The organism is Rhodococcus sp. T9N, from assembly GCF_024436645.1.
In the GTDB taxonomy this organism is placed as follows: domain Bacteria; phylum Actinomycetota; class Actinomycetes; order Mycobacteriales; family Mycobacteriaceae; genus Rhodococcus_F; species Rhodococcus_F qingshengii.
On sequence record NZ_JAMSKS010000008.1, the window covers coordinates 115344 to 173014 of the forward strand.

The window sequence follows — 57671 nt, forward strand, 5'->3', positions numbered from 1 at the left end:
GGGCACTCGGAAACGCATTGGGTGTGCCGTTCTCACAACTCGTCGACTCTCAGGCACAGACCGTTCAGTTGATTCGAGCCGGAGAAGGTCCCGCGATTGCGTCGGCAAACGCGTCGTACATCGCGACGCTCTTGGCGCCGAGCCCAGCGAACGCACGACGCGATCTGTATCGGATAGTCGCCGAACCGGGCGAGCCGCGTATTTCCACTCCGCATGCACGCGGCACCACCGAACACGTCGTGATCGGCACCGGACGGGCGGAGGTCGGGCCCACTGCAAATCCGATCGAACTCGGACCGGGCGATTATCTTGCTTATCCCGGCGACGAGGAGCACATCTTTCGGGCGCTCGAACCAGGGACGACAGCGATCTTGGTGTCGGAACACACCTGAGCCGCGATGAGTTTCGCCGCTGCGGGAAGTCTGTATCTGGGAGGTGACGTGGCCAGAGCCTCGATTGCCGACGACAGTAACGACCGACAGCAGGAGGACCCATGTCCGGATCCAGCATCAGCAGCATTTTGCTCTCGAGCACCGACCCCGAACGCTTGCGCGACTGGTACGCCGAGGCGTTCGCCCCGAAGGTCGACCGGACTCCCGGCGAACCCGGCTACGACGTGCTCGACTTCAACGGTTTCTACGTGATGCTCGACAGACGCGACGACGTCGGCGAGACCAACCCCCAGCCGGGTCGCATGTTCCTCAACGTCGAAACCGACGACGCCCGGTCGATCGCACAGCGCATCGATACGCTCGGCGGAAACTGGCACGCTCCACTCGAAGAACGCGGGGGCAGTTTGTTCGCCACTGCGATCGACCCCGACGGAAACTACGTTCAGATCATCCAGTTCAGCGAGGAAGCCAGGGCCGAGATGGAATCCGGAATGACGGATTCCCAAACCACCTAGTCCGGCAACCGCTGGGAACGGAGATAGTCATGCTTACAGACACGAAAGCATTCAGCGGATTTTCGGTGACAGACATCGACTCTGCAAAGAAGTTCTACGGCGAAACACTCGGGTTGAAGGTAACCGACGGAGACATGGGACTGATTCGCCTACATCTTGCCGGCGGAACCGAGATCCTCGTTTATCCGAAGCCGAATCACGAAGCGGCGACCTACACGATTCTCAACTTCGTCGTCGACGACATCGACACAACCGTCGACCAACTGACCGCACGTGGCGTGGAGTTTCTCAAATACGACGGATTCCCCCAGGATGCGCGAGGCATCATGCGTGGCAACGGCCCCGACATCGCGTGGTTCACCGATCCCGCCGGCAATGTTCTGTCGGTGATCAAGGAGTCCTGACGCGCTTAACCGCTGAACAGCCGCGACTGCCGCTGTTCAGCGGTGTCGGTGTTGGAGCGTTCTGCTGCCGCAGTTTCACGCTCGGCAGCCAGTTGCTCGGCGCTTTTTGCGTCGACAACGGGCTCCGACGCGCTGAGGTCGGAAAACAAGCCACTGCTCGATTCGTTCACATGCCACCCTTTTGCCTGGTCATCGTTGCCGCGCGCAGATAAACCTGCGTTAGAGATCGGTCGATGGCTACTCAATTACTGCCGCCCGTACGGCGCCGACAAGACGCCGATGACTCAGCAGTTCTTCACCCAGTGTTGCACGCCTGTGTTTTCCACGAGAAATTCGGTCCAGACGGGTTGTCATCGCCCGCACGGCGGAGCAATGTGAAAGATGAGCGCGGAGCAGGTCGGCAGCACTTTCGTCGGACACCTGGCCCCTCAATTCACCGCACAATTTTTGGAGGAATCATGTTGGGAATTGCTTTGGGCCTCGGCAGCGCCGCTGTCGGAATCGGCCTCGGACTGCTCGGCGCAGGAGCGGGAATTCTGCTGAGCGACAAGACCGTCAAAACCGCACGACGTGAACTCACCGCCTGACGAGGGCGAGCCCACTGAATTTTTGGGCACTCGGGTCGGTATTCGGGTGAACGCCGCGATGCGACACCCCGCGCAGTGGGTGTTCGCACGGGCCGCGCATCGACGTGGCGTGCATACCGGCGTAGATGTTCCGACGAGCGCGCAGGACGTGCTCGACCGGTTGACGGCACTCCGAATAAGTACGTGGAGTTACGGATTCGACCACAAGTCGGTCCGTCACCTGGGTCCGATGGCGCAAGACTTTGCGGCGATTTTCGGCTTGGGATCCAACGCCCGCCGGATCTCCGCCGTCGACGCGAACGGCGTCTGCATGGCGAGCATCCAAGCGTTGAACCGCAAAATCAGTGCCCTCGAGACAGAAGTCAGCGCGCTCGAGAAGGACGTGAACAGACTGAGACGGGAAACGGGAGACACGAGCACGACTCGGAATGCATTGGAAACAAACAACAATCACATATCCACACCGCTCGACGAATTCGGTGGATCCACCGGTCTGTAGTTTGTTCGGTGTGACCGCCCCTGATTCAGACTCCGACTCAGCGCCCAACGTGATTGCCGCGCTGTTCGACGTGACGTCCGATTCAGTCGGCGACGAACATGTCGAACAGGTACTTGCCGAATTCGGCTTTGGCGCAACGGAGGTCGCGGAGACCGCGGCCCTCATCCGGGCCAGTCGGTCGGAATTTCGGCGACTTCGCCGTCGCGAGAACGAATTGGCGGTTCTCTATTCGAGTGCACGTGAGCTCGCGCAGGTTCGCGACGTGGACACACTGCTGCAGAGGCTGGTCAACCGCGCACACGACATCATGGGCACCGACGTCACGTACCTGTCCGAGTTCGACGTGATCACTCGTGACCTGAATGTTCGAAAGACGGCCGGCGCGGTCTCGCCGGAACTCCAGCATCTGCAAGTTCCTGCCGGCGCGGGACTGGTCAGCGCGATTGCCGAATCTCGAGCAGCCCAATGGGTTCAGAACTACAGCGACTACACGCAGTCGCGCCATGACGAAGTGGTCGATGCCGCGATCGTCGCCGAGGGTCTGGTGGCGATTCTCGGCGTGCCGATGCTCTCCGACGGCCAGATCCTCGGAGTCCTGTTTGCCGCCGACCGCCGGGAACGACGATTTACCGCAGATCAGATCGCCCTGCTCTCGGCGCTGGCTGATCACGCCTCGGTAGTCCTGCAAACCGCACGGGCGCTGGACCGCGCCGAGGAATCCGCCGCCGAGACCGGGCGAGCACTCGACGAGCTGCGCGAGCACGTGTCCGCGCGGGACAAATCGAACATCGTCCACCAGGATCTGATCCACGCCGTTCTCCGCGGCGGCGGATACGCCCAGGTTGCACGAACCCTCAGCAGCTCGCTCGAGCGCAGCACCGTCGTCGTCGACAGTGAGCTACGCCCTCTCGTGAAATCCTCTGGCGAGCAGATCACGACGGTGCCGTTGTCTCTTCCTCCCGCCGTGTCCGAGGCCATCGACCAGAGTCGCCGAAGCGGCCGATGCACGTTTGTCGCCGATGACAGTGAGACCGTGATCCAACTCGTCAGCGCCGTCACCGCCGGAGAATCGTTCCTCGGGGCCATCTTGCTGAATCGTTCGGACGCGCCGATCGGCCCCGTCGAACTCCGGACCGTGGAACGGGCAGCTCAGGTCACTGCCATCCTCGTGTTGCAACACTCGGCGGCAGCAGCAGCGGACCGGCGTGCACGTGACGAACTGGTCGCCGACTTGCTGAGCACTGCGCCCGAGCGCAGGCGCGATCTCGAACGTAGGACCCGCAACCTCGGCATCTCCCTCGGCGAACTGGACACCGTCCTCGTGGTGTCGGTCGCTCCGGAACTCCGCACCGCCGCGCTCCGCGCAATCGGGCAGTCTCTGCCGGTAGCGGGGTTGGCGGCGCAGCATGCCGGATTGATCGCGGTGGTCTCGCGCTCGGGAAACCCGGCAGCCGCGGCGACGGTCATTCACCGTCAGATCACCGGTTCGGTAGGACCGCACGCAGTAGTCATTGCGCCGACGACGGCGGAACGCCCCGAAGAGCTCCCGGCGCGCTTCACCTCGGCGCTGCGCACGGCCCGCCTACTCACGGCATTGGGCAAGACCGACGGCGCGGTCACGACGGCGTCATATCTGCCGTACACCGTTCTGTTCGGCGAGAATCCGGAATCACTTCATCAGTTCATCGACGAAGTAATCGGCCCGGTACGCGCGTACGACCGCGACAAGGACACCGATCTCACCGCGACCCTTCGTGCCCTGGTACGCAACGAAGGGAGCCCGACCAAGGCTGCCCGCGCACTCAACTATCACCCCAACACCGTCGTTCAGCGTCTCGACCGCATCCGTACGCTCCTCGGTCAATCGTGGCGCGAAGACGAGAACTTTTTCCGGGTGTCCATGGCGACGAGGCTCGACGAACTTCGGGACGTGGGAACCGAAGAGGCCGGAAGCGGCATCACCGACAGCACCGATGGTGCATGACACTACAATTTCGACCGATCGATGTGTCGTGAGCACGTGGCCTGGCAGGCATCAACCTCCCTACTGTGAAGCGGAGCACAGAACCACTTCAGGAGGACGACCCCACGTGTCTATGAACAACCGGTCCATCAACAGCCGCATCGCCGATTTCCGGTCCTACGACGTCGCCGCACGACGCGCCGAGATCGTCCGCCAGACCGACCTGACCGAAGCAGACATCGCGGTCTACGACGCCGCCGACGGCCTCACCATCGACCAGGCCGATCGCATGGTCGAGAACGTCCTCGGCGTCATCGGCATCCCGGTCGGCGTGGCCACCAACTTCACGGTCAACGGCACGGACTACCTGATCCCGCTCGCCACCGAGGAGCCGTCGGTAGTCGCAGCCGCAAGCAACGCTGCTCGCATCGCACGCGGACTCGGCGGCTTTCACGTCTCGAGTACCCCGCCGATCATGCAGGCCCAGATACAACTCGTCGACGTCGTGGATCCGGCAGCCGCCCGTATCCGACTCCTCGAGGCACGTGAAGAAATCATTGCACTCGCCAACGAACAGGACCCGAAGCTGGTCAGTGTCGGCGGTGGCGTGAAGGACATTTCGGTACGCATCGTTTCTTCGGACAAGGCCACCTACGTCGTCCTTCACCTTCACGTCGACGTACGAGATGCCATGGGCGCCAACGCCGTCAACACGATGGCCGAGGCAATCGCGGATCGAGTCGCCGAGATCGGCGGCGGACACGTCGTCCTGCGCATCCTCACCAACAAGGCCGATCTGCGGCTGACACGCGTTCGCGCCGTGTTCGACGCCGAATTGATCGGCGGCGCAGAGGTTGTGGACAACCTGATCCATGCCGCACGCTTGGCGGAGCTGGATCCCTACCGCGCCGCGACGCACAACAAGGGCATCATGAACGGCATCAGCGCCGTGGTGCTGGCGACCGGAAATGACACGCGCGCAGTCGAAGCCGGGTGCCACTCCCATGCAGTCAACGCCGACGGGATCTACTCGTCGCTCTCGCATTTCGAGAAGAATGCCGACGGAAACATCGTCGGCACCCTCGAGCTACCCATGCCGGTCGGCCTCGTCGGCGGGGCCACCAAAGTGCACCCCGTAGCGCAGGCCGCAATCAAGATGCTCGGCGTCGAGAGCGCCGAGGAACTCGCCGGCATCATCCTGGCAGTCGGCCTGGCGCAGAACCTGGCTGCTGTCCGCGTTCTGGCCAGTGAGGGTGTCCAGCGCGGACACATGGGGCTGCACGCCCGCAACATCGCTGCCACCGCCGGAGCGCAGAAGAGCGAGATCGACGCCGTGGTGGCACGCCTGATCGCGGACAAGAGCATTCGCGTCGAGCATGCCGAGAAGGTTCTCGCCGAGATCCGCGGCGGAAACTGACGACAATGACCGAAACAGTTGCAGGATCACCGGTGTGGAAGCCGGCGCCTCATCGAGTGCCGGCGCCGGGGCTGCCGACCTCGGTCCGGATCTACGAAGTCGGGCCACGCGACGGACTTCAAGCGGAAACAGCGGTGATCCCGACCGAGACGAAAGCCCAGTTCATCGAACGCCTGGTCGCGGCCGGCTCCCGCACTGTCGAATTGACGAGTTTCGTCTCACCTCGATGGATCCCGCAACTTGCGGACGCGGAAGAATTGATGGGTCGGCTGCACCTGCCGGACTCGGTACGTACGGTCGTTCTTGTCCCGAACCGCAAGGGTCTCGAGCGGGCCGTCGCCGCCGGAGCAAGCGAGGTTGCAGTATTCGTCAGCGCCACAAAGGAATTCGCGAAACGCAACCTCAATTCCACGGTGGACGGCGCGATCGCCGCGGCTGCCGAGGTCACTACGGCCGCCCGAGCCCTGGGACTTCCCGTCCGCGGCTACATCTCCATGTGCTTCGGCGACCCCTGGGAAGGCTCCGTGCCCGTCGAGCGTGTCGCCGACATCGCAAAGACCCTGATCGACAGCGGTGTCACGTCACTCTCACTCGGCGACACCATCGGCGTCGGCACACCTGGCCATGTACTCGCTTTGCTCGGCGCCCTCCGAGAACGTGGCATCCCCACATCGCAGATCGCCATGCACTTTCACGACACCTACGGCCAGGCGCTGTCGAACGTCTATGCGTCGTTGACCGCTGGGGTATCCGAATTCGACAGTTCCGCAGGTGGTCTCGGACGGTGCCCATATGCCAAGGGCGCGACCGGAAATCTCGCCACCGAGGATCTGGTGTGGATGCTCCACGGCCTCGGGATCGACACCGGCATCGACCTGGATTCGCTCACCGACACAAGCAGCTGGATGGCCGAACAGGTCGGCCACTCGAGCCCGTCCCGAGTTGTCACCGCCCTCCGCGCAGCACGCACCTGACACCCGCAACGCAAGCCCCTCATCTCGCAAGCCCCTCCCTGTACGACCCCGCCATGCATGACACTGGAGAAGACTGATGTCACCACCGCAGCCGGCAACGACGCCGACCACCACGACCGAGCCGACCGAGCAGCAGACATACCTCGAAGTCTGGGGTGACACCGTCAACGGTCGACACCTCGCGATCTCCGTTGCAGTCGGCAGTGTCGTCGGCGCCTCGGCCCTTCTCGCGGCCCAGGCACTGTTCGAACGGGTCGTCAGCGAACCGTCGTTGGCCCAGGCGTACAGCCTTCTGGTCGGCATCGCGGCCTGCCTGCTCGCCGGCGTGGTCTGCGGAATCTTCATCAAGCCGAAGCGGATAGTCGCCTTGGCCGCCGCCGACGCGGAGTCGATCGACGGTGTCATCACGACGATGAGTGAACAGCGCCAGGGTCTGGGCACTCTCGCCGACATTCCGGAGCAGAGCCGACAGGAACTTCGCGAGCTGGGTCTGTACGACCACTTCGCCGCTGCCGAGGCCGAGCACGCACGGGTCTCGAACACACCGAAGGACGGTGGGCGCGCATGAGTTCGGTTCTGACCAACGAAATTCTGATTGCCGTTCTCTTCGGCATCATCGGTGCGGTCGCGTTCACGTTCATCGGATTGATCTCCGGCACGGACGAGACCGCCACGATCGCACCGCTGACTCTGCTCGTGATTCTGCTCGGCGCTCCCCCGGCGGCGGTCTTCACGTTCTTCCTCTCCGGTGCGATCGCCAAACACATGACTCACGCGGTGCCGACGATGCTGCTGGGCATTCCCGGCGACACGATGGCGATTCCACTCTTGCCGGAAGCGCAGATGATGCGCTCACTCGGCATCCCGCACATCGCACTCCGCAAGGCGATCTCGGGAGCAGTGATCTCGGCGTTCGTCGCTGTGCCGGTTGCCGTTTTGTTCGCGACCATCCTCGCGCCGTTCGCGGACACCGTTCAGTCGATAGCACCGTGGCTGTTCCTGGTCGCCGCCATCGGCATCGCCTACGCCTCACCAGGCCGCTGGGCCGGGGTTGTCGCCCTCGTTCCCTTCGTCATCTTGATCCTCGGCGCCCGCGCGTTGACGTCGAATTACGATGTGTCGCTGAACATCAGCTACTTCCTTGCGATCGCAGTCGGGCCGCTGATCGCGGACCTCGCATTGACCTTGGGCCCGTCGAGCCGTAAGGACATGGAACGCAGTGAACCCAAAACCGTTGCATTGGCCCCGGACATCAAAGGATGGAAGGGATACTTCCCCAATCCTCTGAAGGTCCTCGATCGCAAGCAGATCGGTTACACCGCCGCCGCTTCCACGGTGTCGAGCGCAACCTTCGTCTTCAGCCCGGTCGCCATGACTGTTCTGATGGGTGAGCTGGTAGGTGCGCGGATCAAGAACGGCTATCACCGACTGACCACAATGGTCTCGGCGAAGAACGGTACGACGGAATCCACCTACATCGCGGAAACCCTCATCCCACTCGTCGCTTTCGGCCTTCCGCTCAGCCCGCTCGCGGCAGGCCCCGCAGCCCCTCTGTTCAACGCTCCACCGGTGTTCGAGACCAATCAGGAAACCGGAGTGATCAACAATCTCTCCACGTACCTGACGCAGTGGGAGTTCCTGCTCTACGGACTGCTCGCAGTGGTCACGGCAACGGTCATCGCATACCCGTTTGCCATGAACTACGCGTACCGCGCTGCGTCAGCGGTGGTCAAGCACATCAGTCACGAAGCTGTGATCGCGGTGTTCACGGGACTGGTCGTGGTCATCAGCATCTGGGAGGGCGGCATCCTCGGGCTTCTGATCACCGTGACGGTCGGCCTGGTCGGTGGTCTTCTCGGGCGCCTGTTCAAGATTCACGGCGGAGTTCTGTTCATGGGTTACTACGTAGCGCTGTTCAGTGTTCCTGCGCTGATCAATCTGTTCTGAATCGGTCGACTCCACCACCACGTGCGGACCCGCAACAAACTGCGGGTCCGCACGTATTTCTTCAGCTACCGACCGTGAGCGCCACGGTTCGATTGCGGTCCAACTTCTTCGCTCGATACAACGCCTCGTCAGCGCAATCGACCAATTGCGTCAGGTCTGCGTCGCCGTGGGGTGAACACGCGACGCCGATGCTGACCGTCGGCCCGAATTCACCCAATACTGCCGACGAATTCTCCGCTTGCGCGCGTCGAATCATCTCGGCTGTTTCGGTCGCACCCTCGAGATCGACGCCGGCCATCAGTACGACGAACTCCTCGCCGCCCAATCGGGCGAAGAGATGCTTGTCATCGAGGTGCCGCCGCACCTGATCGGCAAAACTCACCAACGCCGTATCGCCGGCACGATGACCGAGGTTGTCGTTCACCATCTTGAAGTGATCCAGATCCATCATCAGGACGCTGACCGGACGTCCAGAGTGGCGACGCGGATCGGTCGCACCCGTCACGCTGCCGCCTCGCCGCAGGAATTCGTCCCGGCGCAACGCACCGGTGAGATCGTCGTGGGTGACGGCCTGGGTGAGTGCCTCGAGCGCGCGGCGACGCTCGAGGATCACGCAGGCCACCGCGATCGGCGCTACCGCCAGCAGCGACAATCCGATCTGGACCGACGCGCTGACCGGCGAGACGCCCTCGCTGGACAATCCGAGATGGCCGTCGGCCGTCAGTACCAACGTCCAGGCAGTTGACACAGCGGTGAGCACCGACGTGACAAATACATTGGTGAGCAAGGCTGCAGTCACCAGCGCCGGCATGGCAAACGCGATCGCTCCGGCACCGCCTATCACCCACTCCAAGATGATGCAGACGGCCAGCAGCGCCGTCGGAACGACTGATCGACGCACAAGCGTGGCAACAGCTTTCGGTTCTCGATCCACGCGTCGAAGCGACGGGAATGTCAGCACCAAGGGGACGATGGTCATGTAGTTGACGAACTCACTCGAGAACCAGAGCAACCAGCCGGCCCACCACTGCCCGCCGAACAGCACGCGGTTCGCGATTCCGCCCACGAGCGCCGCTATCGACGCGGCGGCGACAGTCATCGACACGAGATAGCCGACGGACTGAATACTGGTCAGTCGACGGTCCTCACTGTCGACCCAGCGAAAGGCGTAGAAGCCGCTCGCAACCCCGACGATGTTGGCCGCGTTGAGCCACACCGTGGACTCCCATGCCCCACCGGTGATCAGGTCGGCTCCGACATAACCGACTACGACGCAGATCCAGGTGAGCAGTGTGGCGGAACGCGGCGACCGAAAGAGGATCCCGAGTAGCAGCGCGTTCGCCGGCCAGAAGACTGCAAGCGTGCCCGGCAGACGGCTCAGAATTCCGACCAGGCACGAGACGAAGACGACTACGCCGATAAGCAGTGCGCGACGTACGGCCGATGACGACAACGACTTTTCGACCGTGCTCACCACCTACATTCGACTGACCTACTCACAATTCGACAACCACTGTCGGTGACCAAGGCGCCCCGGATGCAGGGTCGCCGCAAGACACCCGTCGAAATATACCGACCGGAATCGTACGCGAGGGACGTCGAAACCCAAGGCGCCCCACTGTGCCTTGGCTATCGATGCGGACAAATCGGATGTTACGTCGTCAGTTGGTCAAATGAAGTTCACCGAGCGTGATCGAAGCGGTGCGAGCAAACTCTCGGACACTCGCGCCTCCACTTCCGGCAGGCATTACCCCGAGAAGGGGAACACCGCCGACCGAGACCAGATCCTCGCGATTGCATTTCTCGGCGAGGTCCGGTTCCTGCGGCCACGAACCGATCACCAATCCGGCGCAGTCCACGCCGGATGCACGTAGGGCTTCCACGGTCAGTGCCGTGTGATTGAGCGTGCCCAGGCCGGACGCAACCACCAGCACCACTGGCGCTGCCAGAGCCGCGGCAAGATCGCGAGCGGTGAACCCGTCGACGCCCAAGCGGACCAGCAAGCCGCCGGCGCCTTCGATCAGGGTCAGGTCGTGGGTGGTGTCCAGGTCGCGAGCAACTCGGACTACTTCGTCGAGCGCCAACAACGGCAGACCACTTCGACGGGCAGCAGTATCCGGCGCCAAAGGTTCGGGATACCGCGCCAACTCGACCAGCGTCACGCCGCCGCCGGTCAGACGCTCGATCTCGGCCAGATCACCCGCACCGTCCACGTCGACGCCGGTCTGGGCCGGTTTGAGCACTGCAACCGACTTGCCCGACTGCAAGGCCACCGATGCCAATGCGGCTGTCACCACTGTTTTTCCGACGTCGGTCGACGTTCCGGTCACCAGGAAAATGCTCATGCTCGGGCTCCGGCCAATACTTCGCGCAGTACGAGAGCGATCTGCTCCATCTCGGATGCGGACAGCGTCGCTCGTGCGGTCAGACGCAGCCGTGACGTTCCTTCCGGAACCGACGGCGGGCGGAAGCAACCGACATGCAACCCCTGATCCCGGCACGCCGACGCGGCATCGAACGCCCGCTGCGGATCACCGAGAACGACTGAGACGACAGCAGATTCAGGCGACGGAGCACCGGTGACGTCCGCCAGCTCGGATGCCCGGGCCAGGACGTCGAGCGCTCGCGTCGGCTCACGCTGGAGTACGGCGAGTGCAGCCCTGGCCGCGCCTACGGCGGCCGGTGCGAGCCCGGTGTCGAAGATGAACGTTCTTGCCGCGTCGATGAGATGCGCGCGGATCTTGTTGTCACCGAGCACAACTCCGCCCTGGCTGGCGAGCGACTTGGACAGTGTTGCAGTCACGACGACGTCGGGTTCACCGGCCAGGCCCGACTCGTGGACGAGTCCACGTCCACCGGCACCGCGCACACCGATGCCATGCGCCTCGTCGACCAACAGGATCGCCCCGTACGCGCGGCACACCTGATGCATCTGCCGCAGTGGCGCGAGGTCTCCGTCGGCACTGAAGACCGAATCGGTGACGACCAGCGCTCGCTCTTCCACTCTGCTGCGCAACGTGTCGGCGAGAAAGCCCACGTCCGAATGCGGAGCAACGGCGACCCGAGCACGTGACAGGCGGCAGGCATCCACCAGCGAGGCATGCGATCCCGCATCGGAGACGATCAACGACCCTGGACCCGAGAGCGCCGTCACCGCGCCGAGATTGGCTGTGTAACCGGAGGAGAAGACAAGTCCGGAGTCCGCCCCGACGAACTCGGCCAGTTCGACTTCGAGCAGTTCGTGTTCGGTGGTGGTGCCGGTGACCAGACGCGAGCCCGTGGCGCCCGCGCCCCAACGGCGCAGAGCCGCCGCGGCACCCTCGATCACATCGGGGTGCCGCACGAGTCCGAGGTAATCGTTCGACGCCAGGTCGATCAACGGGGAGTCGACCGTGCGAGGACGGAGTTCGCGACGCAGTCCAGCGGCCCTGCGGTCCGCTTCGACGGCCGTCAGCCAATTCAGCGAGGTGTTCACTTTTCCGACCATACTTGAACACCGTTCAACTCAATGGTTAGGGTGCATCCGTGCTCACAACCGGACTTGATCCCCATGACGTCTCCGCCATCGATGCCGATGTCCTCTGGCATCCGTACGGATCGTTTCCCGCGTCGACTCGTCCGCTGATCGTCGACTCTGCGCAGGGGGCTACCCTGACGCTCTCCGACGGCCGCCGATTGGTCGACGGGATGAGCTCGTGGTGGGCCGCCATTCACGGCTACCGCAATCCCGTGCTCGACACCGCCGCCGCACGGCAGCTCGGCAAGATGAGCCATGTCATGTTCGGCGGACTGACGCACGAACCCGCCGCTCGCCTCGGGCGACTGCTCGTCGACATCACACCACCTCACCTCGACAAGGTGTTCCTCTCCGACTCCGGTTCGGTGGCCGTCGAAGTCGCAGTGAAGATGTGCCTGCAGTACTGGCGGAGCCTCGGAAAGCCGTCGAAGAATCGTTTGATGACCTGGCGCGGCGGATACCACGGTGACACCTTCACCCCCATGAGCGTCTGCGATCCCGACGGCGGCATGCATTCTCTCTGGACCGACGTCCTGCGTCCTCAGGTCTTCGCGCAGGCTCCCCCGGCGGGCTATCTCCCCGAATACGTGCAGGAGTTGGAATCGCTCTTGGCCGAGCATCACGAGGACCTCGCAGCGGTGATCGTGGAACCGGTGGTTCAAGGCGCCGGCGGAATGCGTTTCCACGATCTCGCGTACCTGATCGACCTGCGTAACCTCTGCGACAAGTACCACGTCCTCCTGGTCTTCGACGAGATCGCGACCGGATTCGGACGCACCGGAGAATTGTTCGCCGCCGATCACGCCGGCGTCAGTCCCGACGTCATGTGCGTCGGCAAGGCACTGACCGGCGGGTACATGAGTCTGGCAGCAACGCTGTGCACCACGGAGATCGCGGAGACCATCACTGCCGGTGAGGGCGGCGGACTGATGCACGGCCCCACCTTCATGGGCAATCCACTCGCGTGCGCCGTCGCGGTGGCGTCGACCGAACTTCTGCTTGCGATGGACTGGCGGCGTGACGTCGCAACCCTCGAACGTGGCCTCGCTCGAGGCCTCGCCGAAGCCATCACAATTCCCGGGGTCGTCGACGTCCGCGTCAAAGGCGGAATCGGAGTGATCGAACTCGAACAGCCGGTCGACATGCAGAGCGCGACCGATGCAGCCGTCGACGCCGGCGTCTGGCTCCGGCCGTTCCGCAACCTCGTATACGCGATGCCTCCGTACCTGTGTTCGGAGGCAGAGGTGGAACAGATCACAGCCGGAATGCTTGCAACCGCCCGCAGCCAGGCGAAACGGTGATCGGCACCGTAGACAGTCGACGAGATTCGATCGGCTGCACCCGATAGGGTCTGATTCATGGATCAACCGCCGAGCGAGACCTCAGCCACTCCCATCCCGGTATGGCCTGGCAGTGCGTACCCACTCGGTGCCACCTACGACGGCGCGGGGACCAATTTCTCGCTCTTCTCCGAGGTCGCCGAGGCCGTCGAGCTGTGCCTGATCGCCAAGGACGGAACCGAAACCCGCATTCGGATGGACGAGGTCGACGGTTACGTCTGGCATGCGTACCTTCCGTCGGTATCCCCCGGCCAGCGATACGGCTACCGCGTTCACGGGCCGTACGATCCGGCTGCAGGTCTGCGATGCGATCCGAGCAAGCTCCTGCTGGACCCGTACGGAAAAGCGTTCGACGGAGACTTCGACGGAGACCGTTCGCTGTTCTCGTACGACGTCGAATCGGCGGCGGACCCCGAACCTTCAGGAGACGACGAATCTCCCGCCGTGGAGCCGCAAGAGGCTACCGACGAAACGAGTTCGGAAGCCGAATCGGACGAGGTGGGCCTCGAAGACGACTCGCCCACGGGCGATCAGGAATCGGACGAGGTCCTCGAGCCCGAACCCTTCGAGCCGGAACCACTCGTCGACGAACCCGCCACCATCCCTTTCCCCCAACATGATTCGCTCGGCCATACGATGTCGACCGTCGTCATCAACCCGTTCTTCGATTGGGCGTCCGACCACTCGCCGAAGCGTCCGTATCACGAGACGGTCATCTACGAAGCGCACGTCAAGGGTATGACCGCGACGCATCCCGGAGTTCCGGAGGAATTGCGCGGCACGTACGCGGGGCTCGCTCATCCGGTGATCATCGAGCACCTCACCGATCTGGGTGTCACGGCGATCGAACTGATGCCGGTCCACCAGTTCATGCACGATCAGGTGCTTCTCGACCAAGGTCTGCGAAACTACTGGGGTTACAACACCTTCGGCTTTCTCGCTCCACACACCGACTACTCCTCGGCCACGAAACCCGATGCGGCCGTAGCGGAATTCAAAGCCATGGTGCGCAGCTTCCACCAGGCGGGTATCGAAGTGATCCTCGACGTGGTCTACAACCACACCGCCGAGGGCAATCACATGGGGCCGACCATCAGCTTCCGCGGAATCGACAATGCCGCCTACTACCGCCTGGTCGACGGCGACGAAGAGCACTACATGGACTACACCGGAACGGGCAACAGCCTCAACGCCCGTCATCCGCATACGCTGCAATTGATCATGGACTCTCTGCGGTACTGGGTCACGGAGATGCACGTCGACGGTTTCCGCTTCGACCTCGCCTCGACACTCGCCCGTGAACTGCACGACGTGGACCGCCTTTCGGCCTTCTTCGATCTCGTGCAACAGGATCCGATCGTCAGTCAGGTGAAGCTGATCGCCGAACCGTGGGACGTCGGCGAAGGCGGTTACCAGGTCGGCAACTTCCCCGGCCTGTGGACCGAATGGAACGGCAAATACCGCGACACCGTCCGCGACTACTGGCGTGGTGAGCCGGCAACGCTGGGGGAGTTCGCCTCCCGTCTCACCGGATCCTCTGATCTCTACGAGGCCACCGGACGTCGCCCTGGCGCGAGCATCAACTTCGTCATCGCTCACGACGGTTTCACCCTGCACGACCTCGTCTCGTACAACGAGAAGCACAACGAAGCCAACGGTGAGAACAACAACGACGGCGAATCGCACAACCGATCGTGGAACTGCGGAGTCGAAGGCCCCACCGACGACCCGGAAATCCTCGAACTGCGTGGACGTCAGAGCCGAAACATACTGGCTACGCTGATGCTCAGCCAGGGCACCCCGATGCTTGCTCACGGCGACGAGATGGGCCGAACTCAGCAGGGTAACAACAACGTTTACTGCCAGGATTCGGAACTGTCATGGATGGATTGGACTCTCGCGGAAACCAACGCCGACCTCGTCGAGTTCACCAAGCGCGCAATTGCCTTGCGCGCCAAGAACCCGGTCTTCCGGCGTCGTCGATTCTTCGAGGGGCGACCTATTCGAAGCGGCGACCAGAGTCGCGACATCGCCTGGCTCACGCCGTCTGGCGAAGAGATGACTCCGGCCGACTGGGACAGCGGTTTCGGCAAGTCGTTGGCTGTCTTTCTCAACGGTGACGCGATCCCGGAACCGAACTACCGCGGCGAGCGCGTCACCGGAGATTCGTTCCTTCTCTGCTTCAACGCCCACTACGAAGATCTCGAATTCTCCACCCCCAACGCGGACTACGCGTCGGAGTGGACCGTCGTACTGGACACCTCGGTCCCCACCGGTGAGAGCGATACCGTGATCAAAGCCGGAACAACATTGGATGTAAAAGCGCGAGCATTGACGGTACTTCGCAGAACCGCTTGAGGGAGACGTGCACATGGCCCCGATAACCAGCACCTACAGACTGCAGTTGCGACCGGATGCATTCACTCTTCGTGATGCGGCCGCACAGGTGGACTACTTCGAGGCATTGGGGGTCTCACATCTCTATCTCTCCCCCATCCTCACTGCGACGTCCGGATCGACGCACGGCTACGACGTCACCGATCCGACAACCGTGTCCGAAGGACTTGGTGGCCGCGAGGCCCTGGTGGAGCTCTCGCGCGCCGTTCGATCACGTGGGATGGGCCTGATCGTCGATCTGGTCCCCAACCACGTCGGTGTCGCCAAACCTCGCGAAAATGCTTGGTGGTGGGACGTTCTCACGCACGGGCAGTCGTCGGAGTACGCGCATTTCTTCGACATCGATTGGGCCGAGGACAACGGAGCCAACGGCGCCGACGGCAAACTCTCACTCCCGGTACTGGGTAGCCCGGACGATCTCGACGCACTGACTGTCGAGAAAGACGGCGAGGAAACACTTCTCGCGTTCTACGAGCACCGCTTCCCCATCGCTGCCGGTACTGAATTCGGATCTCCACAGGAGGTGCACTCCAGGCAGTCGTACCGACTCGTACCGTGGAACGCCGGGATCGTCAATTACCGACGGTTCTTTGCCGTCAACGAACTCGCTGCGCTGCGCCAGGAGGACCCCCACGTCTTCGAACTCTGCCATCGGCAAGTGAAGTCGTGGGTCGACGAAGGACTGATCGACGGCGTTCGCATCGATCATCCGGACGGACTCGCGAATCCGGCGGAATATCTCGGGCGCCTGCGAGAACTGATCGGACCAGATCAGTGGCTCGTGATCGAAAAGATCCTCGGCCATACGGAACCACTCGATCCGATGCTCCCGATCGACGGCACCACCGGATACGACGCCCTCAATCAGCTGGGCGGCATTTTCGTCGATCCCGCCGCCGAACTCGAATTGACCGAACTCTCGGCAGATCTGACCGGCGACGACGGGGACAGTACGTGGTTGCATCACACCGAACGTCAGTTCAAACGCGACACCGGGCGCGGTGACCTGGCACCGGAGGTTCGCAGGCTCGTACGTGCAATCCGACGCGAAACCGGAAGTCGTTGCAGTGAGACCGAACTGAACGACGCAGTTGTCGTCGCGATCGCTCGGATGCCGGTGTACCGATCCGACTACAGTCCCCTCGCCGGTTTGGCCGCTCGGATCGTCGGTGACATGCACGAATTGGCTCCCGGACATGAACCATCGTTCAACGTGTTGGCGCAATCCCTGGTGAACAGCGGTGAGGCCTCAGTTCGCTTCCAGCAGGTGTGTGGCGCTGTCATGGCCAAGTCCGTCGAAGATCGACTCTTCTATCGGACGGCGCGCCTGGTCTCACGTCAGGAAGTCGGCGGCAACCCTGCATCGCTTGCCGTCTCCGTCGCCGAATTCCATCTCCACAACGCGGACCGAGCGAAGCGGTGGCCGCGCGCGATGACGAGTCTGTCCACTCACGACACCAAACGCGGCGAGGACGTGCGGGCACGGATCGGTGTTGTGTCTCAAGTGCCGACCCTGTGGGCCCGGCTGATTCGCGAGTGGGAAGACGTGTGCCCCAGCCCTGATCCGCTTACCGGATTGTTCTTGTGGCAGAACATCATCGGTGTGTGGCCGACGGACGGCCGCTCGGCAGCCTCGGTTCCAGAGCTGCGCGAGCGTTTGCACGCCTATGCGGAGAAAGCCATCCGCGAGTCCGGCGCCAGGACTTCCTGGAACGATCCGGACGTCGACTTCGAGTCGGCAGTGCACCGCTGGATCGACGAGGTGATCGACGGCCCGGTCGGTGATTCGGTCAGCGAATTCGTCGGCCGGATCGCGCGTCACGGCTGGTCGGACTCTCTCGGCCAAAAGCTGCTCCAACTTCTCGGGCCCGGCGTTCCCGACGTCTACCAGGGCACTGAGCTGTGGGAGGACTCGTTGGTCGATCCGGACAACCGGCGGCTTGTCGACTACGGAACGAGGCGATCACTGCTCGATTCCGGCGCCGCGCCGATCGACGCAACAGGAACCGCAAAGTTGCACCTCGTTCGCACGGCACTGACACTGCGGCGGGAGAACCCCTCGTGGTTCGATCACGGTGAGTACCGGCCGGTCTTCGCTTCAGGTTCCGGATCCGGTCATCTGGTCGGCTTCTCGCGCGGCCCGGCAGGTGATCCGCCTATGGTCGTTGCTCTGGCGACGCGACATTCGCTCAGACTCTCGTCGCACGGTTGGAGAGATACGCGAGTGGACCTGCCAGATGGCGAATGGGTCGACGCACTGAGCGGACAACCCGTCTTGTCTTCGGATGCGCGGGACATCTTCGCTGCCGGGCCATGTGCCCTGTTGACCAGGGTGCGCTGAGCGGTTTCCGCTGACTGGGCATTCACCCCCGAAAAGAACTTCGTCGCGCTAACTTCCGAAGAGCAGATCATCACCACTAGTCGGAGGTTTGAGCATGGCCGCCAGTCGATTCACCGGAAAAGTTGCCTTCATCACCGGAGCCGCCCGTGGTCAGGGGCGCGCCGAAGCTGTCCGGCTGGCAGAAGAGGGCGCAGACATCATCGCCGTCGACGCGTGTGTTCAATTCGAATCCACCTCGTATGCCGGCGCCACCGACGACGACCTGGCCGAGACAGTCGAACTCGTCAAGGCCCTGGACCGTCGAATTGTCGCTACCAAGACCGACGTTCGCGACTTCTCTGCGCTGTCCGCGGCGCTCGCGGCCGGCATCGACGAATTGGGGCGACTTGACGTCGTCGTCGCGAACGCCGGAATCTGTTCTGCCAACATGTCCTGGGAAATCACGCCCGAGCAGTGGCAGGAAACGCTCGACGTCAACCTGACCGGCGTCTTCCACACCGCCAAGGCAGCGATCCCGCACCTGATCAAGCAAGGCACCGGTGGCTCGATCATCTTCACCAGCTCCGTCGCCGGCCTGCGCGGCCTCCCCTTCCTCGGCCATTACGTCGCGAGCAAACACGGCATCACCGGTCTGGCCAAGACGATGGCCTCGGAGTTGGGGCAGTACAACATTCGGGTCAACACCATCCACCCACACGGCGTGGAAACCGGAATGCAGATGACGGACATGCGGCCGCTCATCGACGCCAACGCCCACACACTCGGTCCGATCTTCATGCAGACCTTGCCCGACCCGGTCAGCCAGCCGGAGGACATCGCCGCCGCCGTCGCGTTCCTCGGTTCCGACGAGGCCCATCACATCACCGGCATCGCGATGCCGCTCGATCTGGGCACCCTGATCCGCTGATCGAATCTTCTCGAGTTTTTCCCGTCCTCGGGGAATATCGCTTCCCCGAGGACGGTTGCGCGAGACATGACCAAAACTGTTGTAGCGCAGACGTACGGCACGCCCGAGGTCCTGAAGCTGGTGGACGTCGATTTACCGGCACCGAAATCAGGTGAAGTCCTGGTCGACGTGAAGGCGATCGGCGTCAATCCCTTCGACTTCAAGCTCTACAGCGGCGCTTTCGGCACCGACCCCGAGAAACTTCCCATCCGCCTCGGCGGCGAGGCAGCGGGCGTCGTCTCGGCTGTCGGCGACGGCGTCACAAATGTGAACGTCGGCGACGAAGTGATCGTCAGCCCCGGCAACGGCCTCTACTCCGAACAAGTAGTCGTGCCGGTCTCCTCTGTCACCGCGAAGCCCGCAGGCATCAGCTGGGAACAGGCAGCCGGCCTCCTTCTGGTCGGCGGAACTGCAGTCGACGCCCTCGACACCATTCGGGTCGGTTCCGGCGACACCGTTCTCATCCACGGCGCGTCCGGCGGCGTCGGCGCGATCGCTGTTCAGCTGGCAGTTGGTCGCGGAGCTACGGTGATCGGCACCGCGGGAGCCTCGAATCAGGATTACGTGCGCTCGCTCGGCGCGACGCCTGTGCTCTACGGCCACGGCCTCGAAGCGCGTGTTCGTGAACTCGCGCCGAACGGCGTCGACGCCGCCTTCGACACCGCCGGAACAGATGAAGCCGTCGATACTTCGCTGGCTTTGGTCTCCGACAAGAGTCGCATCGTCACCATCGTCGCGTTCGGACGCGCCCAGACCGACGGCTTCGCTTCCGTCGGCGGAGGCAATCCGGCAAGTGCGGAAGCGCGTTTGAAGGCACGATCCGAACTTGTCGAACAAGCCGGTTCCGGACACCTCATCGTGAAGATCGCCAAGACCTTCCCGCTAGCGGACGTGGCACTCGCTCACACCGAGTTGCAGAGTTCGCACCCCGCGGGAAAGTTCATCCTCGTTCCGTGACCTTCAGCTCTGTCTTGCCTAGGCCTTAGGGGCGAGTGGAACCAACAGGGTGGTGCCGAACGCGACGAGCACGGATTCGCCTTCGCGTTCGGCATGTACCTCGGCAGTGACGAACACCTGCTTGCGCCCGGCCTTGACCGAGCGCGCCGTAGCGACAAATGCGGTTCCGACGCCCGGACTCACGAAATTGACCGCGCAGTTGGACGCCGCCACGACACCTACCTGGGTGAAAGCAGCAAATCCGCACGCGGTGTCGACGAGTCCCGCCACGAGCGCAGCGTGCAGGTGTCCCGAGTACTGGCCCAGATCCTCACGCCATTCGAGCCGCAGACAGACGCGACCCGGTTCGGCCTCCGTGACTTCGAATCCGGCCCACCGGTTGAAGGCCGCCGAGGCGTTGACCGCGCGCAACTGTTCGAGCATTTCAGAATTTCCCATGTAGACCAGTCTACATAGATTGTGGTGGATCGCTGGGGTGTTTAAGCTCCAACTCGTGGCGACTCCCCCGAAACACCGCGAAGCACTCGTACGAGCTGCGGCCGATCTGTTTCGCCGCCAGGGGTATGCGGCAACGGGCCTCAACGAGATCCTCAAGTCGAGCGGGGCGCCGAAAGGTTCGCTCTACCACTACTTTCCCGGCGGCAAAGAGCAGATCGGCGAAGAGGTCGTCCGCGTCGGCGGGCAGTTGGTCACCGACACCCTGACCGAACTCGCCGACAGCCAATCGGACGCCGGGTCGCTGCTGCGCGAGTACGCGCGGTTGCTCGCCGGATGGGTGAGCGATTCGGATTTCCACGAAGGCTCGCCGATCACGACGGTGTTGTTGGAACTTGCCCCCGATTCGGAGAGCGTGACAGCCGCCGGACAGGCGGTGTATCGACAGTGGACTTCGCTACTGCGCGACACACTGATCGCGTCCGGGGTCGGACGTGCGCGAGCGGAACGGCTTGCCGTCCTTGCAGTGTCCGCGCTCGAGGGCTCGCTGGTGCGGGCTCGCGTCGAACGATCCGGTCAGCCGATTCTCGATTCCCTCGGCGAGGTCGCCGACGTGTTCGACGGAGCAATCGCCGCGGCGCACTCGCACTGAGCGAACGCGACCTGAGCGAACGGCACTCTCGGTCTCATGAAGGCGCCGAAAGGTACGTTCGCTCGGAATCGGAGGGTGGCTCAGTCGGCTTCCGGGCGCCACCTCGAGCACCACCGCGGGCCGCGCCGATCCCTGCGACGACGACGCACGCGATACCTGCCACGGCCAGAACACTCGGAACCTGTTGCAGCACAACCAGACCGATAAGCTGCGCGAAAGCAGGCTCGAGACTCATCAGCGTGCCGAACGCCGCCGTGGACAGCCTTCGCAACGAGACCATCTCCAGAACGAACGGCACGACGGGCAGCAAGATCGCGAGTCCGAGGCCCACGAGAATCAGATGCGGAGTCAGCCGCCCGATAGCCGAGTGGCCTACGGCAATTGTCGCGGCCAACCCGGCTACCGCCATCGACACCGCCAGCCCGTTGATACCGGCAACCTCGTCGCCGACGCGCTGGGTGAGCAGTATGTACATCGCCCAGCAGAGCGCCGCACCGAGTGCGTACGCCACACCGACCAGATCGACTGTCCCGGCCCACGGTTCGGTGAGAAGCACGACGCCCACGCCTGCCAGAACCGGCCACAGAACGCGGCCACGCCCCCGGAGCAAAGCAACCGTCAGCGGACCCAAGAATTCCAATGCGCTTGCTGTTCCCAGCGGAAGGCGCTCCACCGCTGCCATGAACAGGAGCGTCATGCCTGCGGTGACCACACCCAGAACCACGCAAGCCAGAAACGCCTTGCGAGTGAACGCCGAAGGGCGGGGCCTGACGATGATCAGAAGAATGATGCCTGCCCAGGCGAGTCGTAGCCACGCCGCTCCGTCTGCGCCGAGCTGATCGATCAGGCCCACCGACACGGCGAGCCCGAGCTGCACGCACAACATCGCCAAAACAGCCAGGCCCACTCCGGCCCGCGCTTTCGTATCCATAGCTGAATTGAACGGGAGGCCAACCGTTCGTGTCCACGCGATTTTGACCTACATTATGTTCACGATTAGTGAATGATCGAAGGATGGAAACCCGTCGACTCCATCTCCTCCTCGAACTCTCCCGCTTGGGTTCGATGCGTGCGGTCGCCGAAGCGCACAACCTCACGACGTCGACAGTGTCCCAACAACTCGCGGCCTTGACCGCGGAGACCGGTACCGCACTGATCGAGCCCGACGGTCGCCGGGTGCGGCTGACGCCGGCCGGTCAACGACTGGCCGATCATGCCGTCACCATCCTGGCAGCCGTCGATGCAGCTCGCCTGGACCTCGATCCGGACGCGGAACCGGTGGGGACCCTGCGAGTCGGCGGATTCGCAACTGCGATCAGAACCGCGATGCTCCCCGTCGCTCGAAGCCTGCAACGCAGTCACCCGCAGGTGGACGTGATGATCTACGAATACGAACCCGTGGAGGCTTTTGCACTCCTCGAACGCGACGATCTAGACCTCGCACTGACGTACGACTACAACCTTGCCCCCGCGTCGCCGAGCCCACTACTCGAAGCAATTCCGCTCTGGTCGACGCCATGGGGACTGTGTGTTCCCGACGACGCCAAAGCTCCCGACAAGTCCACAGAATCCGGAATCGATCTCCGCGCCTTCGCCGACACGTCATGGATAGTGAACTCACGCAACACGGCAGACGAGCGCGCTGTGCGAACCCTCGCGTCGCTGGCCGGGTTCACCCCTCGGATCACTCACCAGATCGACAGTCTCGACTTGGTCGAACTCTTGATCCTCAGTGGTTACGGCGTGGGGCTGATGCCGCTCGAACGCAAGACTCGCGAAGGCGTGCGCGTCGAACCACTCGTCGATCCGCCCGTCATCCTCACTGCCTATGCGGTGACGCGTCGCGGCCGATCGTCGTGGCCGCCGCTTCGGCTCGTGTTGGACCGACTCACGGCCTACCGATAACTCACATCCGATCAGCGTCGCCGTCGCGGCGCTGCTGCTTGGCAATTCGACGCTGCTCTTCCGCCCGTTCGCGGCACTGACGCAAGAAGGCTTCGTCCGCCGCCGGATCCTGCGCAACGGCACGTCCCGGGCGCTCGTATTCGCCGTACCCGGTTGGGCCGACGTATCCGCGGGGCGCGTTCTGTCCGCGCCCGACCACCAGCCACAGAACCGATCCCAAAGTAGGAAGGAAGATGATGATCAGAATCCAGACGACCTTGGGTAGGTACTGGATGTAGGCGTCATCTCTCGTGATGGCGTCGACGATGCAGAAAATCCACAGCAACATCGTGATGAGGCCGAACAAGGCATAGGGCACGCTGGCGATTCCTCCCGAGAATAAAAAACCCTCGCCATGCTAACGAAAACAGACCAATTAGTACATTAGATTCTGGCGAATGTTGAACTCGAGCCATCCTCGGTACGCATCGACGTCCCATCCACTGACCCGACGCAATTGCTGATGAAGCTGCGGCGAGACGAAAGCGGCAAGTATGCCCGCGGCTTTCATGAGCGAAATCTCAGGCCTCAACAAGCCATGCTCGGAGAGACCCTCGGCTATCGACATCGCATTGACGGCCGACTGATCCGACGACTCCTCGGATAGTCGACGCATGTCGGCATCCGCACCCGAGGATTCGACCGCGACCATCATCAGAGCGCCGGCACGTTCGAGCAGTCCGATGCCCTGAGCCACGATCTGGGAGACGATCCGGCGAACGTCATCGGGGTCCGAGGCCAGGTTCGGCGCGCCGAGTGGAACCTCTTCGGCATCGAGCGCCGCAGCGAGGGCCGCTTCGAAGATCTCGAGTTTCCCGCCAGGGAAGGCTGTGAACACCGTCCGATCGGCGACGCCGGCCGAGGCGGCAATCTGCTTGACGGTGGCACTGACATACCCGTCTCGAATAAACAAGGCCGTCGCCGCATCACGAATGAGTTCACGCGTTCGCTGCGCGGAAGCTTCACGCACGCGGGAGTGGTACTGGCGTCTGCCCTCCATTGCGCACACTTTAGCCGCATTCGATGCAACGACCATGCATGGAAAGAATCGTGCAGCTCAGGAGCCTTTTCCGGGGTGATCTATCCAGCCGTCGCTACCGGGAAACACCAACGCCTCGTGGCCGTTGTCGTACCTGACCAGATACGGAGGACCGCCGTCCTCGCCGTGCACCTCGAGAACCTCGGCAGTTACCTCCGCCTGCCCCACCACGCGCCCCTGGACGTGGAGACGGTCACCCACTTCGGCATGCATCACTCCTCCTCGCTGCCCGCTCGCGCAGGCGCAGACCAACCACTGACGTTGTTCCCGCCATGCCGACTCGGAAACCCTGGGGCGAGTTGCCGTCGTGAGAAATCGCATATTCACCGAAGGTGACAGCGACGGGTGAACAGTGGTTCACTCATGGGTGAATTTCCGTTCACCATCGCCGCGTGAAGGACCGTCTCTTGGCATTGCACTCGTCTCCGACCACTCGCCGTTCAAGTCGGCTCATTACCGCAATTCTCTGTCTTTCCGGCACCGTGGTCGCGCTGCAACAAACGATGGTCATTCCGTTGTTGCCCGATTTCCCGAAGATCCTCGGCGTCAGCGCTGACGACGCCTCCTGGCTCGTCACCGTCACGCTCCTCACGAGTGCCGTCGCCACTCCGATCGTCTCCCGCCTGGCAGACATGTTCGGAAAACGACGCATGATGCTGATCTCGATGACGATGATCGTGGTCGGATCACTGGTCGCGGCGATCGGCGGCAATTTTGTCGCCCTGCTCATCGGACGTGGTCTCCAAGGCTTCGCGATCTCGATGATCCCCGTCGGAATCAGCATCATGCGCGACGAACTGCCCAAGGAGAAGGTGGCGTCGGCAACAGCGTTGATGAGTGCCACTCTCGGAATCGGCAGCGCACTCGGGCTCCCCCTGTCCGGGTTGATCTTCGAGCATCTGGGCTGGCCCGCCATCTTCTGGCTCTCGGCGATCGTGGGCGTCCTGCTGATCATCGCGGTAGCCGTCGTCGTCCCGGAATCGAGTGTTCGTACCCGCGGCAAATTCGACTTCCTGGGCGCGGTCATGCTCTCGACAGCACTCACGGCGATCCTCCTCGCCATCTCCAAGGGCGCCCGTTGGGGGTGGACGAGCGAACTGACATTGCTGATGTTCGTCATCGGGATCGTGACTCTCGCATTGTGGTTCCCTTACGAACTTCGCGTCACCCAGCCGATGGTCGATCTACGAACGTCGGCCAAGCGGCCTGTTCTGCTGACCAACGTCGCCTCGATCCTCGTCGGCTTCTCGATGTACGCGAACAACCTCTCCACCACCCAACAACTTCAGATGCCGAAGATCTCCGGCTACGGCTTCGAACTGGGCGTGATGGCGGCCGGACTGTGCATGATTCCGGCAGGCCTCGCGATGGTCTTCTTCGCGCCCGTCTCCGCGAACATCACGAAGCGATTCGGAGCCAAGATCACCCTGATCGTCGGCGGCACGGTGCTCGCGCTCGCCTACATCGCGCGAGTGTTCCTGACCGGTTCGATAGCACTGATCATCATCAGCGCGGCGGTGGTCAGCATCGGAACTGCAATCGCCTACTCCGCGATGCCGATGCTGATCATGCGATCGGTTCCGATTACCGAAACCGCGTCGGCAAACGGCCTCAATTCGCTGCTCCGCTCAGTCGGTACGTCCACGTCCAGCGCGGTGGTTGCCGCCATGCTCACTTCGATGGTTATCCCGTCCGGGCCGGGCGAGGGCCTTCCGTCGATCGACGCCTTCAAGAACATCTTCTGGCTGGCCGCCCTCGCCGCCGTGGCTGCTGCCGCTGCCGCTGCGTTCATTCCTCGCCGCGGCGCAAAACCGGAAGCGGCACTTCGCCCGGTGACCCCGGAAGGGTTCGAGCTTCCCGACGCCGCCGTGTCCGAAACGGAAATTGTGGTTGCCGGTCGTGTGGTCCGGGCCGACAGCCGACCGATCCGGCAGGCCGTTGTCACCGTGATGGACATGGAGGGGCGACCGATCGACTGGAGTCGCGCCGACAACGAGGGCAACTTCTCCCTCGCCCTACCCCGGCCCGGCCGGTACCTGGTGGTCACGAGCGCCGACGGTTGGTCCCCGAGATCACAGGTAATCAGCTTCGACAGCGCGCAATCGACGCACACCGTCGAACTCGGTGACCGCCTCACCATCTCCGGCAAGGTCGGAGTCGGCGGCCGAACGACCTCGGGAACCGTCGTCACGCTCACGAAACCGACCGGCGAATTCGTCGCATCCACGGTCACCGACGGAACCGGGCACTACGGAATCGCACTTCCCACATCCGGCCGGTACATCCTGACCGCGCTGACCGAGAGCGGACACGGCACATTGGCTCGTCAGATAGCGGTCATCGCGCAGTCCACCGTCGTCGATTTCGACGTACCCGTCGATGCCGAGCCGTTGACGACAGTATGAACGCCAGTACGAGCAACCGAACGCATGGCGATCGGGTATCGAGGCGGAGGCGAGCGACATGAGCAGCGGCGAAGCCAGCATCCTCACAGCAGCGAAAGCCTTGTTCGCGGAACGAGGTTACGCATCGACGACCATCAAGGACATCGCGGTCGCAGCCGGCTACTCCCCTGCCCTGGTCATGAAGATCTACGGCAGCAAAGCTCGGCTGTACTCGGCTGCGATCCCGTCCGCACCTCCGATGGACGAGGATCCGAATGCCGACGCCACCGGAGACATCGGCTGTCAACTGGTCGAGAAACTTGTCGCTCGTAGAGAATCCGATGAAACCGATCCGTGGGCAATGCTCGCAGTACACGTTCACGAGGCGCCAGATCCGGCCGCCGCTCGGGCCGAGATCAAGCAACGATACGTTCACGGGATCGCGCGCCGCATCGGCGACACGGAGCCCGGTTTGGTACGCAGCCAGATCGTCGTCTCACTGCTGCTCGGACTGGCCACCGGCATGCGGACGCTCGAACTCCTCGGTGAGGATTCACTGTCGTCGGAGGATCTGATCCGGCGCTACGGAAGGCTGATTCAAATAGCCGTCGTCGAAATCGAACCGGTATCCGAGCACGAATCGTTCATCAGTGACACGGTGGGGGAATGACTACTTACCGATACCTCGACGCCGACCGGAATCTCCTCGAAGAGAAAGATTTCGAAACCGAGCAGGACGCACAGGAATACCGACTCTCCGTCCTCGGTGCCGAACACATCGAGCCCGCGGGCGAATGATCCTGTCGATTCCCCGATCGGTCAGGGAGACTTCGCTGCAGTGGTGAGTTCAGCGATCAAGGCTTGAACGCGACGCTCGATTTCGTCACGGATCGGGCGAACTGCTTCAAGGCCCTGTCCGGCCGGGTCGTCGAGAACCCAGTCTCGGTAACTCTTGCCGGGGAAGATCGGGCACGTGTCGCCGCAGCCCATGGTGATGACGACATCCGAATCCTGGACGGCGTCGACAGTGAGGATCTTCGGAGACTGCGCTGAGATGTCGATACCGCGCTCTGCCATCGCCTCGACCGCTGCCGAATTGACGGTCTCGGCGGGTGCGGATCCGGCGGAACGGACCTCGATGGCGTCGCCTGCGAGATGGCTCAGGAATCCCGCGGCCATCTGAGATCGACCGGCATTGTGGACGCAGACGAACAACACCGATGGTTTGCTCATGACCTCGCTCTTTCTCGACTGGATGAAACCTCTTCGACTGCAAAGCGTTTGCGTAGAGCAAGGGAGACATAGACCAGCCCGACGAGCACCGGTACCTCGATCAGCGGGCCGACGACACCGGCAAGAGCTTGCCCCGAGGTGGCGCCGTAGGTGGCGATGGCTACCGCGATCGCGAGTTCGAAGTTGTTGCCCGCGGCGGTGAACGCCAGGGTCGTGGTGCGTTCATAGCCCAATCCGATTGCGGCGCCGAGGATGTAGCCTCCGCCCCACATGAGCGCGAAGTACGCGAGCAGGGGCAGCGCGATCCGGACGACATCCCAAGGCTGGGAGGTGATCTGTTCGCCCTGCATCGAGAAGAGCACGACGATGGTGAACAGCAGACCGTAGAGCGCCCAGGGGCTGATCTTGGGGATGAACTTGTTGTCGTACCAGTCGCGGCCTTTGGCGCGTTCGCCGAAGAAGCGGGACAGAAAACCTGCCAGCAGCGGGATACCGAGGAAGATCAGGACCGATTTCGCAATCTGCCAGGGCGAGGTGTCGATGGTGGTCTGTTCGAGGCCGAGCCACCCGGGCAGGACCGAGAGGTAGAACCAACCGAGCACGGCGAACATGATCACCTGGAACACCGAATTGATGGCGACCAGCACCGCGGCGGCTTCGCGGTCTCCGCAGGCCAGGTCGTTCCAGATGATCACCATCGCGATGCAGCGAGCGAGACCGACGATGATCAAACCGGTTCGGTATTCCGGCAGGTCAGGCAGAAACAGCCAGGCGAGGGCGAACATCAGCGCCGGGCCGAGAACCCAGTTCAGGAACAGGGAGCCGGCGAGGAGTTTCTTGTCCCCGGTGACTGTGTCGAGGCGGTCGTAGCGGACCTTCGCCAGGACCGGGTACATCATGATCAGCAGACCGAGGGCGATCGGTAGCGAGATGCCGTCGATCTGCACCTTGTCCAGGGCAGTGTTCACACCGGGGATCCAGCGTCCAACCAGCAGGCCGACGACCATGGCCACGCCGATCCAGACCGCCAGATAGCGGTCGAGGGTGGAGAGTTTTCCGACGACTTCGGGGTGTTCGGTGGTGGCAGCGGTGTTGCTCATGCGGTGACCTCAGCGCAAGCGTCTGCGGCACTCACGCTCGCACCTTCTACCAGCAGAACGGCGGAAAGCTGTTGCAGCGCAGCCGGAATAACCCAGTAGTACACCCAGGTCCCGCGTCGTTCACAATCGAGCAGCCCGGCCTGGCGCAACACCTTCAGGTGATGCGAGATAGTCGGCTGAGACAAGTCGAACGAGTCGGAGATGTCGCAGACGCAGGCTTCACCACCCTCGTGACTTGCCACCAAGCTGAGCAAGCGGAGACGAACCGGATCGCCGAGGGCCTTGAACATCCGAGACAAGTCTCCGGCCCAATCCTCGGTCAACGGTTCACGAACGAGCGGGGTGCAGGAAGCCTCGGAGTCCGGCAGCTCTTGATTCGACATTCTTCGATATTGACAGATATCGAATCAACGCGCAATCGGGCATCCGGTCAGCCGGATCCCGGACTCATCCCTCGGCGATCGCCGTTCGACGCTCGAGCAGAACAGTGTCGCGCCACACGCCGTCGAGTTCGGCGATCTTCTCGCGAAGGCCGACCGTTCGAAACCCGGCCGAATGATGGAGCGAGATGGAGGCACGGTTCTCCGGGAACATCGACGTCTGCAGAGTCCAGAGTCCGTCGGCGTCGGCGGCCATGACTTGCTTGCGCAACAACGCCTTTCCGACGCCACGACCACGCATGCCGTCCGCAACGTACACGGAGTTCTCGGCAACCCCGCGGTAGCAGTCACGCTCGGAAACCGGACTCAACGCAGCCCATCCGACAACAACACCCCCGATAGTCGCCACCCATCGATGCTGCGGCAGCCACCGTTCGTGGAGATGCTCACGCGAGGGGACCTCAGCGGCAAAGGTGGCATTTCGGGTGTCGATACCCTCGCCGTAAATACGGCGAACCGCATCCCAGTCGTCGTCGATCATGGCCCGGACAGAGACATCGTCGGGCAGATCACTCGGGCAGCACGGACGCGGAGCAAGGACTCCCATCACCACATCCGCCGCCTGCGGCAAGGCAACGCAACACGTCGGACTCATCGCGACGACCGTGCTCGTCCCTTCCTTACGCATGGTCACAAAACCCACATCGGCGAGCTTGCGCAGGTGGTGCGACACCGTCGGTTGCCCGATCCCCAACGCCTCGGCGAGCGCTCCGACGGTAATACCACCGACCGCGCTCGCTACCCGGTGAAGCAATCGGACGCGCATCGGCTCGGCAAGGCAGGCGAACCACTGCGCGTAGGTATCGGCATCGCCCTGCGCGAGGACGGAAGAACGGATCTGATCCGAGTCCGAATCTCCGACTCGCACCGTCGGAGTCTGCAGCGAAGTCATCTCTCCACTATATCGACAGCTGTCGATGGTTGCCTACATTGATGATCGTCGATACAGTTCTCCGTAGATCGATAATCGTCGATGAAAGGCGCGAAAATGAACCCCCTACCCGTTGTCGTGATCGGGGCCGGCCCGATCGGCCTGGCAGCCGCAGCAGAACTGCGCGAGCGCGGACTCACACCCCTTGTATTCGAGCGCGGAACCACAGCCGGTGCTGCGATCTCCGAGTGGAATCACGTTCGACTGTTCTCCCGGTGGTCCGAACTCGTCTCCCCCGCCGCGCGGCGGCTCCTCGACCAGAATGGATGGAGCTCACCCGACGGGCAGACCTATCCGACCGGCCGGCAATGGCGCGAGCTCTACCTCGAACCACTCGCCTCGGCCCTCGCCGACCTGGTCCAGTTCGACACCGAGGTGATCGGCGTAGCTCGACGCGGACGTGACCTGGTCGTCGACGCCGGACGCGACAGCGAACCCCTCTCGATTCACCTGCGGCGCCGGGACGGAACCGAGGATCGGATGTTCGCCCAGGCCGTTGTGGATGCGTCCGGCACCTGGGGCACCCCCAACCCGCTCGGTGGTGAGGGTCTTCCTGCACTCGGCGAAGGCGCTGTGGGTACTGCGATCCGGTACCGGGTTCCTGATCTCGACGATCCGGCTGTGCGGGCACAGTTCGCCGGAAAACACACGGTCATCGCAGGTAGTGGCCACTCCGCGCTGACGGCGATCGTTGCGCTGTCAGGGTTGGCGGAGCAGGCTCCGAGCACCCGCATCACCTGGGCGGTCCGCCGAGGAAACATCGGCTCTGCATTCGGAGGCGGCGACGCTGACGAACTGCCCGCGCGCGGCGCCCTGGGATTGCGCGCAAAGAAGGCCGTCGAGGATGGCCTGTTGAGCGTCGTCAGCGGCTTCCGCACCACAGAGGTGACAACTACCCCTTCGGGACAACTCATACTTGCCTCCGATGCGGGTGATCGCATCGAGAACGTGGACAACGTCATAACGCTGACCGGCTTCCGCCCCGATCTGTCCTGGCTCTCGGAAATTCGACTCGGCCTCGACCCGGTCTTACAAGCACCGGTCGAGCTTGCTCCGCTGATCGACCCGAACGTCCACTCGTGCGGCACCGTTTACCCGCATGGCGCGAAGGAGCTTCGCCATCCGGAGCCGGGGGTGTACTTGGCAGGAATGAAAAGCTACGGCCGAGCACCCACCTTCCTGGCGATGACCGGCTACGAGCAGGTTCGCAGCATCGCAGCCGAGCTCGCCGGCGATCACGAGGCAGCGGCCCGTGTCGAGTTGATCCTTCCGGAGACCGGAGTCTGCGGCGGCGCAGGCATTTTCGACGAACCTGACACAGCAGAAACCGACACAGGGAAAGCCGAGGGCGGATGCTGCAGCGCCCCCGCTCCGAAACTGATCACGCTGTCTGCACCGTCCGGCAACACCTGCGGATAGAAACAGTCCTTGACGACGGAACCAGCCCGCCGGGCTGCCACATCCGGCCGAACAAGGCATGCTGATCGTGTGCATACTTTCGAGGTCTGGGCGCCCACACCGGAATCGGTCCGGGTCGAAGTCGACGGCATCACGCACGAGATGGACCGGACCGACGACGGGTGGTGGCGCGCCGAGGTCGACTGCGACAACCGCGCTCGCTACGGCTTTGTCGTCGACGGTGAAACACTCCCGGATCCGCGTTCACCACGCCAGCCCGAAGGCGTGCACCTTCGCTCCCAGTTGCATCAGCTCGACGAGGCGTCCTGGACCGACTCTCAGTGGACCGGACGACAACTCCCAGGATCATCGGTCTACGAACTGCACATCGGAACGTTCACCCCCGAAGGAACATTCGACGCCGCGATCGAACGTCTCGATCACTTGGTAGACCTCGGCGTCGGCTTCGTGGAAATCATGCCGGTCAACGGCTTCAACGGAACTCACAACTGGGGCTACGACGGTGTGCTCTGGTACACGGTCCACGAGATCTACGGTGGCCCGGACGGATTGCAACGCTTGGTGAATGCGGCCCACGAACGCGGACTCGGCGTGATTCTTGACGTGGTCTACAACCACCTGGGCCCGTCGGGCAACTACCTCGAAAAGTTCGGCCCCTACATTGCCGATGGAGCGAACACCTGGGGCCGAACGATCAACATCGGCGGTCCGCAGTCGGGCGAGGTTCGCGAGTACATCATCGGCAATGCCCTGCGATGGATGCGCGATTTCCACATCGACGGTCTACGCCTCGACGCCGTCCACGCGTTGGTCGATCACACCGCAACGCACATCCTCGAGGAACTCGCCGTCCGAACGGAAACACTGTCGGCTCATCTGGGTCGACCGCTCACGTTGATCGCCGAAAGCGATCTCAACGACGCCACTCTGATCACGCCACGAGCGGCCGGCGGGTTCGGCTTGGACGCGCAGTGGGACGACGACATCCACCACACCATTCACACGGCCGTGTCCGGCGAACGCCAGGGTTATTACGCCGACTTCGGATCCTTGGAATCCCTTGCAAATACATTGCGGCGCGGTTTCTTCCACGCCGGAACGTATTCCTCGTTCCGTGGACGGGTTCACGGCCGGCCGATCGACATCACGCATCAGCCCGCCAGCGCCCTGCTCGCATACACGTGCACCCACGATCAGATCGGCAACCGCGCGATCGGGGACCGCCCGAGCGCCTATCTGACGCCAGGACAATTGGCGATCAAGGCGGCGCTGGTCCTGCTATCGCCGTACACACCGATGCTGTTCATGGGCGAGGAATGGGGAGCGACCACTCCGTTCCAGTTCTTCACCTCGCATCCGGAACCGGAACTCGGCGAGGCCACTGCCAAAGGCCGCAAAGCGGAGTTCGCGGCGCACGGCTGGAACAGTGACGACATTCCGGATCCGCAAGACCCACAGACATTTCTGCGATCGAAACTGGACTGGGACGAGCGAGACGACGAGACACGCGCTCGCGTCCTGGCCTGCTATCGCGATCTACTTGCCCTGCGCAGGAAGCGAATCGAGATCACCGACCCTTGGCTGGGGCACCTGCACGTCGACTACGACGAGGACGACCAGTGGATCACCCTGCGCCGCGGCGCATTACAGATCGTGTGCAATCTGGGAACGGACGCGGCCTCGGTCCCGGCCGGCGGAACCCCCATCCTCTGGTGGGATCCGCCGACACAGGACGAGACCGCGTCCGCAACAGTGGTGCCGGGGCACTCGTTCGTCGTACTCGAAAGCTGACTAACTCTCGAGATTCCGGTATTAACGCTTCGCGTTCTCTGGTGTACTCCGCAGCATCCTCAACACCAATGCGGCACTGACGAACAGAACCAAAGCTGTTGCACCGGCAGCAACGTGCATACCGTCGACAAACGCCGACTTCGCGGAATCGGCAAGCACCGAACCGAGTTCACCAGGTAGGTACGTTGCTTCCTGCAGGGCACCGCCGAGTGTGCCCTGTGCAGCATGCGCCTGATCTGCTTCGAGCATCGAGGTGTCGATTCCCTTGCGGAAGATCGCCATCACCACGCTGCCCAGGATCGCCACGCCGAGCGCGATGCCGAGTTCGTACGCGGTCTCCGACACAGCGGACGCAGCGCCGGCGCGTTCGGGTTCCACCGAGCTGACCACGAGATCCGATGTCAACGTCAACGCGACACCGACACCAGCACCGGCCAGACCGAAGCCGAGCACGAACATCAACGGGCCGCTGTCGACGCCGAGTGCGAGCAGCATCGCAGCACCGATACCGGCAACCGCGAGGCCCGCGCTGAGCACGTGAGACACCGACCACCGGCGAATCAACCAGGCTGCCGCAACCGCGGTGAATGCGCTGAGCAACATACCCGGGAGCATCAGCAGGCCGGCGTCGAGCGCCGAGTTACCGAGCACCAACTGCAGGTACTGCGAGCCGAAGAACAGGACACCTGCCAGCGCGAAGATCGAGAGCAGGTTGGTGATGACGGCGGTGGAGAACGACGCGTTGGCAAACAGCTTCAGATCCAACATCGGATCCTTCAGCATCCGCTGACGACGCACGAACACGTAACCCGCCGCGAGACCAACGAGGCCGATCACCAGCAACGTGATGCTGACGCCGTGCACCACGGATTCCTTGACCGCGTACACCAGCGGCAACATGGTCGCCATCGACAGACCAGCGCTGATGAGGTCGAATCGACCCGGATTGGGGTCCTTCGACTCCGGGATCAGGATCGGGCCGAGTACAACCAGCGCGATCATGACCGGAATGTTGATCAAGAAGACCGAACCCCACCAGAAGTGCTCGAGCAACCAACCACCGACCAACGGGCCGGCCGCGGTACCGCCACCTGCCATCGCGCCCCAGACGCCGATCGCCTCGGTGCGCTGACGCGGGTTGACGAAGATCGTGCGGATCAGACCGAGGGTGGCAGGCATCAGCGTTGCACCGGAAATACCCTGCAGCACGCGGGCGGCAATGAGCATCTCGGGACTGACAGCGAGAGCGGCGATGATCGAGGCGAGACCGAAGCCGACTGCGCCGATCAGGAGCAGTTTTCGCCTACCGATCCGGTCGCCGAGCGTACCCATGGTGATGAGCAGACCGGCGAGCACGAACGAATAGACGTCGATGATCCACAGCAACTGCGTGCTGCTCGGCTCGAGGTCGGCGCTGATGAACGGAAGCGCAAGATCGAGCACCGTGCCGTCGACTGCGATGAGCAACACAGCAAAGGCAAGGACTATCAAGCCCGCCCAGTCACGCTTTGTCGCCCGAACCTCGTCGGGATTGATTGCAGACGTCTGATCTGCCGACACTGACATTGCTCCCCTGCGACTTTCTCTGAGTTCTTTCGAAAAGATTTCACTGAACCGTCCAGCCGGTACAGTAGGTCTACGGTAACAGTGAACCGTCCGAGCGGTAAAGTTATTTCCGGGTAGGGTCACATCACATGGCTGCCGACACTCGCGATCGAATTCTCGACGCACTGGAGAAGCTGCTGCTGGTCAGCGGCGTTGCCCAAGTCACGCTCGAAGGCGTTGCCGCCGAAGCCGGGGTTTCCAAGGGCGGACTTCTCTATCACTTCCCCAGCAAGGAAGCCCTCCTCGCGGCGATGGTCCGCAGACTCGGGGAACGCTCGGATCAGCAACTCGACGACGCCGTAGCCGGCGGTACGACGGTCACCGAGTTCTATCTGCAGATCCCCGATGCGAACGAAAGCGAAGAACTCTCACTCTTCCGGTCGATCATCGCGGCACTGAGAACAGTCGACGGACAACACGACGAAATCCAGAAAGCCGTCACACATGTGATGCGGAGCTGGGACAAGGGCCTTCAGACCGAGATCGCCGACCCTGTGCAGGCCGAGATCATCCGGCTCGTCGGCGACGGCCTGTATCTGGCGGCCATGCTCGGGCTCCCCCAGCCGGATCCCGAACTGCATCGACAGGTGGTCGAGCGACTGCGGCCCTGACCGGGGGCGTCCCTTACGTCAGATAGCGGTACGCCGGGCTTCCCGGCTCGAGCCTCTCGGACTGCATCGGCGCGCGCTCCATCCGCTCGAGTAACGCCGCCAAACCGTCGGCGGAACCGAGTTCGATACCCACCAACGCGGCACCCGTCTCGCGATTGTTTCGCTTGACGTACTCGAACAGCGCGATGTCGTCGTCCGGCCCCAGCACGTCCGAAAGGAAGCGACGCAACGCTCCCGGTTCCTGCGGAAAGTCCACCAGGAAGTAGTGCTTGAGCCCGAGGTGAACGAGCGAACGCTCGAGAATTTCGCCGTAACGGGAGACGTCGTTGTTGCCACCGGAGATCAGGCACACGACGGTCGAACCCGGCTCGAACGTCAAATTCTGAAGTGCCGCAACGGAAAGCGCACCCGCAGGTTCGGCGATGATGCCCTCGCTCTGATACAGCTCGAGCATCGCCGTGCAGATAGCGCCCTCGTCGATCTGATTGACGACAAACGATCCCGAACCGGACCGCGTCTGAAGTTGACGAGCAACGAGCGGCAACGACGCGTGCGACACGACGGCGGCACCCAGACGTGAAACGACCTCGTAGGGAACATCGCCGATCCTCTTGACCGCTGCTCCGTCGACAAATGGATCGACGTCGGGAAGAGTCACCGGGCCCCCGGCAACAAGAGCTGCCGTCATGGACGCCGCGCCGGACGGCTCGATCCCGACGATCGACGTCTTCGGCGACCGCTCGTGCAGGTAGGTGGCGATGCCCGCAATGCAACCGCCACCGCCGACCGGCACGACGATCGTGTCGAGAGGGGCGTCCAATTGCGTCAGAATCTCCGCTGCAATGGTTCCTTGCCCCGCAGCGGTGCGCACGTCGTCGAACGGCGGAACCATGGTTGCGCCAGTTTCGGCTACGTCCTCCGCGGCCGCAGCAGCGGCGGCGTCATAGGTCTCACCGATCATGAACAGTTCGACAAACGCTCCGCCGTGGGCGCGGATGCGATCACGCTTCTGCTTGGGGGTATTGGCCGGAACGTAGATCCGACCCTTGATCTGCATCGTTCGGCACGCGAAAGCAACACCCTGCGCATGGTTACCGGCACTGGCAGTCACTACGCCGGCACCGCGTTCGGCCTCGTTGAGCTGAGCGATCAGGTTGTACGCGCCACGAATCTTGTACGAACGAACGCCCTGGAGGTCCTCACGCTTGAGATACACGTGTGCCCCGGTCAACGCCGAAAGACGATCGCTGTACTGCAGGGGTGTCGCCGCAATGACGTGCTGAATTCGCTCGATGGCCGCGTCGATCTCCTGCGCGTCGAGCGCGGGGACGGTGGACTTCGTTACTACGACATCGGGCGAGTTAGACACCCCGCCATTTTCGCACGTCGGAGATCAACCTTCCCACCACCCCGCCCCGCATGGTCTGCGAGGCAGGGTGGCGGTAGGTCAGCCGCGCGGATCCAACTGTGAAGGACGTGGCACGTTCCGCAGATTCGACTTGGCCATCTGTACTGCCTCGCCGACGCCGCCGTTCATCACCATCTTCGACATCGCCAAAGCGAAGCCCTTCATCTGACCACCGGTGATGGTGGGCGGCAACGACAATGCCAACGGATCGGTCACCAGATCCACCAAGGCTGGACCGTCGTGATCGAGCGCGGCGCGTAGGCCCGCTTCGATGTCCGCGGGATTCTCGATTCGGCGCGAAAAGATACCGAGCGCAGCAGCAACCGCCGCGTAGTCGACCGCGGGCACGTCGACCCCGAAATCCGGAAGGCCGTCGACCAGCATCTCGAGCTTGACCATTCCGAGCGTCGAGTTGTTGAACACCACGATCTTGACCGGCAACTTGTACATCGCGACGGTGACCAACTCACCGAGCAGCATCGACAATCCACCGTCGCCCGACACCGAGATGACCTGACGCCCCGGACTCGACCATGCAGCACCCATCGCGTGTGGGAGCGCATTGGACATGGATCCGTGCAGCGCCGAGGAGATGAAGCGTCTCGATCCGTTCGGATTGAGATAGCGCGCCGTCCACACGTTGCACATCCCGGTGTCGGCGGTGAAGATTGCGTCGTCGGCTGCCAGATCGTCCAAGATCGAGGCCGCATACTCGGGGTGAATCGGCGTGCGCTGCTTGACCGGATCCGTGTATGCACCAACCACTTTGGTCATCAAAGTGTTGTGCTTGGCGAGCGTGTCCTCCAGGAACCCGCGGTCGGTCTTGCGATCGAGCTGCGGAATCAGTGCATTCAAGGTGCTCGCGACGTCGCCGTGCACAGCCAGGTCCAGGCTGGTTCGACGCCCCAACCGCTCGGCCGCGATGTCGATCTGAGCGGTACGAACGTCGTCGGGCAAGAACTGATCGTAGGGAAAGTCCGTACCGATCAGGAGCAGGAGATCGGCGCCGTGGATACCGTCGTGCGCCGCACCGTAACCGAGCAATCCGGTCATCCCGACGTCGTATGGATTGTCGTACTGGATCCATTCCTTGCCACGCAGTGAATGCCCGATGGGAGCGCCGACGGTTTCGGCCAACGCCAGAACCTCCGCGCGCGCATCTCGCACGCCCGCGCCGGCGAAGATCGCAACCTTACGCGAGCCGTTGATCACATCTGCCAACGCCTTGACGTCACCGGCATCCGGAACGACTGTCGGCCTTCGGGTTTCGACGAGCGTCGGCGGGGTGCCTTCTGCCGGACAATCGGCGATGTCCCCGGGAAGCACGATCACCGAGACGCCGTTTCGAGCCACCGAATGCTGAATCGCCGACTGCACCACGCGAGGTGATTGGACTGCCGTGCTGACGAGTTCGGTGTAACTCGAACATTCGATGAAGATCCGCTCGGGATGCGTTTCCTGAAAGTAGCCCATTCCGATCTGGGCGCTGGGGATGTGCGAGGCGATCGCGAGGACCGGCGCGCCCGAACGATGAGCGTCGTACAGGCCGTTGATCAGGTGAAGGTTTCCGGGACCGCAGGATCCGGCACACACTGCGAGTTTTCCGGTGATCTGGGCATCCGCTGCGGCCGCAAAGGCGGCTGCTTCCTCATGCCGGACGTGTATCCAATCGATTCCGCCCTTCTCGGAACCACCGGTGCGACGAACCGCATCGACGATGGGATTGAGACTGTCACCGACAATGCCGTAGATCCGACTGACACCCGCGTCAACGAGCTGCTGAACCAATTGATCTGCAACGGTTTTCGGACTCATCAGACCTCCATGACACACTCACGGGAGTCGGGATCGCCGACCCCCGGGAGTGACGATTTACTTGTGATTGATGCAGCGCTTCTTGTGGAATGCGGGGTTACTTGGGTTCGAGCACGAACACCGGAATCTCACGATCGGTCTTCGTCTGATAATCGGCGTAGTCGGGGTACGCAGCGACAGCGCGCTCCCACCAGACCGCCTTCTCGTCGCCGGTGACTTCCCGAGCAACCAGGTCGAAGACCTGCGTCGCGTCACGCAGCGTGACGTGCGGGTCGGCTTTGACGTTGTAGTACCAGACCGGATTCTTCGGGGCGCCACCGAGCGAAGCCACAACGGCATACGAACCGTCGTGCTCGACCCGCATCAGCGGCGTCTTCCTGACCTTGCCGGACTTTGCCCCGATGGTCGTGAGAACGACGACGGGCATGCCGTTCATGTCGTTTCCCTCGGTGCCACCGGAGTTCTCGATGCGTGCGACCTGATCGGCGGCCCACGACGCTGGACTGGGTTCGTACTCACCTGTGATTGGCATGTGTACCAGTGAACACCCACTCGAGCACCTTGGCCACCGAACCACGCCGACCAGGCCTGTCGCCCGCACACTCCCCTGGTTGATCGATTAAGCGAGCTGCCGATCAATAAAGTTCGCTTGCCCGAACTCTCATCTCTGGCTACTCTGAAACCACAGCTTCGAACAGCCGTATCAGAAAGGGACGAGATGACCACCGCAGATATCTCCACTCGCGAATCACGCCCCTCCCCCGACTATTGCGTCGATCTGGCCGGAACTCGGTGGCCGCTGTACAAGATCGAAGCTCTCGTGGTCGGTTTTGTGCTGTTCGTGGTCGCCGGAGCTGTCACGCAGTCGATGCAGGTGGCCGTACTGACTGCCGCAACAGCAGCCGTGGTCACCTGGTGGGCGCGTCGCGTGTACTACTCGCGCACCACCTGATCACTCCACTCCCCGATCTCCCGCGAACCACGAAGGGACCTTGCTGCATCAGCAGCAAGGTCCCTTCGTTCGGTTCAGGTCCGCTCGGCGTCAGACCGTCAGGCAACTCGGTCCGAGCAATGCCTTCAGGTCGCCCATCAGTGCCGAGGACGGTTCGACCCGAAGGACGTCGTCGACCTTCCACAAGCTGATCTCGGTTCCACCGATCAGCCGAACGTGAACGTCGGACGTTCCGGGGTGCCTCGTCAGCACCTGCTTGAGAGCACTGAGCTTGTCCTTGGTGCATTGCCGAAGCGGCAGCGAGACCGACAGGGGGCGCGCGACCCCGATCGCCGAAATATCAGGTACCGCAAGGTCGTTGCCGATCAGTGACATCCGATCGTCTCGGATCGAAACGCGAGCCTTGACCAACACGATGGCATCCTCGGCGATGTCCATTCCGTACACGGCGTACGCCTGCGGGAAGAACAGCACCTCGATTCCACCCACGAGATCTTCGAGCTGCACGATGCACCAGGTCAGACCGTTCTTGTTGACCCGGCGGTCCACCGAGGCGATGATGCCGCCGAGAGTTACCTGGGCACCGTCCTGAACGCCGCCTTCGAGTATTGCAGCGATGGACGTGTCGGACTGCTGGCGAAGAATGTGCTCGACGCCGTTGAGCGGGTGACCGGAAACGTACAGCCCCAGCATCTCTCGTTCGAGCGCCAGGCGATGCTTGGAATCCCACTCTTCGTCAGGAATCTTGACGTCGAACACCGAGGTGATCGACTCGTCCGCCTCGGCACCGCCGAAGAGGTCGAACTGTCCGATCGCCTCTGCCTTCTTGGTGCTCATCACGGAATCGATGGCGTCGGCATGAACCAACATCAGGCCCTTGCGCGGATGACCCAACGAGTCGAAAGCACCGGCCTTGATGAGCGATTCGGTGACCTTCTTGTTGCAAGCCATCGCGTCGATCTTGCCGAGATAGTCGGAGAAATCTGTGAACTTCGACTTCTCGGTGCGCGCCTTGATGATCGAGGCGACGACGTTGGCGCCCACGTTGCGCACCGACCCCATACCGAAACGGATGTCGTCGCCGACGGTCGCGAAGTCGACGCGTGACTCGTTGACGTCCGGCGGGAGAACGGTGATGCCCAACTTGCGGCAGTCGGCGAGATAGATCGCGGACTTGTCCTTGTCGTCACCGACGGAGGTCAGCAGACCCGCCATGTACTCGGCCGGGTAGTTCGCCTTGAGGTACGCAGTCCAGTACGACACGAGTCCGTAGCCGGCGGAGTGCGACTTGTTGAACGCGTAGCCGGCGAAGGGAAGGACCGTGTCCCACAGCGCCTTGATGGCGGCTTCGCTGAAGTTGTTGTCCAACATGCCCTGCCGGAAGCCGGCGTAGGCCTTTTCCAGCTCGGACAGCTTCTTCTTACCCATGGCGCGACGCAGCAAGTCGGCCTGGCCCAGGGTGTACCCGGCCACCTTCTGCGCCAGTTGCATGATCTGCTCCTGGTAGATGATCAGGCCGTATGTCTCCGAGAGGATCTCCGCGAGCGGCTCCTCCAATTCGGGGTGAATCGGCTTGACGTCTTCCAAGGCGTTCTTGCGCTTGGCGTACGAGATGTGGGCGTCCACACCCATCGGTCCCGGTCGATACAGCGCCAAGGCGGCGACGATGTCGCCGAATCCGGTGGGCTGCATCAGTTTCAGCAACTCGCGCATACCGCCGCCGTCGAGCTGGAACACACCGAGAGTGTCGCCGCGGGCGAGCAGTTCGTATGTTGCCGCATCGTCCATCGGCAAAGTGTCGAGGTCGAGGTCGATGCCGCGGTTGGCTTTGATGTTCTCGAGCGTGTCGCCGATGACCGTGAGGTTTCGCAGACCGAGGAAGTCCATCTTGAGCAGGCCGATGGCTTCACACGAAGGGTAGTCCCACCCGGTGATGATGGCGCCGTCCTGGGCGCGCTTCCAGACCGGGATTGCGTCGGTGAGCGGTTCGGACGACATGATGACCGCGCAGGCGTGCACACCGGCGTTACGGATCAGCCCCTCCAGACCCACCGCAGTCTTGTAGATCTTCGCGACGTCCGGGCTGGAGTCGATGAGTGCTCGAACCTCGACGGCCTCCTTGTACCGCTCGTGCTTCGGATCGGTGATACCGGAAACCGAGATGTCCTTGGCCATGATGGGCGGCGGGAGTGCCTTGGTGATCTGATCGGCGATGGCGAAGCCCGGCTTGCCGAACTGGACGCGAGCCGAGTCCTTGATGGCAGCCTTGGTCTTGATGGTGCCGAAGGTGATGACCTGGGCGACCTTGTCGTTGCCCCACTTGTCCGTCGCGTAGCGAACCATCTCGCCGCGACGGCGATCATCGAAGTCGATATCGATATCGGGCATGGACACACGCTCGGGGTTGAGGAATCGCTCGAACAGCAACCCGTACGGGATGGGGTCGATGTTGGTGATACCCATCGCGTAGGCCACCAACGAACCGGCAGCCGATCCACGGCCGGGCCCGACACGGATCCCGACATCCTTGGCGTGGTTGATCAGGTCGCCGACCACGAGGAAGTAGGCCGGGAAGCCCATTTCGTTGATGACGCCGATCTCGTAGTCGGCGCGGGCGAGGTACTCCTGCGGCGGTCCGCTCGGGAAGCGGCGATCGAGTCCGCGCATCACCTCGGCGCGCAGGAAGGTCTGCTGCGTGTGTCCCTCCGGGACCGGGAAGATCGGCATGCGGTCGTGGAATGCCCACACGTCCTCGTACGACTGCACACGCTCGCCGATTGCAACGGTGTTGTCGCATGCCCCCGGTACCTCGTTGTCCCAGATGGCGCGCATCTCGGCAGCGGACTTGAGGTAGTAGCCGTCGCCGTCGAACTTGAAGCGAGTGGGGTCGGAGAGCGTCTTGCCGGTCTGAATGCAGAGCAGCGCCTCGTGATTCTCGGCGGCGTCCTTGGTGACGTAATGGCAGTCGTTGGTGGCAAGTGGCGGAATACCGAGTTGCTTGCCGATGTCGAGCAGACCCTCTCGCACACGGCGCTCGATCGAGAGACCGTGATCCATCAGTTCGAGGAAGAAGTTGTCCGGGCCCCAGATCTCCTGCCACTTCGCGGCAGCTTCGAGAGCCTCGCGATCGTGACCGAGACGAAGGCGGGTCTGGATCTCACCGGACGGGCAACCCGTGGTCGCGATGATGCCCTCGGCGTGCGCGGCGATGAGCTCCTCGTCCATCCGTGGCCATTTACCGAGCTGGCCCTCGATGGACGCGAGCGACGACAGCTTGAAGAGGTTGCGGAGTCCGGTCGCGTTCTCGGCCACCATCGTCATGTGGGTGTACGCACCGCTACCGGAGACGTCGTCGGACTTCTGGCTGCGATCGCCCCACAGAACTCGCTTGGTGTTGAAGCGAGACTCGGGTGCGATGTAGGCCTCGATGCCGATGATCGGCTTGATGCCGGCGCTCTTTGCCTCGTTGTAGAACTGGCTGGCGCCGTACATGTTTCCGTGGTCGGTCATGCCGACTGCGGTCATTTCGAGACGAGCGGCCTCCTCGAACATGGCGCCGACCTTGGCCGCACCGTCGAGCATCGAGTACTCGGTGTGATTGTGAAGATGTACGAACGAGTCAGCCACGTGCGCCTCTCTGAAGGTCTGGGAGCGAGATCGAGTGTATGCCGCGCTGCCGACACGACCGGCGACCGACGTAGCGGAGTCGCCGTGCGCCGCCTCCGGTCACGTGACCGGAACCTCGGGTTCGGCGCTCGACCTCACCGAACGCCGCGAACGTCGACCGGCGACGAAGGTGTCTGTCGTGAAGATCACCAGTGCAGCCCAGATCAGAACGAAGCCGATCCACCGTGACGCCGGCATGTCCTCGTGCATGACGGCCACACCCCACGCCATCTGGAGCGCCGGGGTGAGGTACTGCAGCATGCCCATCGTCGCCAACGGAACTCTCTGAGCGGCGACGCCGAACAGGAGCAGCGGCAGCGCGGTGACCGGGCCGGCGGCAAGCAGCAACAGGCTGTGCCCGGTACCGCTGCTGATGAATGCACCGGCCCCGGTCAGGCCGAGAAACACGAGGTAGCCGACCGCGAACGGTGCGGCAACGACTCCCTCGGCAGTCAAACTGGTTCGAGGATCGAGCGGAACCACCTTCTTGACCAACCCATAGGTGGCAAACGAGCCGGCGAGCAGCAAAGCGACGATCGGAGGTTTCCCGAAGTCGACCGTGATCACCACAACTGCCGTGGCAGCGAGAACGAGCGCGGCGATCTGGGCGGGACGCAGTCGTTCGCGGAAGATCACGACGCCGAGCAGAACGGTGACCAGCGGGTTGATGAAGTACCCGAGAGCCGCCTCCACGACGCGGCCTGACACCACGGCATAGATGTACGTCCCCCAGTTCACGGCGATCGCCGCTGACGCCGCGGTCACCAGCAGCCAGGTGCGTGCGCTGATTCCGCGAAGCGATCCGAGGCGGCCGGCAAAGGCCAACACGATCAGCATCAACAGAAGGGTCCACACCACCCGGTGCGCAAGGATCTCGACCGGATCGGCGAAGTCGAGTAATCCGAAGAAGGCCGGGAACGTTCCCCACAACAGGAAAGCCGCCACACCGTAGAAGATCCCCGAGGACGAACGGGACTCAGCGCGTTCGTCCTTGTTCACAGAACCGGAGTTCACGGGACCGGACCGTCGTCGGGGCCGGGAGCAACGACGTCCACGTACTCCGGCAGCAAGGGACGGACGGCTGCCAACCACGGCGAGGCGTCGGACGGCAACGCTTCCACTGCACGGACGTTCGAGTCATGTTCGATCGCTTCGAGTCCTTCGGGAGTAGCTCGCACCAGCACGCCCACCGCGCAGGCGCACCCGGCGGACAATTGCTTCGCCGACGCGAGCGCCACCTGTTGCTGACGATCGGTGTCGCCGCCGAGCGAGACCAGTCGCGTGGCTGCAACCCCGGGCGATCTGCGCACTGATTCGTCGTTGTCGGGAACGGGCACCGACATGAGCGGCGTCTGGACGCGCTCGATCGGAACTCGGAACATGACCCTGGACACGCGAACGCCCGAGACCTCAGCGCCCGGCACCTGAACACTGCTGGTCGTCGTCATGACATCGTCGACGGTGAGTGCCTTCGTGAACGAGACCAACGCCCACACCGGCCCGTCGACCGACGCAACGGAATCTCGCGCTCGGTCGAGGTAGTCCGGGACAGCTTCCCCACTGTCCGGACCCAGGGTGTCCGTCCGGATCGGCGGGGTCGGCACGGGATTCGCGAACCCCACGCCCACCACCGCCGCCACACCGACCACCACCGCGACGACGGCCGGCGCGGGGGTAAGCCCGCGCGGTGTCATGAGGACCGGAGAACTTCGAGTGCGTGTTCGAGATCCTTCGGGTACTTGCTCTTGATCTCGACCCAGCGACCGTCCGCCGGATGTGCGAATCCAAGAGACACGGCGTGCAGCCACTGGCGCTCGAGGCCGAGCCTTTCGGCAAGTCGAGGGTCCGCGCCGTAGGTCAGGTCGCCGCAGCACGGATGGCGCAACGCCGAAAAGTGGACACGGATCTGGTGTGTGCGACCGGTTTCGAGGTGCACGTCCAGCAGACTCGCTGCCTGGAACGCCTCGATGGTGTCGTAGTGCGTGACGCTGGGCTTGCCGTCGGCTGTGACCGTGAATCGCCAGTCGTTCCCGTGATGGCGTCCGATGGGCGCGTCGATCGTTCCGCTGCTCGGGTCGGGGTGTCCCTGCACGAGAGCGTGGTAGCGCTTGTCGATGGTCCGCTGCTTGAAAGCGCGCTTGAGCAACGTGTACGCGCGCTCGGATGTGGCAACCACCATGACACCCGACGTTCCGACATCCAGGCGGTGGACGATGCCCTGACGCTCATGGGCACCGGACGTCGAGATGCGGAAACCGGCCGCGGCAAGTCCGCCGATGACGGTCGGTCCCGTCCACCCGACGCTGGCGTGCGCGGCAACTCCGACGGGCTTGTCGACTGCCACGACGTCGTCGTCGGCGTAGAGGATCTCCATTCCCTCGACCGGTGTCGCTTCGATGGTCAGGGGCCGCGGCGGTTCGGGCAGGACTACCTCGAGCCACGACCCTGCGGTCAGACGATCGGACTTGCCGACGGCCACACCGTCGACGAGTACCGAGCCTTCTTCCGCGAGTGTCGCGACCACGGTGCGCGAGAGTCCGAGAAGGCGCGCGAGGCCGGCATCGACGCGCATGGCATCGAGACCGTCGGGCACTGGCATCGAACGGGATTCCCTCACTTGGTTTCTCCCTCGGCTGCAGCCTTCGATTCGGTGAGCTTCTTGTCGTCCGCCTTGTGATCACGCAGGCGTTCACCGTTGGGTTCGAAGCCGAACAGTGTCAGGACGACGAGCAGAATCGCGCCACAGACGATCGCGGAATCCGCGATGTTGAACACCGGCCACCAGCCGACGGAGACGAAATCCACCACATGTCCGCGCATGATTCCGGGAGAGCGGAAGAATCGGTCGACGAGGTTACCCAGCGCGCCGCCGAGAACGAGGCCGAGACCGAGCGCCCACCACGGTGATCGGAGCGTGCGACCGATCTTGATCACACCGATGACCACACCGATTGCGACGAGAGTGAGGATCCACGTCATCGACGTCGCCATCGAGAACGCTGCCCCCGGATTGCGCACCATCGTGAATGTGACCACGTCACCGATGATTTCGATCGGCTGCCCCGGTTTGACCGCGGCGACTGCCCACACCTTCGTGAGAATGTCCGAGAGCAGGATGACAGCGGCGATGGCAATGAGCATGGTCAGCCGGCGGGGCTTTTCGACCGGCGCAACCGCCAGGTCACCGTCTTCCGATTTCACGGCTTCCGGTTTCACGGTTTCGGACTCGTCGGCCTTCGAGATTTCGGTAATCGGCTGATCCTCCGCGTTGACATCTCGGTCTGGGTGGTCTGTACTCACGCAACCATCATCCCTCATGTTCACCGCACCGGGTCACGCACTCTGCAACTGCGGCTAGCCTGGAGCGCGTGCCACTGCTGTCCACGACCGGCCGACGCGTTCCGTTCGCCCTCGCTGCCCTCGCTCTCACCACCGTTCTCACCGCTTGCGGCGACTCGGATCAACCTCCGAACACCCCGACCTCCTCGCCGAGTGAGGTGACTGTTCCGGTGACCGCCGCGACGGTCGAAGTTCTCGAGGCGGGAAGCGAGCCGCGCGAGGTTTTGCGTACGAACTTGCCTGTCGGCACCACGCAGACGGCGACGCTCGTCACCCAGGCCGTCGTGAGTCAGCAGATCGATCAACAACCGGCGCAGGATTTCTCTTCGCCGGAGATCACGATCCCGCTCTCGGCAAACGTGACCGCTGACGATCCCACCGCAGTCGTTGACCTCACGCTGTCGTCGATGACCTCGCCCGATGCAACGCTGCAGGCTGCGCTGAGCGGAGCCGACGGGTCTGCGGCCGGATTGTCGGTCACGGATTCGGGCGCCATCACCGCCCTACGGTTGAAGCCCTCCGCCAACTCGGCCAATGCTGCCCGCGCTGCAATCGAACAAGCGCTGGGCCAAGCGGTCTACCGGACCGTTGCACTCCCCGACGCGCCGGTCGGTGTCGGCGCACGTTGGGTGGTTCGGCAGCAAGTCAGCAGCGAAATCCTGCTCGATCAGACAACCACCGTCACGCTCACCGCGCGCGAGGGCAATCGGCTTTCGCTCGCGGTGGACGTATCGCAGACCCCGCAGAGCCCGGTCTGGAACCTGGCCGGTGACGCCGGAACGCTGAACATCGATCAGTACGTCATGGCCGGCTCCGGAAACCTCACCGTCGACCTCTCACTCCCCTTGCCGATCGACGGACAGATGACCGTCGGCGGCGACCAGGCATACGGCGACCCGGACAGCTCCTCGGTGATCCGGCAGACCATTTCCAACAGCATTCGGTGGGAATCGTGACACGCCGGTCGCTTCTCGCACTTGGTCTGACCGCAACGGCGGCACTGTTCGTTGTGACCGGTTGCGGCTCGGACGACTCGCCTGGTGCCGACACGACTACGCAGGTTTCCGCCCCACAGGTCGGCTTGGCGCCGTTCACGGCTGCTCCGGCCGCACCGCTGAGCGGGGCGCCTATCGACCGTGACGGCCTGCAACGAGCCACGCTCACCCTGTCCGAGCTACCTGCCGACTTCGACGTAGTTCCCGACCCGGTCGACGACCTCGGCCTCGCACCGGCGCCGGAAAATTCGGAGGCGGACAAGTCGAGCACCGACCCCGCCGTCTGCGCCCAGGTTCTTGCGCCGATAGCCACCCAGGCTCCCGGATCGGTCGCCGACCTCTCCGACATGTTCACCGGCCCCGATTTCACGAGCATCGATCAGGACTCTGCTTCGTACGCCGACGGCACCGCGGCAGCAGCAGCTTTCGAGAAACTTCAGACCACGCTGGCTGGGTGTGCGGAGTATTCGGGAACCGATGCCGACGGAACGACAATCACCTATCGCGTCGGCGGAGCGTCGGACCCGAACATCGGCGACGCGTCTTTCGCGTTCCGAATCATCACGGAGAGTGGCGGTTTCACCTTGGTTGCCGACGCGATCGTGGCCGCAGTCGGGACGACGTTGACTCAGCTGTCCGCGACGGCGCCGAGTCCGATCGCCCCCGATGTTCTCCACTCGATGGCATCGGCCGCCGCAGATCGCCTGCGCGCACAAACGCCCTGACTACGAGCGGATTCGTCCTGTCTCGGCCTTTCGCGAATGATTCGGGACCACAGACCCTTTGACAACTGCCCGTCCACACTGAACGGTGAGAGTAGGTACGAAACAGACCAACGCGACACACTGATGTGAGGAGCCAGAGTTCATGCCGGAACCCAGAAGGTCAGATCACACCGATTACGTAGCCGTCAATCCGATCTTCTCGAGGCCTGGCGAGGATTCGGTTGCATCGAAGTACACACTCGAACCCGACGGCATGCTTCCCGAGACCGCGTATCAGATCGTCCACGACGAAACGATGCTCGACGGCAATGCGCGGCTCAATCTCGCGACGTTCGTCAGCACGTGGATGGACGATCACGCCACCAAACTGTATGCCGAGTCGTTCGACAAGAACATGATCGACAAGGACGAGTATCCGCAGACCGCCGCGATCGAAACCTATTGCTGGCGTATCCTTGCAGACCTCTGGCACTCGCCCTCCCCCAAGGACGCAATCGGCACCTCGACGATCGGTTCGTCCGAAGCCTGCATGCTCGGCGGCCTGGCGATGAAACGACGCTGGCAGCACTCACGAAAAACCGCGGGCAAGTCGACCGAAAAGCCAAATCTCATCATGAGTTCCGCGGTCCAGGTGTGCTGGGAGAAGTTCTGCAACTACTGGGACGTCGAAGCGCGTTACGTGCCGATCAGCGAGGAACACCGCACCCTCGACGGTCACGATCTGGACAAGTACGTCGACGAGAACACCATCGGCGTCGTCGCGATCATGGGCGTCACGTACACCGGGATGTACGAGCCGGTCCTGGAAATCTCGAAGGCACTCGATGCGATCCAGGCGAAGACGGGACTCGACGTCCCCATCCACGTCGACGGCGCTTCCGGTGCGATGATCGCACCGTTCCTTCAGCCCGAACTCGAATGGGATTTCCGGCTCCCGCGCGTCCACTCCATCAACACCTCGGCGCACAAGTACGGGCTCGTCTACCCCGGCCTCGGCTGGGTGGTCTGGCGATCGCAGGATCTACTTCCCGACGACCTCGTCTTCAAGGTGAGCTACCTCGGCGGCAGTATGCCGACCTTCGCACTGAACTTCTCGCGTCCCGGCGCTCAGGTGATCCTGCAGTTCTACTTGTTCCTGCGTCTCGGCCACGACGGCTATCGCGCGATCCAGCAGTCCTCCCAGGACGTGGCGAAATTTCTCGCCGAAGGGATCGGGAAACTCGACGCGTTCGAACTGTGGAACGACGGTTCCGACATCCCGGTCTTCGCGTGGCGCCTCGCCGAGGGGCACACGTCCAACTGGACGCTGTACGACCTCTCGGACCGGTTGCGAGGCAAGGGCTGGTTGGTGCCGGCCTACCCCATGCCGGACGATCTCGCGGATCTGACAGTGCAGCGCATCGTGGTTCGTAACGGACTGAGCATGGACCTGGCGGCCAATCTGCTGCGCATCATCGAAGAGGAAACCGCGTTCCTCGACGAACTGGACAGCCCGATGCCGCGGCCGCGCGTCACCGAGGGATTCCATCACTGACGTCGCTTACCGCGTGAAGAGCGGCCGCCCACTCCCCTTCGGGAGTCGGCGGCCGCTCTGGTGTTTCAGGTGTTACCGAGAGATCAAGCAGCGCAAGCCGGCGAGGTCAGACCTGCAACGCCGACGATCTGGCAAGCGGTGGTCTTCGAGAGCTTCCAGACGCCGTCTTCGTAGACGAACGAAGCCTGCAGGCCCTGCTGCAGCGGCTGGCCGTTGACGACGATGTTCAGCGAAGCTGCTGCCGTCTCGCTGCCTGTGTCGGTGACCGGGTCGAGGATCTCGACCTGGGCGCCGGCAGCCTTGGCGGCAGCGGCGACCTGGTTGATCAGCTCGGGATCAGCCTCGGCGCCCTGGACGAGGTTGACCTTGTCTGCGGCCGGAACGGTTTCGTCGAGTGCCTGGGCGACCTTGGCGTTGAGCTCAGGGGCGGTCGGCAACGCGACCGGCGCATCTGTCGAGTCCGAGGCCGTCGTGGTCGTCGTGGTCTTCGACGTCGTGGTGGGCGAGTCGGTCTTCTCATCCGAGCCACAAGCGGTCATCGTCAGGGCTGCTGCGATCGCCACGGCTGCAACGGTCATCTTCTGAAGCTTCAACTTCTCAGTCCTATCCATTCGGGTGTTCACATTCGAGCGTCAGTCGAACATCGTGCTTGCTCGAGGATCGTCGACAACATTACCCAACGGTAAGCGGAAAAAGTCTAAGGACATCCTCAGAGAAGGCTGTCGACCGCATCTGCTACCTCGAGCACCTCATCGGATTCGGCAAAGGTTTTGGCGATTCCCGTTCCGCTGGAACGGGTTTCGAAGCGAACGGTGACCACACCGTGCCCGGCGCCCTGCACCCAACCGTGTCCGTATTCTGGATGCTTCACGTCCAAACCGGGGTGCCAGTAGCGCTGAGGGACACGTGCTGCCACCGGAACGTCGAGTTCGGCCTCATCGAGGGCGCCCGTGAGAGTCTCGACCGGATAGCCGGGAACATCCTGATCCAACTCGGGAAAAAGTGATCCTTGCCGAACGGTGGACAAACCGGCGAATCCCACACCGACCAGGCGAATCGGCCCCAATTCCTGTGGATCGATGACCTGTTTCTGCGCAGTCGCGATGAGGATTTGGCGGTCGATGGTGGCAAACGGCAGCGTCACGGATCGAGTCAAGATACTCATGTCGGACTTCTTGAGCTTCAGTACGACGGTGCGAGCAGCTCTTCCGTCCTTCTCCAGCCTGGAAAATGCTGCACGACCACTACTTTCGACGGCGGCGCGCAGTTGCGCCATCGTGACGATGTCTGCGGCGAACGTGGATTCCGCGCTGATCTGCTTGGATTCGGCACGCTCGGCGACCGGCCGATCGTCGATCCCCTGCGCAAGCCGATGCAACCCCGGACCGACAGTGGTTCCCAGTATCGACGCCACCTCCGCTGTGGGTGTGCGGGCAAACCCACCGATGGTTTCGATGCCGAGACGCTTGAGTTTTTCCTCGGCGACGGGACCGATCCCCCACAGCTTTCGCACCGGAAGCGGATCGAGCAACTCGTGCTGCATCCCGGGAGGAATCACTGCGACGCCGTCGGGTTTTGCCAGTCCCGACGCGATCTTGGCCACCTGCTTACCTGCGCCGGCCCCGATCGAAGCGACCAACCCGGTCTCGGCTTTGATCAACGCCCGCAGGTCCCCGCAAAACGCGCGGACCTCGTCAGCTCCGACACCGGCCAACTCCACCGGTTCCCCGAAAGCCTCGTCCACCGACAGTTGCTCGAGGATCGGCATACGAAGGCGCAACGCGTCGAACGTGCGTTTACTGAGAACCGAGTACAGGGACATCCGTGGCGGCAATACCACCGCTCCACCACCGACCATCCGGCGTGCTTGATGCATCGGCATTGCCGAACGCGCACCGAAAACTCTCGCTTCGTAACTTGCCCCGGCCACCACCCCGCGCCCGCCCAAGCCGCCGACCAGCACCGGGCGACCTCGCAGAGTGGGACGCGTCAACTGCTCGGCGGAAGCGAAAAACGCATCCATGTCGAGATGCAGCACCCACCTACGACTTCGTGTGGGATCACCTTGATTCATCGGGGGTTACGGTTCTCTCAAAAGTAGGTGCAGAATTTACGTCCGCGCCTTCTTCTTCGGCGACTTCTTCTTCGGCAGGGGCAATACGTCGGCAGTCCGTTGAATGAAGGCGTGCAGGTGATCGAGGTCCTGCAACCGTTCCTCCGTCACCCGGTAATAATCCTTCGCTCCCGGGTACGGCGGAGCCAGATCGGCCTCTGATCCGAACTCCGTACTGACCTCGGTGGGTTTGACGAACAGAACGTCTCCGCAGATCAAGCCCACGATCTTCTCGTCGCAATACAGTCCGTACTCGCCGAACATCGCCCTTGCCCGCACGTCGAGCGGTTCCAACTGCTCGAGAATGCGCGCCACGGTTTCCTTGCTCGTGCTCATGAGAGCAAACTACTCCGGCACCCCGACATACAGACATTCATCGGGGAGCCGGAGTAGCTATGGCGGTATTAGACCTTCGTGATCGCGGCGCGGATACCGTCACCGAGATCGACGGCGTCGTCTCCCGCTTCACCCACCGAGAAGGAGGTGGCCAGAACCTCACCGGCGATCAATTCGCGATGACGCTCCGCCCACTCCTTGCAGTCCTGCGGAACCTCGAGCACGACGTTGATCCGGTCCGAGACGTCGAAACCGGCGGCGCGGCGCGCATCCTGCAACTGACGGATACGGTCCTTCGCCCATCCCTCGGCTTCGAGTTCCTCCGTCACCGCGGAATCGAGTACGACCAGTCCCGCACCGTCCGGCAGTGCAGCCGTCGAATCCGGCTCGGCCGCAACCAGTTTCTGCGTGTACTCCTCGGGCAGCAGTTCGATGCCCGCCGCAACCACGACGCCGTCCGCGTTCTCGGTCCAGTCGCCCGCCTTGACCGCCTTGATGACAGTCTGAACGGACTTGCCCAGACGCGGTCCTGCAGCACGCGCATTGACCGCGATCTCGAAGCGCCCGTGCACGTCGACGTCATCGGTCAGATCAACCTTCTTGACGTTGACCTCGTCGGCGATCAGTCCGAGGAACGGACGCAGACGCTCGGCATCCGGCGCCGCAACCGTGACCTCGGGCAGCGGAAGACGAACACGCAGATTCTGCGCCTTGCGCAGGCTCAGCACCGTGGAGCACACGGTCCGGACGTCGTCCATCGCCGCTACCAGGTCGGGGTTCGCGGGGAGCTCCGACGCCTCGGGCCAATCAGCCAGGTGAACCGAGCGCTCCCCGGTCAACCCTCGCCAGATCACCTCGGACACCAACGGCAACAGCGGCGCAGCGAGACGCGTCACGACCTCGAGCACGGTGTGCAGGGTGTCGATTGCGTCGCGATCCTCGTCCCAGAACCGCGAACGAGACCGTCGCACATACCAGTTGGTGAGCGCATCACAGAACAACCGAAGCTCGTCGCACGCACCGGCGATGTCGTTGACCTCGAGGGCCTCGGTGATCACGTCGCGGGTGGTAGCGAGCTTGGCCAGGATGTACTGATCGAGGATGTTCTCCGAATCGGTACGCCACACCCCGGATTCCGGGGCGTACAACTGCAGGAAGCTCCAGGCGTTCCACAGCGGGAGCAATGCCTGACGCACACCTTCGCGGATGCCCTGCTCGGTCACGATGAGGTTTCCGCCGCGCAAGATCGGCGAAGACATCAGGAACCATCGCATCGCATCGCTGCCGTCGCGGTTGAACACCTCCTTCACGTCCGGGTAGTTGCCCTTGGACTTGCTCATCTTGAGTCCGTCGTCGCCGAGCACGATGCCGTGCGCAGCAACGGTTTTGAACGCCGGACGATCGAAGAGTGCGGTGGCCAGCACGTGCAGCGTGTAGAACCAGCCGCGAGTCTGCCCGTTGTACTCGACGATGAAATCGCCCGGGAAATGGCCCTCGAACCATTCACGGTTCTCGAATGGGTAGTGCACCTGCGCGTACGGCATCGAACCGGATTCGAACCAGCAGTCGAGCACCTCGGGAACGCGGCGCATCATCGACTTCCCGGTCGGGTCGTCGGGGTTCGGGCGGACCAGGTCGTCGATCATCGGGCGATGCAGGTCGGTCGGACGCACACCGAAGTCTGCCTCCAACTGATCGAGCGATCCGTAGACGTCCGTACGCGGGTACTGCGGATCGTCCGACACCCACACCGGGATCGGGCTGCCCCAGTAGCGGTTTCGGCTGATGTTCCAGTCGCGTGCACCTTCGAGCCACTTGCCGAACTGGCCGTCACGGATGTGCTCGGGCACCCACGTGATGTCCTTGTTCAGCTCGACCATGCGATCGCGGAACTTGGTGACCGCGACGAACCACGAGGGAACCGCCATGTAGATGAGCGGCTGCCCACTGCGCCAACTGTGCGGGTACGAGTGCTCGATCGTCTCGTGCCGCAGCAGCTTTCCAGCGGCCTTGAGGTCCTTGATGATGACCGGGTTGGCGTCGAAGACCATCAAGCCCTCGTACGGCGGAACCATCGAGGTGAACTTTCCACCCGGATCGAGCGGCTGCACGACCTCGATACCGTTGGCCGTGGCGACATCCATATCCTCCTCACCGAAAGCCGGTGCGAGGTGGACGATTCCGGTTCCGGAATCGGTTGTCACGTAGTCGGCCGAAAGCACGACGTGCGCGTTCGGATGTCCGAGGAAGAAGTCGAACGGCGGTGTGTACGACAGTCCGACCAATTCGGCGCCCTTGTGACGGGAAACGACCTCGGGGTCCTCCCCCAGCTCACGTGCGTAATGAGCAACCCGTGCTTCCGCGAGCACGTACCGCTTTCCGTCCTCGCCGAGCACCTGGACGTAGTCGACCTCGGGATGAACCGCAGTGGCCAAGTTGGACGGCAGTGTCCACGGAGTCGTGGTCCAGATGATCGCGTTTGCGCCGTCCAATGGTGAACCCGGAGCGACCAGCGGCATGTCGACCGTGACTGCAGGATCCTGACGCATCTTGTACGCGTCGTCGAGACGAGTCTCCTGATTGGACAGCGGAGTCTGCTCGTACCAGCTGTAGGGCAGCACGCGGAAGCCCTGATAGATCAGGCCCTTGTCGTGCAGCTCCTTGAAGGCCCACATGACGGACTCCATGAAGTCGACGTCCAGGGTCTTGTAGTCGTTGTCGAAGTCGACCCAACGTGCCTGGCGGGTGACGTAGTCGCGCCACTCGTCGGTGTACTTGAGCACCGAGGCCTTGCAGTACTCGTTGAACTTGGCCAGACCCATGACTTCGATCTCGGCCTTGTCCTTGATGCCGAGTTGCTTCTCCGCTTCGAGTTCTGCGGGCAGTCCGTGGCAGTCCCAGCCGAAGCGTCGCTCGACCTTGCGTCCACGCATGGTCTGGAAGCGCGGCACCAGGTCCTTGACGTACCCCGTCAGCAGGTGACCGTAATGCGGCAAGCCGTTTGCGAAGGGCGGTCCGTCGTAGAAAACGAACTCTTCGCTGCCGTCCCGATTGGAAACCGACGCACGGAAGGTGTCGTCGTTGTCCCACTGTTTCAGGACTTTCTGTTCCAGTTCGGGGAACTTGACTCCGGTGTCGGCGGGGACACCGTAGTCGACTTTGGGATACCCGTTACTCGCCATGGCGATCTCCTCGTGCCAGTCGGACTCGGCACGGGGACGACGTGGCGCTTGTGCGCCGACACCGCGGTACCACCCCGTTTGCACCCCGTAGATCCGCGCTTGGATCCCGAGGTGCCACTCGATCGAGCTGTGACGGGCTCACCCGTTCGGTTCTACTGAGTTCTGGGCGCCTGAAGCGACAAGAACCGTTCTTCCGAAAGCTCCCCGGTGATTGCCGGATCACAGCCTGGTATTCGTGTTGGACAGTCTAATACTCGTCCTGGACCTTGTCGGAACTCGCCCTAGGACTTGTCGGGGCCACCCGGCGACTCGCCATGATTTCTCTGATTGTCATCGTTGGCGGTGGCTGCATCGTCGATCGACGAATTCGAGGAACTCTCGACTCGACCGTAAGGCGACGACATTCCGCTGCCCGATGCCGGGTCATCCAACGAAGGAACCGCCTTCCTGCTGGTCAGCGCACTGACCAGCAGGAGGACGGCACCTGCTACACAAATCGCGATACATGCCCACGCCCAGATCAACGACCCTGTGGTCAGGGCGACGATCAGGAGAGCGAAACCAACTCCCGCGAGAACCAACGTCACGACCAGCACGTATCAACCTTTGTCCGGTCCGATAGCTGAGCCGACGGGGCGCTCTCGGTCAGCTGTTTCCCTTGGCGAAGGACGGGCTGTAGGAATCCTGTCCACCGTCGACCGGAACGGCCGAGCCGCGCTGTTCGAGCTCTTCGAGCTGCGATTCCAGGTAGGACTTCAGGCGCACCCGGTACTCGCGTTCGAACGTCTTGAGCTGCTCGATACGGCCCTCGAGGACCGAACGCTGCTGGTTGATGGTCGCCATGATTTCGGTGTGCTTCTTCTCGGCGTCCGCCTTGAGAGCGTCTGCCTTCTCCTGAGCCTGGCGAAGCTGGGTCTCGGAGCGAGTCTGAGCGTCGGTGAGCATCGCCTCCGACTTGTTGCGCGCATCCGCGATCATGCCGTCAGCCTTGCTGCGAGCCTCGCTCATGAGCTGCTCGGAGTTGGTGCGGGCACTGCCGAGCAGCTGCTCGGACTCGGTCTTGGCATCGTTGGTGAGGCGATCCGCCATCTCCTGAGCCAGTCCGAGGACCTTTGCGGCCTGCATGTGGGTGTCGCCACTCTGCGGCGCTGCAACGGCAGCGGCGGCGGGAACCGGCGCTGCAACAGGTGCAGGCTTGGGCGGTTCGACGACCCGAGCGGGCTCCGGCTTGGGCTGCGCTGCGACGGGTGCTGCCTGCTGAGCAGGTGCCGGCGACTTCTTGGCAGCCGCGAGCTCCTGATCCAGCTCACCTACGCGCTGGCGCAGGTCCGCATTCTCTTCGATGAGCTGCGACAGCGCCTGCTCGACGAGGTCGAGGAATGCGTCGACCTCGTCCTCGTTGTAGCCACGCTTGCCGATAGGCGGCTTGCTGAACGCAACGTTGTGCACGTCAGCTGGAGTCAGTTGCGGCATGGAAGGATCCCTTCACGCGTCATTTGGCGGTCTAGCAAGCATTCAGTTGCAACACAGTCTACGTAGTGGCGAACCACTGGATGAGTTATGGCATCCATTCTGGCACACCACTCACTCGGACTGCGCTCAGCGAACAACCGACATCAGGATGATGACGATGAAAAGCAAGACCATGATGGATAGATCCAAGCGAACTCCACCGAGGTTGATCGGGGGGATCAACCTGCGGAGCAGTTTCACCGGAGGATCGGTGATCGTAAAAATGGTTTCGAGAATGACTGCGACCAATCCGGTCGGTCGCCAATCTCTGGCAAACGAACGAACGAACTCGACGATCACTCTGCCGATCAGCA

Annotated in this window: 56 protein-coding genes (2 of these 56 cut by a window edge); 27 read left to right on the plus strand and 29 right to left on the minus strand. The window is 62.9% G+C overall.

The window, feature by feature from the left end:
- The 3 genes from M1L53_RS15475 to M1L53_RS15485 all read left to right on the plus strand — a co-directional run.
- Window positions 1-392 carry the 3' portion of a helix-turn-helix domain-containing protein gene (locus M1L53_RS15475; protein ID WP_054186692.1) on the plus strand. It extends 181 nt beyond the left edge of the window, so the window shows 392 of its 573 coding nt (coding positions 182-573); its start codon lies off the left edge, out of view; the stop codon is at window positions 390-392.
- A 101-nt stretch (window positions 393-493) separates the two neighbouring features.
- Window positions 494-907 carry a VOC family protein gene (locus M1L53_RS15480; RefSeq protein ID WP_054186691.1) on the plus strand — a complete coding sequence of 138 codons (414 nt, stop codon included), beginning with the start codon at window positions 494-496 and terminating at the stop codon, window positions 905-907.
- A 29-nt stretch (window positions 908-936) separates the two neighbouring features.
- Window positions 937-1311 carry a VOC family protein gene (locus M1L53_RS15485; RefSeq protein ID WP_030537100.1) on the plus strand — a complete coding sequence of 125 codons (375 nt, stop codon included), beginning with the start codon at window positions 937-939 and terminating at the stop codon, window positions 1309-1311.
- A gap of 5 nt (window positions 1312-1316) precedes the next feature.
- On the opposite strand, the gene M1L53_RS15490 is transcribed toward M1L53_RS15485, so the two are convergent.
- A complete protein-coding gene (locus tag M1L53_RS15490; protein WP_180279628.1) occupies window positions 1317-1481 on the minus strand; it encodes a hypothetical protein in 165 nt (54 codons plus the stop codon).
- Between the two features lie 288 nt (window positions 1482-1769).
- Between M1L53_RS15490 and M1L53_RS15495 the strand changes: the two genes are divergently transcribed.
- From M1L53_RS15495 to M1L53_RS15525, 7 genes are all read left to right on the plus strand, one after another.
- Window positions 1770-1898, plus strand: a complete 129-nt coding sequence (locus M1L53_RS15495) for a hypothetical protein (RefSeq protein ID WP_003941742.1) — start codon at window positions 1770-1772, stop codon at window positions 1896-1898.
- A complete protein-coding gene (locus M1L53_RS15500; RefSeq protein WP_142006211.1) occupies window positions 1882-2397 on the plus strand; it encodes a tail fiber domain-containing protein in 516 nt (171 codons plus the stop codon). Before M1L53_RS15495 ends, M1L53_RS15500 begins: the two co-directional genes overlap by 17 nt.
- Window positions 2398-2407: 10 nt before the next feature.
- Window positions 2408-4381, plus strand: coding sequence for a GAF domain-containing protein (locus tag M1L53_RS15505; protein WP_054186702.1), 1974 nt, complete (start codon window positions 2408-2410; stop codon window positions 4379-4381).
- A 112-nt stretch (window positions 4382-4493) separates the two neighbouring features.
- Entirely contained in the window at window positions 4494-5777 is a 1284-nt protein-coding gene (locus tag M1L53_RS15510) for a hydroxymethylglutaryl-CoA reductase, degradative (RefSeq protein WP_037129754.1), read from the plus strand.
- Between the two features lie 5 nt (window positions 5778-5782).
- A complete protein-coding gene (locus tag M1L53_RS15515; protein WP_082931393.1) occupies window positions 5783-6751 on the plus strand; it encodes a hydroxymethylglutaryl-CoA lyase in 969 nt (322 codons plus the stop codon).
- A gap of 76 nt (window positions 6752-6827) precedes the next feature.
- Entirely contained in the window at window positions 6828-7319 is a 492-nt protein-coding gene (locus M1L53_RS15520) for a hypothetical protein (RefSeq protein WP_003941716.1), read from the plus strand.
- Complete coding sequence (locus M1L53_RS15525; RefSeq protein ID WP_003941745.1) at window positions 7316-8698, plus strand: tripartite tricarboxylate transporter permease; 1383 nt, start codon at window positions 7316-7318, stop codon at window positions 8696-8698. The genes M1L53_RS15520 and M1L53_RS15525 overlap by 4 nt, the downstream gene beginning before the upstream one ends.
- A 61-nt stretch (window positions 8699-8759) precedes the next feature.
- Here M1L53_RS15525 and M1L53_RS15530 read toward each other — a convergent pair whose 3' ends face one another.
- The 3 genes from M1L53_RS15530 to M1L53_RS15540 all read right to left on the minus strand — a co-directional run bounded on the left by M1L53_RS15530 (window position 8760) and on the right by M1L53_RS15540 (window position 12185).
- A complete protein-coding gene (locus M1L53_RS15530) occupies window positions 8760-10172 on the minus strand; it encodes a GGDEF domain-containing protein (protein ID WP_232318955.1) in 1413 nt (470 codons plus the stop codon).
- Between the two features lie 187 nt (window positions 10173-10359).
- Window positions 10360-11043 carry a dethiobiotin synthase gene (gene bioD, locus M1L53_RS15535; RefSeq protein ID WP_054186689.1) on the minus strand — a complete coding sequence of 228 codons (684 nt, stop codon included), beginning with the start codon at window positions 11041-11043 and terminating at the stop codon, window positions 10360-10362.
- A complete protein-coding gene (locus M1L53_RS15540) occupies window positions 11040-12185 on the minus strand; it encodes an 8-amino-7-oxononanoate synthase (RefSeq protein ID WP_054186688.1) in 1146 nt (381 codons plus the stop codon). The genes bioD and M1L53_RS15540 overlap by 4 nt, the downstream gene beginning before the upstream one ends.
- Before the next feature lie 38 nt (window positions 12186-12223).
- Here M1L53_RS15540 and M1L53_RS15545 point away from each other — a divergent pair, with 38 nt between their 5' ends.
- The 5 genes from M1L53_RS15545 to M1L53_RS15565 all read left to right on the plus strand — a co-directional run bounded on the left by M1L53_RS15545 (window position 12224) and on the right by M1L53_RS15565 (window position 20196).
- Window positions 12224-13516 carry an adenosylmethionine--8-amino-7-oxononanoate transaminase gene (locus M1L53_RS15545; protein WP_054186687.1) on the plus strand — a complete coding sequence of 431 codons (1293 nt, stop codon included), beginning with the start codon at window positions 12224-12226 and terminating at the stop codon, window positions 13514-13516.
- A gap of 57 nt (window positions 13517-13573) precedes the next feature.
- Window positions 13574-15913, plus strand: a complete 2340-nt coding sequence (glgX, locus tag M1L53_RS15550) for a glycogen debranching protein GlgX (protein ID WP_054186686.1) — start codon at window positions 13574-13576, stop codon at window positions 15911-15913.
- Window positions 15914-15926: 13 nt separating this feature from the next.
- Window positions 15927-18293: a malto-oligosyltrehalose synthase gene (gene treY, locus M1L53_RS15555; RefSeq protein ID WP_054186685.1), complete on the plus strand. Its 2367-nt coding sequence runs from the start codon at window positions 15927-15929 to the stop codon at window positions 18291-18293.
- 94 nt (window positions 18294-18387) lie between these two features.
- A complete protein-coding gene (locus M1L53_RS15560; protein WP_007733124.1) occupies window positions 18388-19200 on the plus strand; it encodes a mycofactocin-coupled SDR family oxidoreductase in 813 nt (270 codons plus the stop codon).
- 66 nt (window positions 19201-19266) lie between these two features.
- Complete coding sequence (locus M1L53_RS15565; protein WP_054186684.1) at window positions 19267-20196, plus strand: NADP-dependent oxidoreductase; 930 nt, start codon at window positions 19267-19269, stop codon at window positions 20194-20196.
- 18 nt (window positions 20197-20214) lie between these two features.
- Here the strand turns inward: M1L53_RS15565 and M1L53_RS15570 are convergent, their stop codons facing one another.
- A complete protein-coding gene (locus M1L53_RS15570) occupies window positions 20215-20634 on the minus strand; it encodes a PaaI family thioesterase (RefSeq protein WP_230587613.1) in 420 nt (139 codons plus the stop codon).
- 55 nt (window positions 20635-20689) lie between these two features.
- Between M1L53_RS15570 and M1L53_RS15575 the strand changes: the two genes are divergently transcribed.
- The gene (locus tag M1L53_RS15575) at window positions 20690-21283 is read left to right on the plus strand and encodes a TetR/AcrR family transcriptional regulator (protein WP_003941729.1); all 594 of its coding nucleotides are present in this window, start codon (window positions 20690-20692) and stop codon (window positions 21281-21283) included.
- A gap of 34 nt (window positions 21284-21317) precedes the next feature.
- Here M1L53_RS15575 and M1L53_RS15580 read toward each other — a convergent pair whose 3' ends face one another.
- Entirely contained in the window at window positions 21318-22214 is an 897-nt protein-coding gene (locus tag M1L53_RS15580) for a DMT family transporter (RefSeq protein WP_042921816.1), read from the minus strand.
- An 83-nt stretch (window positions 22215-22297) separates the two neighbouring features.
- Here M1L53_RS15580 and M1L53_RS15585 point away from each other — a divergent pair, with 83 nt between their 5' ends.
- The gene (locus M1L53_RS15585; protein ID WP_042921818.1) at window positions 22298-23188 is read left to right on the plus strand and encodes a LysR family transcriptional regulator; all 891 of its coding nucleotides are present in this window, start codon (window positions 22298-22300) and stop codon (window positions 23186-23188) included.
- 1 nt (window position 23189) lies between these two features.
- On the opposite strand, the gene M1L53_RS15590 is transcribed toward M1L53_RS15585, so the two are convergent.
- The 3 genes from M1L53_RS15590 to M1L53_RS15600 are packed head-to-tail and all read right to left on the minus strand — an operon-like array spanning window position 23190 to window position 24479.
- Entirely contained in the window at window positions 23190-23546 is a 357-nt protein-coding gene (locus M1L53_RS15590) for a PLD nuclease N-terminal domain-containing protein (protein ID WP_003941757.1), read from the minus strand.
- A gap of 57 nt (window positions 23547-23603) precedes the next feature.
- Complete coding sequence (locus tag M1L53_RS15595) at window positions 23604-24227, minus strand: TetR/AcrR family transcriptional regulator (RefSeq protein ID WP_054186683.1); 624 nt, start codon at window positions 24225-24227, stop codon at window positions 23604-23606.
- A 57-nt stretch (window positions 24228-24284) separates the two neighbouring features.
- Window positions 24285-24479 (minus strand): DUF1918 domain-containing protein, encoded by a 195-nt coding sequence (locus tag M1L53_RS15600; RefSeq protein ID WP_003941743.1) that lies wholly within the window; start codon window positions 24477-24479, stop codon window positions 24285-24287.
- 179 nt (window positions 24480-24658) lie between these two features.
- Between M1L53_RS15600 and M1L53_RS15605 the strand changes: the two genes are divergently transcribed.
- From M1L53_RS15605 to M1L53_RS15615, 3 genes are read left to right on the plus strand one after another with little or no spacing between them, the layout of a single operon-like run.
- A complete protein-coding gene (locus M1L53_RS15605) occupies window positions 24659-26671 on the plus strand; it encodes an MFS transporter (RefSeq protein ID WP_054186682.1) in 2013 nt (670 codons plus the stop codon).
- A gap of 58 nt (window positions 26672-26729) precedes the next feature.
- Window positions 26730-27320: a TetR/AcrR family transcriptional regulator gene (locus M1L53_RS15610; protein WP_054186681.1), complete on the plus strand. Its 591-nt coding sequence runs from the start codon at window positions 26730-26732 to the stop codon at window positions 27318-27320.
- Window positions 27317-27448, plus strand: coding sequence for a hypothetical protein (locus M1L53_RS15615; RefSeq protein ID WP_007733137.1), 132 nt, complete (start codon window positions 27317-27319; stop codon window positions 27446-27448). Before M1L53_RS15610 ends, M1L53_RS15615 begins: the two co-directional genes overlap by 4 nt.
- A 21-nt stretch (window positions 27449-27469) precedes the next feature.
- Here the strand turns inward: M1L53_RS15615 and M1L53_RS15620 are convergent, their stop codons facing one another.
- The 4 genes from M1L53_RS15620 to M1L53_RS15635 all read right to left on the minus strand — a co-directional run bounded on the left by M1L53_RS15620 (window position 27470) and on the right by M1L53_RS15635 (window position 30315).
- A complete protein-coding gene (locus M1L53_RS15620) occupies window positions 27470-27883 on the minus strand; it encodes an arsenate reductase ArsC (RefSeq protein ID WP_007733138.1) in 414 nt (137 codons plus the stop codon).
- Window positions 27880-28983, minus strand: a complete 1104-nt coding sequence (arsB, locus tag M1L53_RS15625) for an ACR3 family arsenite efflux transporter (protein ID WP_003941673.1) — start codon at window positions 28981-28983, stop codon at window positions 27880-27882. The genes M1L53_RS15620 and arsB overlap by 4 nt, the downstream gene beginning before the upstream one ends.
- A complete protein-coding gene (locus M1L53_RS15630) occupies window positions 28980-29366 on the minus strand; it encodes a helix-turn-helix transcriptional regulator (RefSeq protein WP_054187265.1) in 387 nt (128 codons plus the stop codon). Before M1L53_RS15630 ends, arsB begins: the two co-directional genes overlap by 4 nt.
- A gap of 64 nt (window positions 29367-29430) precedes the next feature.
- Complete coding sequence (locus M1L53_RS15635; protein WP_054187266.1) at window positions 29431-30315, minus strand: metalloregulator ArsR/SmtB family transcription factor; 885 nt, start codon at window positions 30313-30315, stop codon at window positions 29431-29433.
- 96 nt (window positions 30316-30411) lie between these two features.
- Between M1L53_RS15635 and M1L53_RS15640 the strand changes: the two genes are divergently transcribed.
- Window positions 30412-31773: an NAD(P)-binding domain-containing protein gene (locus M1L53_RS15640; RefSeq protein ID WP_054187267.1), complete on the plus strand. Its 1362-nt coding sequence runs from the start codon at window positions 30412-30414 to the stop codon at window positions 31771-31773.
- A gap of 69 nt (window positions 31774-31842) precedes the next feature.
- The gene (gene treZ / locus M1L53_RS15645; RefSeq protein ID WP_054187268.1) at window positions 31843-33564 is read left to right on the plus strand and encodes a malto-oligosyltrehalose trehalohydrolase; all 1722 of its coding nucleotides are present in this window, start codon (window positions 31843-31845) and stop codon (window positions 33562-33564) included.
- 21 nt (window positions 33565-33585) lie between these two features.
- Here treZ and M1L53_RS15650 read toward each other — a convergent pair whose 3' ends face one another.
- Window positions 33586-35130, minus strand: a complete 1545-nt coding sequence (locus tag M1L53_RS15650; protein ID WP_037129764.1) for an MFS transporter — start codon at window positions 35128-35130, stop codon at window positions 33586-33588.
- Between the two features lie 128 nt (window positions 35131-35258).
- Between M1L53_RS15650 and M1L53_RS15655 the strand changes: the two genes are divergently transcribed.
- On the plus strand, window positions 35259-35780 hold the full coding sequence (locus tag M1L53_RS15655) for a TetR/AcrR family transcriptional regulator (protein WP_003941685.1): 522 nt from the start codon (window positions 35259-35261) through the stop codon (window positions 35778-35780).
- Window positions 35781-35793: 13 nt separating this feature from the next.
- On the opposite strand, the gene ilvA is transcribed toward M1L53_RS15655, so the two are convergent.
- From ilvA to M1L53_RS15670, 3 genes are all read right to left on the minus strand, one after another.
- Complete coding sequence (gene ilvA / locus M1L53_RS15660; protein ID WP_007733150.1) at window positions 35794-37149, minus strand: threonine ammonia-lyase IlvA; 1356 nt, start codon at window positions 37147-37149, stop codon at window positions 35794-35796.
- 78 nt (window positions 37150-37227) lie between these two features.
- Complete coding sequence (locus M1L53_RS15665; protein WP_042921830.1) at window positions 37228-39003, minus strand: pyruvate dehydrogenase; 1776 nt, start codon at window positions 39001-39003, stop codon at window positions 37228-37230.
- 97 nt (window positions 39004-39100) lie between these two features.
- Complete coding sequence (locus M1L53_RS15670; protein WP_003941666.1) at window positions 39101-39535, minus strand: nitroreductase family deazaflavin-dependent oxidoreductase; 435 nt, start codon at window positions 39533-39535, stop codon at window positions 39101-39103.
- 186 nt (window positions 39536-39721) lie between these two features.
- Between M1L53_RS15670 and M1L53_RS15675 the strand changes: the two genes are divergently transcribed.
- A complete protein-coding gene (locus M1L53_RS15675; RefSeq protein ID WP_042921832.1) occupies window positions 39722-39955 on the plus strand; it encodes a hypothetical protein in 234 nt (77 codons plus the stop codon).
- Between the two features lie 90 nt (window positions 39956-40045).
- Here M1L53_RS15675 and dnaE read toward each other — a convergent pair whose 3' ends face one another.
- The 5 genes from dnaE to lspA form a co-directional block, all read right to left on the minus strand.
- The gene (gene dnaE / locus M1L53_RS15680; RefSeq protein WP_003941755.1) at window positions 40046-43582 is read right to left on the minus strand and encodes a DNA polymerase III subunit alpha; all 3537 of its coding nucleotides are present in this window, start codon (window positions 43580-43582) and stop codon (window positions 40046-40048) included.
- 99 nt (window positions 43583-43681) lie between these two features.
- On the minus strand, window positions 43682-44635 hold the full coding sequence (gene rarD / locus M1L53_RS15685; RefSeq protein ID WP_007733157.1) for an EamA family transporter RarD: 954 nt from the start codon (window positions 44633-44635) through the stop codon (window positions 43682-43684).
- Window positions 44632-45315, minus strand: coding sequence for a hypothetical protein (locus tag M1L53_RS15690; protein ID WP_054187269.1), 684 nt, complete (start codon window positions 45313-45315; stop codon window positions 44632-44634). Before M1L53_RS15690 ends, rarD begins: the two co-directional genes overlap by 4 nt.
- Window positions 45312-46238: an RluA family pseudouridine synthase gene (locus M1L53_RS15695; protein WP_007733161.1), complete on the minus strand. Its 927-nt coding sequence runs from the start codon at window positions 46236-46238 to the stop codon at window positions 45312-45314. Before M1L53_RS15695 ends, M1L53_RS15690 begins: the two co-directional genes overlap by 4 nt.
- Complete coding sequence (gene lspA / locus M1L53_RS15700; protein WP_054187270.1) at window positions 46235-46921, minus strand: signal peptidase II; 687 nt, start codon at window positions 46919-46921, stop codon at window positions 46235-46237. The genes M1L53_RS15695 and lspA overlap by 4 nt, the downstream gene beginning before the upstream one ends.
- A gap of 68 nt (window positions 46922-46989) precedes the next feature.
- Between lspA and M1L53_RS15705 the strand changes: the two genes are divergently transcribed.
- From M1L53_RS15705 to M1L53_RS15715, 3 genes are all read left to right on the plus strand, one after another.
- Window positions 46990-47916 carry a hypothetical protein gene (locus tag M1L53_RS15705; RefSeq protein ID WP_003941753.1) on the plus strand — a complete coding sequence of 309 codons (927 nt, stop codon included), beginning with the start codon at window positions 46990-46992 and terminating at the stop codon, window positions 47914-47916.
- On the plus strand, window positions 47913-48680 hold the full coding sequence (locus M1L53_RS15710; RefSeq protein ID WP_232319009.1) for a sensor domain-containing protein: 768 nt from the start codon (window positions 47913-47915) through the stop codon (window positions 48678-48680). Before M1L53_RS15705 ends, M1L53_RS15710 begins: the two co-directional genes overlap by 4 nt.
- Before the next feature lie 142 nt (window positions 48681-48822).
- Window positions 48823-50214, plus strand: coding sequence for a glutamate decarboxylase (locus M1L53_RS15715; RefSeq protein WP_054187272.1), 1392 nt, complete (start codon window positions 48823-48825; stop codon window positions 50212-50214).
- 83 nt (window positions 50215-50297) lie between these two features.
- On the opposite strand, the gene M1L53_RS15720 is transcribed toward M1L53_RS15715, so the two are convergent.
- The 7 genes from M1L53_RS15720 to M1L53_RS15750 form a co-directional block, all read right to left on the minus strand.
- Window positions 50298-50792 (minus strand): hypothetical protein, encoded by a 495-nt coding sequence (locus tag M1L53_RS15720; protein ID WP_232319010.1) that lies wholly within the window; start codon window positions 50790-50792, stop codon window positions 50298-50300.
- Window positions 50793-50923: 131 nt separating this feature from the next.
- On the minus strand, window positions 50924-52288 hold the full coding sequence (locus tag M1L53_RS15725; RefSeq protein ID WP_054187273.1) for a DNA polymerase IV: 1365 nt from the start codon (window positions 52286-52288) through the stop codon (window positions 50924-50926).
- Window positions 52289-52324: 36 nt separating this feature from the next.
- Window positions 52325-52663, minus strand: a complete 339-nt coding sequence (locus M1L53_RS15730) for a TfoX/Sxy family protein (RefSeq protein WP_003941748.1) — start codon at window positions 52661-52663, stop codon at window positions 52325-52327.
- Window positions 52664-52731: 68 nt separating this feature from the next.
- Window positions 52732-55845 (minus strand): isoleucine--tRNA ligase, encoded by a 3114-nt coding sequence (ileS, locus tag M1L53_RS15735; protein WP_054187288.1) that lies wholly within the window; start codon window positions 55843-55845, stop codon window positions 52732-52734.
- Between the two features lie 281 nt (window positions 55846-56126).
- The gene (locus M1L53_RS15740) at window positions 56127-56441 is read right to left on the minus strand and encodes a hypothetical protein (RefSeq protein ID WP_007733197.1); all 315 of its coding nucleotides are present in this window, start codon (window positions 56439-56441) and stop codon (window positions 56127-56129) included.
- A gap of 49 nt (window positions 56442-56490) precedes the next feature.
- The gene (locus tag M1L53_RS15745) at window positions 56491-57318 is read right to left on the minus strand and encodes a DivIVA domain-containing protein (RefSeq protein ID WP_003941722.1); all 828 of its coding nucleotides are present in this window, start codon (window positions 57316-57318) and stop codon (window positions 56491-56493) included.
- 126 nt (window positions 57319-57444) lie between these two features.
- Window positions 57445-57671 carry the 3' portion of a YggT family protein gene (locus M1L53_RS15750; protein WP_003941780.1) on the minus strand. 52 nt of this gene lie beyond the right edge of the window, so the window shows 227 of its 279 coding nt (coding positions 53-279); its start codon lies off the right edge, out of view; it ends in the stop codon at window positions 57445-57447.

Excerpts from the sequence above, each read along its gene's own strand:
- M1L53_RS15480 (WP_054186691.1), top strand. The coding sequence starts at position 494 with ATGTCCGGATCCAGCATCAGCAGCATTTTGCTCTCGAGCACCGACCCC.
- M1L53_RS15485 (WP_030537100.1), top strand. The coding sequence starts at position 937 with ATGCTTACAGACACGAAAGCATTCAGCGGATTTTCGGTGACAGACATC.
- M1L53_RS15495 (WP_003941742.1), top strand. The coding sequence starts at position 1,770 with ATGTTGGGAATTGCTTTGGGCCTCGGCAGCGCCGCTGTCGGAATCGGC.
- M1L53_RS15510 (WP_037129754.1), top strand. The coding sequence starts at position 4,494 with ATGAACAACCGGTCCATCAACAGCCGCATCGCCGATTTCCGGTCCTAC.
- M1L53_RS15515 (WP_082931393.1), top strand. The coding sequence starts at position 5,783 with ATGACCGAAACAGTTGCAGGATCACCGGTGTGGAAGCCGGCGCCTCAT.
- M1L53_RS15520 (WP_003941716.1), top strand. The coding sequence starts at position 6,828 with ATGTCACCACCGCAGCCGGCAACGACGCCGACCACCACGACCGAGCCG.
- M1L53_RS15525 (WP_003941745.1), top strand. The coding sequence starts at position 7,316 with ATGAGTTCGGTTCTGACCAACGAAATTCTGATTGCCGTTCTCTTCGGC.
- bioD (WP_054186689.1), bottom strand. The coding sequence starts at position 11,043 with ATGAGCATTTTCCTGGTGACCGGAACGTCGACCGACGTCGGAAAAACA.
- M1L53_RS15540 (WP_054186688.1), bottom strand. The coding sequence starts at position 12,185 with ATGGTCGGAAAAGTGAACACCTCGCTGAATTGGCTGACGGCCGTCGAA.
- glgX (WP_054186686.1), top strand. The coding sequence starts at position 13,574 with ATGGATCAACCGCCGAGCGAGACCTCAGCCACTCCCATCCCGGTATGG.
- treY (WP_054186685.1), top strand. The coding sequence starts at position 15,927 with ATGGCCCCGATAACCAGCACCTACAGACTGCAGTTGCGACCGGATGCA.
- M1L53_RS15560 (WP_007733124.1), top strand. The coding sequence starts at position 18,388 with ATGGCCGCCAGTCGATTCACCGGAAAAGTTGCCTTCATCACCGGAGCC.
- M1L53_RS15565 (WP_054186684.1), top strand. The coding sequence starts at position 19,267 with ATGACCAAAACTGTTGTAGCGCAGACGTACGGCACGCCCGAGGTCCTG.
- M1L53_RS15570 (WP_230587613.1), bottom strand. The coding sequence starts at position 20,634 with ATGGGAAATTCTGAAATGCTCGAACAGTTGCGCGCGGTCAACGCCTCG.
- M1L53_RS15580 (WP_042921816.1), bottom strand. The coding sequence starts at position 22,214 with ATGGATACGAAAGCGCGGGCCGGAGTGGGCCTGGCTGTTTTGGCGATG.
- M1L53_RS15585 (WP_042921818.1), top strand. The coding sequence starts at position 22,298 with ATGGAAACCCGTCGACTCCATCTCCTCCTCGAACTCTCCCGCTTGGGT.
- M1L53_RS15595 (WP_054186683.1), bottom strand. The coding sequence starts at position 24,227 with ATGGAGGGCAGACGCCAGTACCACTCCCGCGTGCGTGAAGCTTCCGCG.
- M1L53_RS15600 (WP_003941743.1), bottom strand. The coding sequence starts at position 24,479 with ATGCATGCCGAAGTGGGTGACCGTCTCCACGTCCAGGGGCGCGTGGTG.
- M1L53_RS15610 (WP_054186681.1), top strand. The coding sequence starts at position 26,730 with ATGAGCAGCGGCGAAGCCAGCATCCTCACAGCAGCGAAAGCCTTGTTC.
- M1L53_RS15615 (WP_007733137.1), top strand. The coding sequence starts at position 27,317 with ATGACTACTTACCGATACCTCGACGCCGACCGGAATCTCCTCGAAGAG.
- M1L53_RS15620 (WP_007733138.1), bottom strand. The coding sequence starts at position 27,883 with ATGAGCAAACCATCGGTGTTGTTCGTCTGCGTCCACAATGCCGGTCGA.
- arsB (WP_003941673.1), bottom strand. The coding sequence starts at position 28,983 with ATGAGCAACACCGCTGCCACCACCGAACACCCCGAAGTCGTCGGAAAA.
- M1L53_RS15630 (WP_054187265.1), bottom strand. The coding sequence starts at position 29,366 with ATGTCGAATCAAGAGCTGCCGGACTCCGAGGCTTCCTGCACCCCGCTC.
- M1L53_RS15635 (WP_054187266.1), bottom strand. The coding sequence starts at position 30,315 with ATGACTTCGCTGCAGACTCCGACGGTGCGAGTCGGAGATTCGGACTCG.
- M1L53_RS15640 (WP_054187267.1), top strand. The coding sequence starts at position 30,412 with ATGAACCCCCTACCCGTTGTCGTGATCGGGGCCGGCCCGATCGGCCTG.
- M1L53_RS15650 (WP_037129764.1), bottom strand. The coding sequence starts at position 35,130 with ATGTCAGTGTCGGCAGATCAGACGTCTGCAATCAATCCCGACGAGGTT.
- M1L53_RS15655 (WP_003941685.1), top strand. The coding sequence starts at position 35,259 with ATGGCTGCCGACACTCGCGATCGAATTCTCGACGCACTGGAGAAGCTG.
- M1L53_RS15665 (WP_042921830.1), bottom strand. The coding sequence starts at position 39,003 with ATGAGTCCGAAAACCGTTGCAGATCAATTGGTTCAGCAGCTCGTTGAC.
- M1L53_RS15670 (WP_003941666.1), bottom strand. The coding sequence starts at position 39,535 with ATGCCAATCACAGGTGAGTACGAACCCAGTCCAGCGTCGTGGGCCGCC.
- M1L53_RS15675 (WP_042921832.1), top strand. The coding sequence starts at position 39,722 with ATGACCACCGCAGATATCTCCACTCGCGAATCACGCCCCTCCCCCGAC.
- M1L53_RS15690 (WP_054187269.1), bottom strand. The coding sequence starts at position 45,315 with ATGACACCGCGCGGGCTTACCCCCGCGCCGGCCGTCGTCGCGGTGGTG.
- M1L53_RS15715 (WP_054187272.1), top strand. The coding sequence starts at position 48,823 with ATGCCGGAACCCAGAAGGTCAGATCACACCGATTACGTAGCCGTCAAT.
- M1L53_RS15720 (WP_232319010.1), bottom strand. The coding sequence starts at position 50,792 with ATGACCGTTGCAGCCGTGGCGATCGCAGCAGCCCTGACGATGACCGCT.
- M1L53_RS15725 (WP_054187273.1), bottom strand. The coding sequence starts at position 52,288 with ATGAATCAAGGTGATCCCACACGAAGTCGTAGGTGGGTGCTGCATCTC.
- M1L53_RS15730 (WP_003941748.1), bottom strand. The coding sequence starts at position 52,663 with ATGAGCACGAGCAAGGAAACCGTGGCGCGCATTCTCGAGCAGTTGGAA.
- ileS (WP_054187288.1), bottom strand. The coding sequence starts at position 55,845 with ATGGCGAGTAACGGGTATCCCAAAGTCGACTACGGTGTCCCCGCCGAC.
- M1L53_RS15745 (WP_003941722.1), bottom strand. The coding sequence starts at position 57,318 with ATGCCGCAACTGACTCCAGCTGACGTGCACAACGTTGCGTTCAGCAAG.